51 protein-coding genes, 2 tRNA genes and 5 pseudogenes (2 of these 58 only partly in view) are annotated in these 56108 nt (G+C 68.6%); 24 read left to right on the top strand and 34 right to left on the bottom strand.

Features of this window, described 5'->3' with window-relative positions:
* Window positions 1-13, bottom strand: the 5' portion of a protein-coding gene (locus StrepF001_RS20390) for a DUF6879 family protein (RefSeq protein WP_129799683.1). The gene continues 506 nt to the left of window position 1, outside the view; 13 of the gene's 519 nt are visible here — the first part of the coding sequence; the start codon lies at window positions 11-13; the stop codon falls past the left edge of the window.
* Window positions 1-203 carry the 5' portion of a hypothetical protein gene (locus tag StrepF001_RS20385; protein ID WP_129799682.1) on the bottom strand. It extends 4 nt beyond the left edge of the window, so only the first 203 of its 207 coding nucleotides appear in the window; its start codon is at window positions 201-203; its stop codon lies beyond the left edge, outside the window. The genes StrepF001_RS20390 and StrepF001_RS20385 overlap by 17 nt, the downstream gene beginning before the upstream one ends.
* 345 nt (window positions 204-548) lie before the next feature.
* Between StrepF001_RS20385 and StrepF001_RS20380 the strand changes: the two genes are divergently transcribed.
* Complete coding sequence (locus StrepF001_RS20380; protein WP_129799681.1) at window positions 549-1232, top strand: hypothetical protein; 684 nt, start codon at window positions 549-551, stop codon at window positions 1230-1232.
* A gap of 118 nt (window positions 1233-1350) precedes the next feature.
* On the opposite strand, the gene StrepF001_RS20375 is transcribed toward StrepF001_RS20380, so the two are convergent.
* The 5 genes and pseudogenes from StrepF001_RS20375 to StrepF001_RS20355 form a co-directional block, all read right to left on the bottom strand.
* Entirely contained in the window at window positions 1351-1647 is a 297-nt protein-coding gene (locus StrepF001_RS20375) for a DUF6247 family protein (protein WP_165396315.1), read from the bottom strand.
* Window positions 1648-1716: 69 nt separating this feature from the next.
* Entirely contained in the window at window positions 1717-1932 is a 216-nt protein-coding gene (locus tag StrepF001_RS20370; RefSeq protein WP_129799680.1) for a DUF397 domain-containing protein, read from the bottom strand.
* Window positions 1929-2060 (bottom strand): annotated as a pseudogene (locus StrepF001_RS48090) (Scr1 family TA system antitoxin-like transcriptional regulator); the annotation flags it as partial. The pseudogene StrepF001_RS48090 and the gene StrepF001_RS20370, both read right to left, overlap by 4 nt.
* Window positions 2061-2267: a DUF397 domain-containing protein gene (locus StrepF001_RS20360; protein ID WP_129799679.1), complete on the bottom strand. Its 207-nt coding sequence runs from the start codon at window positions 2265-2267 to the stop codon at window positions 2061-2063.
* Entirely contained in the window at window positions 2268-3113 is an 846-nt protein-coding gene (locus tag StrepF001_RS20355; protein ID WP_129799678.1) for a helix-turn-helix transcriptional regulator, read from the bottom strand.
* Between the two features lie 218 nt (window positions 3114-3331).
* Between StrepF001_RS20355 and StrepF001_RS20350 the strand changes: the two genes are divergently transcribed.
* Window positions 3332-3952 carry an ATP-binding protein gene (locus StrepF001_RS20350; protein ID WP_129799677.1) on the top strand — a complete coding sequence of 207 codons (621 nt, stop codon included), beginning with the start codon at window positions 3332-3334 and terminating at the stop codon, window positions 3950-3952.
* Window positions 3953-3963: 11 nt separating this feature from the next.
* Here the strand turns inward: StrepF001_RS20350 and StrepF001_RS20345 are convergent, their stop codons facing one another.
* Window positions 3964-4683 carry an HNH endonuclease gene (locus StrepF001_RS20345; protein ID WP_129799676.1) on the bottom strand — a complete coding sequence of 240 codons (720 nt, stop codon included), beginning with the start codon at window positions 4681-4683 and terminating at the stop codon, window positions 3964-3966.
* A gap of 175 nt (window positions 4684-4858) precedes the next feature.
* On the opposite strand from StrepF001_RS20345, the gene dcm reads away from it, so the two are divergent.
* A complete protein-coding gene (gene dcm / locus StrepF001_RS20340) occupies window positions 4859-5989 on the top strand; it encodes a DNA (cytosine-5-)-methyltransferase (RefSeq protein ID WP_129799675.1) in 1131 nt (376 codons plus the stop codon).
* 54 nt (window positions 5990-6043) lie between these two features.
* Here the strand turns inward: dcm and StrepF001_RS20335 are convergent, their stop codons facing one another.
* The 3 genes from StrepF001_RS20335 to StrepF001_RS20325 form a co-directional block, all read right to left on the bottom strand.
* Window positions 6044-7873, bottom strand: a complete 1830-nt coding sequence (locus tag StrepF001_RS20335; RefSeq protein WP_129799674.1) for a DEAD/DEAH box helicase — start codon at window positions 7871-7873, stop codon at window positions 6044-6046.
* Window positions 7870-9285, bottom strand: coding sequence for a ParB/RepB/Spo0J family partition protein (locus StrepF001_RS20330; RefSeq protein ID WP_129799673.1), 1416 nt, complete (start codon window positions 9283-9285; stop codon window positions 7870-7872). Before StrepF001_RS20330 ends, StrepF001_RS20335 begins: the two co-directional genes overlap by 4 nt.
* A gap of 72 nt (window positions 9286-9357) precedes the next feature.
* Window positions 9358-10035 (bottom strand): hypothetical protein, encoded by a 678-nt coding sequence (locus tag StrepF001_RS20325; protein ID WP_165396314.1) that lies wholly within the window; start codon window positions 10033-10035, stop codon window positions 9358-9360.
* A 226-nt stretch (window positions 10036-10261) separates the two neighbouring features.
* On the opposite strand from StrepF001_RS20325, the gene StrepF001_RS20320 reads away from it, so the two are divergent.
* Window positions 10262-10951, top strand: coding sequence for a hypothetical protein (locus StrepF001_RS20320; RefSeq protein WP_129799672.1), 690 nt, complete (start codon window positions 10262-10264; stop codon window positions 10949-10951).
* On the opposite strand, the gene StrepF001_RS20315 is transcribed toward StrepF001_RS20320, so the two are convergent.
* The 6 genes and pseudogenes from StrepF001_RS20315 to StrepF001_RS20290 form a co-directional block, all read right to left on the bottom strand.
* Window positions 10929-11447: a very short patch repair endonuclease gene (locus StrepF001_RS20315; RefSeq protein ID WP_129799671.1), complete on the bottom strand. Its 519-nt coding sequence runs from the start codon at window positions 11445-11447 to the stop codon at window positions 10929-10931. The genes StrepF001_RS20320 and StrepF001_RS20315 overlap by 23 nt on opposite strands.
* 13 nt (window positions 11448-11460) lie before the next feature.
* Window positions 11461-12219 carry an NgoMIV family type II restriction endonuclease gene (locus StrepF001_RS48085; RefSeq protein WP_129799670.1) on the bottom strand — a complete coding sequence of 253 codons (759 nt, stop codon included), beginning with the start codon at window positions 12217-12219 and terminating at the stop codon, window positions 11461-11463.
* Window positions 12220-12221: 2 nt separating this feature from the next.
* Window positions 12222-13202 (bottom strand): NaeI family type II restriction endonuclease, encoded by a 981-nt coding sequence (locus tag StrepF001_RS20305; RefSeq protein ID WP_129799669.1) that lies wholly within the window; start codon window positions 13200-13202, stop codon window positions 12222-12224.
* Between the two features lie 48 nt (window positions 13203-13250).
* A complete protein-coding gene (locus tag StrepF001_RS20300) occupies window positions 13251-16163 on the bottom strand; it encodes a Z1 domain-containing protein (RefSeq protein WP_129800065.1) in 2913 nt (970 codons plus the stop codon).
* 114 nt (window positions 16164-16277) lie between these two features.
* Window positions 16278-17858, bottom strand: coding sequence for an ATP-binding protein (locus StrepF001_RS20295; protein ID WP_129799668.1), 1581 nt, complete (start codon window positions 17856-17858; stop codon window positions 16278-16280).
* Window positions 17859-18005: 147 nt separating this feature from the next.
* A pseudogene (locus tag StrepF001_RS20290) lies at window positions 18006-19012 on the bottom strand (hypothetical protein).
* Between the two features lie 302 nt (window positions 19013-19314).
* On the opposite strand from StrepF001_RS20290, the gene StrepF001_RS20285 reads away from it, so the two are divergent.
* On the top strand, window positions 19315-19761 hold the full coding sequence (locus StrepF001_RS20285; RefSeq protein ID WP_129799667.1) for an SRPBCC family protein: 447 nt from the start codon (window positions 19315-19317) through the stop codon (window positions 19759-19761).
* Between the two features lie 63 nt (window positions 19762-19824).
* On the opposite strand, the gene StrepF001_RS20280 is transcribed toward StrepF001_RS20285, so the two are convergent.
* Window positions 19825-21297 (bottom strand): glycoside hydrolase, encoded by a 1473-nt coding sequence (locus StrepF001_RS20280; RefSeq protein WP_129799666.1) that lies wholly within the window; start codon window positions 21295-21297, stop codon window positions 19825-19827.
* Window positions 21298-21501: 204 nt separating this feature from the next.
* On the opposite strand from StrepF001_RS20280, the gene StrepF001_RS20275 reads away from it, so the two are divergent.
* The 4 genes and pseudogenes from StrepF001_RS20275 (at window position 21502) to StrepF001_RS20260 (ending at window position 24527) form a co-directional block, all read left to right on the top strand.
* On the top strand, window positions 21502-22278 hold the full coding sequence (locus StrepF001_RS20275) for a class E sortase (protein ID WP_129799665.1): 777 nt from the start codon (window positions 21502-21504) through the stop codon (window positions 22276-22278).
* A gap of 96 nt (window positions 22279-22374) precedes the next feature.
* The gene (locus StrepF001_RS20270) at window positions 22375-22686 is read left to right on the top strand and encodes a DUF6412 domain-containing protein (protein WP_129799664.1); all 312 of its coding nucleotides are present in this window, start codon (window positions 22375-22377) and stop codon (window positions 22684-22686) included.
* Window positions 22687-22775: 89 nt separating this feature from the next.
* Window positions 22776-23487 (top strand): annotated as a pseudogene (yidC, locus tag StrepF001_RS20265) (membrane protein insertase YidC).
* 182 nt (window positions 23488-23669) lie between these two features.
* Complete coding sequence (locus tag StrepF001_RS20260; RefSeq protein ID WP_129799663.1) at window positions 23670-24527, top strand: fumarylacetoacetate hydrolase family protein; 858 nt, start codon at window positions 23670-23672, stop codon at window positions 24525-24527.
* 228 nt (window positions 24528-24755) lie between these two features.
* On the opposite strand, the gene StrepF001_RS20250 is transcribed toward StrepF001_RS20260, so the two are convergent.
* The 3 genes from StrepF001_RS20250 to StrepF001_RS20240 form a co-directional block, all read right to left on the bottom strand.
* Window positions 24756-25631, bottom strand: coding sequence for an LLM class F420-dependent oxidoreductase (locus StrepF001_RS20250; RefSeq protein ID WP_129799661.1), 876 nt, complete (start codon window positions 25629-25631; stop codon window positions 24756-24758).
* Between the two features lie 89 nt (window positions 25632-25720).
* Window positions 25721-26212 (bottom strand): heme-degrading domain-containing protein, encoded by a 492-nt coding sequence (locus StrepF001_RS20245; RefSeq protein WP_129800064.1) that lies wholly within the window; start codon window positions 26210-26212, stop codon window positions 25721-25723.
* 20 nt (window positions 26213-26232) lie between these two features.
* The gene (locus tag StrepF001_RS20240; RefSeq protein ID WP_129799660.1) at window positions 26233-27321 is read right to left on the bottom strand and encodes a Gfo/Idh/MocA family oxidoreductase; all 1089 of its coding nucleotides are present in this window, start codon (window positions 27319-27321) and stop codon (window positions 26233-26235) included.
* Window positions 27322-27368: 47 nt separating this feature from the next.
* Between StrepF001_RS20240 and StrepF001_RS20235 the strand changes: the two are divergent.
* The 6 genes and pseudogenes from StrepF001_RS20235 to StrepF001_RS20210 all read left to right on the top strand — a co-directional run bounded on the left by StrepF001_RS20235 (window position 27369) and on the right by StrepF001_RS20210 (window position 33106).
* Window positions 27369-28480 (top strand): annotated as a pseudogene (locus StrepF001_RS20235) (ROK family transcriptional regulator).
* 432 nt (window positions 28481-28912) lie between these two features.
* Entirely contained in the window at window positions 28913-29704 is a 792-nt protein-coding gene (locus tag StrepF001_RS20230; RefSeq protein WP_129799659.1) for a hypothetical protein, read from the top strand.
* 139 nt (window positions 29705-29843) lie between these two features.
* The gene (locus tag StrepF001_RS20225; protein WP_129799658.1) at window positions 29844-30623 is read left to right on the top strand and encodes an HAD-IIA family hydrolase; all 780 of its coding nucleotides are present in this window, start codon (window positions 29844-29846) and stop codon (window positions 30621-30623) included.
* A 105-nt stretch (window positions 30624-30728) separates the two neighbouring features.
* Complete coding sequence (locus StrepF001_RS20220) at window positions 30729-31265, top strand: hypothetical protein (protein ID WP_129799657.1); 537 nt, start codon at window positions 30729-30731, stop codon at window positions 31263-31265.
* A 6-nt stretch (window positions 31266-31271) separates the two neighbouring features.
* Window positions 31272-31937 carry a class F sortase gene (locus tag StrepF001_RS20215; RefSeq protein ID WP_129799656.1) on the top strand — a complete coding sequence of 222 codons (666 nt, stop codon included), beginning with the start codon at window positions 31272-31274 and terminating at the stop codon, window positions 31935-31937.
* A 140-nt stretch (window positions 31938-32077) separates the two neighbouring features.
* On the top strand, window positions 32078-33106 hold the full coding sequence (locus StrepF001_RS20210) for a glycoside hydrolase family 6 protein (protein ID WP_129799655.1): 1029 nt from the start codon (window positions 32078-32080) through the stop codon (window positions 33104-33106).
* A gap of 60 nt (window positions 33107-33166) precedes the next feature.
* Here the strand turns inward: StrepF001_RS20210 and StrepF001_RS20205 are convergent, their stop codons facing one another.
* From StrepF001_RS20205 to StrepF001_RS20190, 4 genes are all read right to left on the bottom strand, one after another.
* Window positions 33167-35104 carry a kelch motif-containing protein gene (locus StrepF001_RS20205; RefSeq protein WP_129799654.1) on the bottom strand — a complete coding sequence of 646 codons (1938 nt, stop codon included), beginning with the start codon at window positions 35102-35104 and terminating at the stop codon, window positions 33167-33169.
* Entirely contained in the window at window positions 35101-37080 is a 1980-nt protein-coding gene (locus StrepF001_RS20200) for a cellulose synthase catalytic subunit (RefSeq protein ID WP_129799653.1), read from the bottom strand. The genes StrepF001_RS20205 and StrepF001_RS20200 overlap by 4 nt, the downstream gene beginning before the upstream one ends.
* Window positions 37081-37394: 314 nt before the next feature.
* Window positions 37395-38108: a FadR/GntR family transcriptional regulator gene (locus tag StrepF001_RS20195; RefSeq protein ID WP_129799652.1), complete on the bottom strand. Its 714-nt coding sequence runs from the start codon at window positions 38106-38108 to the stop codon at window positions 37395-37397.
* A gap of 247 nt (window positions 38109-38355) precedes the next feature.
* Window positions 38356-38429 (bottom strand) — tRNA-Lys (locus StrepF001_RS20190).
* Between the two features lie 187 nt (window positions 38430-38616).
* On the opposite strand from StrepF001_RS20190, the pseudogene StrepF001_RS20185 reads away from it, so the two are divergent.
* From StrepF001_RS20185 to StrepF001_RS20170, 4 genes and pseudogenes are all read left to right on the top strand, one after another.
* Window positions 38617-39743: pseudogene (locus tag StrepF001_RS20185) on the top strand (peptidoglycan-binding protein).
* A 63-nt stretch (window positions 39744-39806) separates the two neighbouring features.
* A complete protein-coding gene (locus StrepF001_RS20180; RefSeq protein WP_129799650.1) occupies window positions 39807-40928 on the top strand; it encodes an SPFH domain-containing protein in 1122 nt (373 codons plus the stop codon).
* Window positions 40929-41059: 131 nt separating this feature from the next.
* Window positions 41060-41665 carry a lytic polysaccharide monooxygenase gene (locus tag StrepF001_RS20175; protein ID WP_129799649.1) on the top strand — a complete coding sequence of 202 codons (606 nt, stop codon included), beginning with the start codon at window positions 41060-41062 and terminating at the stop codon, window positions 41663-41665.
* Between the two features lie 107 nt (window positions 41666-41772).
* Window positions 41773-42219 carry a DUF3592 domain-containing protein gene (locus StrepF001_RS20170; RefSeq protein WP_129799648.1) on the top strand — a complete coding sequence of 149 codons (447 nt, stop codon included), beginning with the start codon at window positions 41773-41775 and terminating at the stop codon, window positions 42217-42219.
* 80 nt (window positions 42220-42299) lie between these two features.
* Here StrepF001_RS20170 and StrepF001_RS20165 read toward each other — a convergent pair.
* From StrepF001_RS20165 to ehuB, 6 genes are all read right to left on the bottom strand, one after another.
* Window positions 42300-42373, bottom strand: a tRNA-Lys gene (locus StrepF001_RS20165).
* Window positions 42374-42467: 94 nt separating this feature from the next.
* Entirely contained in the window at window positions 42468-43226 is a 759-nt protein-coding gene (locus StrepF001_RS20160) for an IclR family transcriptional regulator C-terminal domain-containing protein (protein WP_129799647.1), read from the bottom strand.
* Window positions 43227-43382: 156 nt separating this feature from the next.
* Window positions 43383-44195 (bottom strand): ectoine/hydroxyectoine ABC transporter ATP-binding protein EhuA, encoded by an 813-nt coding sequence (gene ehuA, locus StrepF001_RS20155; protein WP_240797626.1) that lies wholly within the window; start codon window positions 44193-44195, stop codon window positions 43383-43385.
* Between the two features lie 4 nt (window positions 44196-44199).
* A complete protein-coding gene (gene ehuD, locus StrepF001_RS20150) occupies window positions 44200-44844 on the bottom strand; it encodes an ectoine/hydroxyectoine ABC transporter permease subunit EhuD (RefSeq protein WP_129799645.1) in 645 nt (214 codons plus the stop codon).
* Window positions 44841-45587, bottom strand: coding sequence for an ectoine/hydroxyectoine ABC transporter permease subunit EhuC (gene ehuC, locus StrepF001_RS20145; protein WP_129799644.1), 747 nt, complete (start codon window positions 45585-45587; stop codon window positions 44841-44843). Before ehuC ends, ehuD begins: the two co-directional genes overlap by 4 nt.
* Window positions 45588-45603: 16 nt before the next feature.
* The gene (ehuB, locus tag StrepF001_RS20140; protein WP_129799643.1) at window positions 45604-46506 is read right to left on the bottom strand and encodes an ectoine/hydroxyectoine ABC transporter substrate-binding protein EhuB; all 903 of its coding nucleotides are present in this window, start codon (window positions 46504-46506) and stop codon (window positions 45604-45606) included.
* A gap of 181 nt (window positions 46507-46687) precedes the next feature.
* On the opposite strand from ehuB, the gene StrepF001_RS20135 reads away from it, so the two are divergent.
* Window positions 46688-47182 carry a DUF3830 family protein gene (locus StrepF001_RS20135; RefSeq protein WP_129799642.1) on the top strand — a complete coding sequence of 165 codons (495 nt, stop codon included), beginning with the start codon at window positions 46688-46690 and terminating at the stop codon, window positions 47180-47182.
* Here the strand turns inward: StrepF001_RS20135 and StrepF001_RS20130 are convergent.
* On the bottom strand, window positions 47163-48554 hold the full coding sequence (locus StrepF001_RS20130) for an amidase (protein ID WP_129800063.1): 1392 nt from the start codon (window positions 48552-48554) through the stop codon (window positions 47163-47165). The genes StrepF001_RS20135 and StrepF001_RS20130 overlap by 20 nt on opposite strands.
* A gap of 25 nt (window positions 48555-48579) precedes the next feature.
* On the bottom strand, window positions 48580-49548 hold the full coding sequence (locus StrepF001_RS20125) for a D-2-hydroxyacid dehydrogenase (protein ID WP_129799641.1): 969 nt from the start codon (window positions 49546-49548) through the stop codon (window positions 48580-48582).
* Window positions 49549-49701: 153 nt separating this feature from the next.
* Between StrepF001_RS20125 and StrepF001_RS20120 the strand changes: the two genes are divergently transcribed.
* From StrepF001_RS20120 to StrepF001_RS20110, 3 genes are all read left to right on the top strand, one after another.
* Complete coding sequence (locus tag StrepF001_RS20120) at window positions 49702-50550, top strand: aspartate/glutamate racemase family protein (protein WP_129799640.1); 849 nt, start codon at window positions 49702-49704, stop codon at window positions 50548-50550.
* A complete protein-coding gene (locus StrepF001_RS20115; RefSeq protein ID WP_129799639.1) occupies window positions 50547-51278 on the top strand; it encodes an aspartate/glutamate racemase family protein in 732 nt (243 codons plus the stop codon). Before StrepF001_RS20120 ends, StrepF001_RS20115 begins: the two co-directional genes overlap by 4 nt.
* Before the next feature lie 182 nt (window positions 51279-51460).
* On the top strand, window positions 51461-52549 hold the full coding sequence (locus StrepF001_RS20110; protein WP_240797593.1) for an LLM class flavin-dependent oxidoreductase: 1089 nt from the start codon (window positions 51461-51463) through the stop codon (window positions 52547-52549).
* On the opposite strand, the gene StrepF001_RS20105 is transcribed toward StrepF001_RS20110, so the two are convergent.
* Window positions 52528-54381 (bottom strand): EAL domain-containing protein, encoded by a 1854-nt coding sequence (locus StrepF001_RS20105; protein WP_129799637.1) that lies wholly within the window; start codon window positions 54379-54381, stop codon window positions 52528-52530. The genes StrepF001_RS20110 and StrepF001_RS20105 overlap by 22 nt on opposite strands.
* Window positions 54382-54734: 353 nt before the next feature.
* On the opposite strand from StrepF001_RS20105, the gene StrepF001_RS20100 reads away from it, so the two are divergent.
* On the top strand, window positions 54735-55997 hold the full coding sequence (locus tag StrepF001_RS20100; RefSeq protein ID WP_129799636.1) for a M6 family metalloprotease domain-containing protein: 1263 nt from the start codon (window positions 54735-54737) through the stop codon (window positions 55995-55997).
* Window positions 55998-56108: the final 111 nt, after the last annotated feature.

The raw sequence follows: 56108 nt of genomic DNA, 5'->3' as shown, positions 1-56108 counted from the left end.
CAGCCAAGAGCACGGACAGCCTCCCTCAGAACCGACTCCGGGATTTCCACGAGCGCTTCCCCCTTCGGCGGGTCGAAGACGCTCGATACGCCTCCCTGGATCACGAATGACCCTGAGGCCGTTCGGTAGACGTTGGGGCAGTCATCGCCCCCACACTCTCCGTTCCCGTTGCCAGTCAGCCGGGTCAGCTCCTCACGCGCCATCGTTCCCCCTTGGCGTCGGGCAGGGCCGTTCCCTGCCTCGGGGATGACGCTAGGTCGGATACGCAGTGGTCGTCTATGACGCCACGGAGTTATTCCTGTAGTGGGGTAGTTGATCTTCGGCACAGCGACTCCGCCGACCTGGACCGCCGAGCCGGCCACATCCTGCCGGACGGACTGCGCTTGTTGAGGGAGTGGGCAACTTGGCCTATCGGGTGGTCGGCGCTGCGAAGGGGTTTGACGCTCGCCCGAGTAGCGTCGTGATCAGGACCCTCTCTGCCAGCCTTTGGTGAGACGCCCCGCTTTGTCGGGTTGGCCTGAGAGGGCACGACAGGAGAACCACCCCTCATGACCAGCACCAAGCCCGCCGGATCCGATCCGGCTCCCCGGCCGAAGCGCCGTGCTTTCAGCGCCGAGTACAAGCTGCGGATCGTGGCCAAGTACGACGCCGCGCCCAAGAACGAGAAGGGCGCGGTCCTGTGCCGCGGGCGGCTGTACCACTCGCACGTGAAGGAGCGGCGGGCCGCGCGGGATGCCGGGGCCCTGGAGAAGCTGGTCGACCAGCGCACCAGCCCGGCCCGGCCGAAGAAGTCTGCTGCCGAGGCGGAGAACGAGAAACTGCGCCGCCAGGTGGGCCTCTGGAGAAGGAACTGGCGCGGAACAAGGCCGCGTTGGAGGTCATGGAGTCCGCCTGCTCGGAGCAGGCGGTCGAAACCCGTGGTGGCCCTGTGGGGTGGGGATGCCGACCCTGACACTGGTGTCCATGGGCGCGGGACACCGCTGCAACTGGTCTACTCGGCGGCCAAGAGAGGGACCGCGACTGCGGGAGTCGGCCCGGGCTCGCCAGCTGCCGCCGGGATGACGGGCTACTCGGCGGGGGGAGCCGTCGTCCGGGGTCACTGCGACGATCGCGACCGTCGGAGGCGGAGGCGACGGGGTGTACACATACGCCACCGCCAACCCCGGCAGACCGTCCCGGGGCTCGATCCGCGTCTTGCGGACCTCCGTGCCGTCTGTCTGGGTCGGCCCTAGCAGCACCCCGAGTCGCGGCGCCTGCTCCAGCTCCTGTCGCAGTGCTTCAAGGGCCTGCTCCACTCCGAGGCCTTCGCCCGATCGGCTGCCCTGACTGTCACGGCCGCGATTACGCCGGTCACCGGTCCTGGCTCTCCCGCTTCATCCGGGCTGTGAGGTCGATGCCTTCCTGCACTGCAATGTCGAAGTCAGGTTCCTGGTAGAGACGGATTCTGCCCCGGTAATCGACGATCACCGCGGCCACCGCGTTCAGGTTCGTCTCCGTCGACGTTTCCAGCGCATGCTGAAGATCTGCTTCGAAGGACTCCCGGTCGTCGGGGAAGCCGTGCCCGGACCGCAGAGCCGCTCGAATGTCGCCGATGGTCCTCAATGGCAACGGCGCAGGAACGGGCGTTTGCGCGTGCTGTGCGCTCACGATCTGCTCCTTGATCCTCTGTCCTACGGCCAGTGTCCTACAGATCTTGCAGCCGGAATGGACCTTCCCTCAGAGGGCCGGATGTCCCTGGGCCAAGGCCGCCACGAAGGAACGCCAAGCCCTGCTTCCCACGGTCACCTCGGGCCCTCCCGACAGCTTGGAATCGCGCAGGACAGCGCCGTGCTCCATCAGCCCGCACTCGACACACTCCCCGCCGGCACCGTTGCTGTAGGACGACGTGAACCACGTCGGACGGCTGGAACTACTGGGCTCTGCAATGCTCACCTTGTGTATTCCTTCAAGACCGTTTCGATCAGCTGTGCCGAACGCTGAGGGCTCAGGGCCGCCGCCCGGAGGCCGTCGAACGCTCGGGTGTACTCACGAACATGATGCTCGCCCTCCAAGTAGACAGCTCAGCGCTGCATCTGCCGCGCCTCTGCTACGAAGCGGGTCCACGCGGCTGCTGAGACCGCGATGGGCTGGCCGCTTCTGTGTTTGGAGTCTCGTATCAGCACTCCCGAGTGCACGAATGCAGTCTCGACGCACTCGGTGGCGTTGCCACCGCTGTACGACGACTTGAACCACGCCGGTTCGTAGATGGGCGGAGGGGCGACGGACATTCACAGCTCCTTGCGGGCGTGATGGATCAGAGCGGAGGAGGCCTCCATGTCCAACGCTTGTGCGCGGAGGTACTCGAACGCAAGTCTGTAGCGGTCCAGTTCCTCGTCCTTCTCCAGGAAGAGGGAGCCGGTGTGGAAGTCGACGTACACGACGTCGAGGGCCGGTTCGATGCCGCCGATGATGACGAAGCTGCCAAGGGCAGCGGCGTGAGCCCCCTTTGAGAAGGGCAACACCTGAAGCGTTATGTGAGGAGACTCGTTCGATTCGAGTAGCCGGTCGAGCTGCTCTCTCATCGTCTGCGGTGACCCGACCACACGGCGGATCACGGACTCGTCGAGGATCGCCCACAGGTGCAGCGGCTTCGGACGGGCGAGGATCTCCTGCCGCTTCATGCGGATGTCGACCAGCCGCTCGATCTCCGCTGGTTCGAGGGGTACTTCGTTGGCCTTTTGCAGCGCGGTGCTGTACGCCCGAGTCTGCAGAAGGCCAGGGACGTAGACGCAGGAGAAGTGACTCTCGCGTACGGCTTCGTCCTCAAGCGTGAGCAGCAGGTTCATGCCCTCGGGGATGGAGTCGGCGAAGGAGCTCCACCATCCCTGCTGTTTGGCGTCTTTCGCGAGCCCGACAACGGCCTTGCGCTCCGCCTCAGTTGCCCCGTACTCACGGCACAACGCGTCGATGACGATCCACTTGACCGGCCCTGACTGTGTTTCATACCGGCTGATCGTTGCCTTCGATACCCCGACTAGCCTCCCCGCCTCCTCAAGGGTCAGCGCCTTACGGGCGCGCAACTTGCGCATCATCACGCCCAGTTGACGGCGGCGTGTTGTGGTCCGTTCGGACATGCGGCTCCTTCGCCATGGGGCGGGCGACGGCCCGGAGATCCCCGCCAGGCTAGGCAGCGGTGAAGCGTGATGACCACCAGATTCACTCGATGGATTCTCGTGAGAAGTTACATGGAGAGATTTCTCTGTGCCATCCTCGGACCAGCGACAGCTACGCAGCGCATCCGTACGGATACGGAAGGCGCAGTGCGCGCGTGGCCTGGGAGGGAGGAGTGGCCATGCCCGGCTATGAAGTCAGCGGACCACGGCTCCGCTGTGTTCTGCCTTTCGAGGCGGCGCCGGCGGAGGTGCGCCTGTTACGCAGAGCCGCGGTCAAGCAACTGAGCCGCTGGGGCACACCTGTCTCGGTCGACGAGGCGGAGTTGCTCGTTACGGAGTTGGCCACCAACGTCGTGAAGCACGTCGGTGAGGGTGCATCCGCGACCTTGATCCTCGAATGGAGGGGGGAGCGGCTGCGGCTTGAAGTCCATGACCAGAGTCCCGTGAGCCCGTCGGTCAGGACGGTGGACTGCGACCAGGAGTGCGGCCGTGGCCTGCACCTGCTCACCGCGCTGGCCGTGGACTGGGGAACGGTGCTTACGGCGGTCGGCAAGGCGGTCTGGTGCGAGATCGCACTCAGCGCCCAGCGTGGATGTCGGCGTATTGAGCGAGCGGCGGAAGCCCTTGAGAACTACCAGGGGACTCGCCGCTGGCCTGGCCCTCGGGAGGCCGGCCTCGAAGAGTCCGCGATCGAGCTGATCGCGGACCTGCTGCACTGGACCGCTGCCCGCGGCCATGATCCGGACGACTTCCTAGACAGAGCTCAGATGCATTACGAAGCCGAAGCGGACGCGGCCTAGTGGGGCGCCGTTTAAACGGACTTCCGCATCTGCCTCCGGAGGGCGGCGGGGGTGCGCCAGGATTCTCCGCGGAAGGTCCTGTGGCACATGCGGTGGCAGTTCGCGCACAGGAGAGCAAGATCCGCGATCCGGGTCTCTGTCACCCCCGATATGTGGAGAGGCAGCCTGTGGTGCACCTCGATGTAGCCGTCTCCCAGCTCACCGTAGGCAGTGGTGAAGTCGAACGAGCACACCTCGCACTGCAGCGGGATGCCCTCTTCCAGTACCGCCTGGATCTTCCGGTCGCGCAGAGGTTTGTCCCGCTCGCGGTAGAGGGCCCAGCGTCTGAGGAGCTGCCCCTCGCGTCCCAAGGCTCCCTCGCCTTCTTGGGCGGGTACACGGACAAGCTCGCTGGATGCCACGCCCGCGTACAGAGCCTGGGCGGCGGAGAGCATCTCGTCGGTGCGCTTTGTGAAGTCGGCCACCACCTCACGGGTCAGCTGCCCGCCCTTCGTAGTGACCCCGTGATAGCCGAGACGGGCTGTCACGATGTCACCCGTCTTGCGGCTGACGCTGCCAGGAGAGCGGAACTTCGGATCTGCAGCCGCGCCATCGTGCAGAGGGAGCTTCCTGAGGATCTTGGACAGGTTCTGCACCCGCTTGTCGGCAGGCCGCAGCTCACGCCAGCCGTTCTCGACAACGAGCGCACAGGCCAGCAACAGCTCGTCACGCGTCCAGTTGATTCTCGCCACAACGGTATCGTACGAGCATTCGAAAAATGCTGTGCTGTTCGTGACCAAGGTAGGGCAGGGGATGCCGCACACTGGTGGATGCCGCCGTGTCGAGTCGCAATGTCAGTGGGTCATGTCACCCTCTGTGATGGCTGCCGTATGAGGCGTCAGTGGAATTCGTGCAAGAGGAGGGGTCATGACCGGGACTGACCGGGGCTACACGTCGATCGAGATCTGCGCCGGCGCGGGTGGACAGGCGATCGGACTGCACTTGGCCGGTTTCAGGCATCTTGCCCTCGTTGAGATCGACAAGTACGCGGCGGCGACACTGCGTAAGAACATCGAGGCGTTCCCGAAGTGGGACTGGGAACGCGACAACTGCGACGTTCTCTGCAAAGACGTGGTGGACTTTGATCCCGAGCGTGACCTGGTGAAGAGCGCCCGCCTCTATCGCAGAGGTGAGGTTGACCTGCTCGCCGGTGGTGTGCCGTGCCCACCGTTCTCCCACGCTGGCAAGCAGCTCGGTGAGGACGATGATCGTGATCTCTTCCCGCGCATCCTGGAGCTGGCCGAGCTTATCCGTCCACGAGCCGTGATGATCGAGAACGTCCGCGGCCTCATGGACGCCAAGTTCGACGACTACAGGTCACGAATCCAGGCCGCGCTTGAGGAGATGGAACCATCCGACGATGGGCTGCCCGGCTATGAGGTTGTGGCGTGGGAGGTTTACGAAGCGGAGAAGTTCGGCGTACCACAGCTTCGGCCCCGCTCCATCCTCGTTGCCTTCCGCAAGGACGTCCTCAAGGATCTGAAGTACGAAGCTCCCGCACCCAGTGCCGAGAGGGTCACGGTCTTCAAGGCACTTGAGGACACGATGCTCGAGCGCATCCAGCCGTTTGCGGATGGGCCGCGGGCCGCCCAGGCATGGCAGGTTTTCAACGACTGGAAGAAGGTGGCTGACAAGGATGTGGCTCCCACACTTGTGGGCGGCTCCAAGAAGCACGGAGGTGCTGACCTTGGTCCGAGCCGCGCCAAGAAAGCGTGGCGAGCGTTGGGCGTCTCGGGCATGGGCGTGGCCAACGCGCCCGTGAATGGACAGCCGACTGGCACCGAGGACAGGGATCTGTTCGGTGCCGACGGTCCGATGCTCACGGTCCGGCAAGCCGCGATCATTCAGGGGTTCCCGACGGACTGGGACTTCAGCGGAGGCAAGACGGCTCAGTACCGGCAGGTCGGTAACGCGTTTCCGCCCCCCGTCGCGCAGGCAATCGGTGAATCGATCATCGAGGTGCTCAAGGCTGACCGCAGGCGTGGTAACAGCCGGTGAGTGAGGGCGGCTGGGCAGCACCGCACAGGAGAGGTACTGCTGCTCAGCCACCCGTCACGGGAGTCGACTGTCCAGATGCGCGAGGAGGGCATGGATGTCATCGGCGTCCATGCCTAGTCCTGTGGTCTCCTCCTCTTGGAGATCGCCGAGTTGGCGCACCGCGGGGTCGTCGAGCACGCTGCCCAGGAAGTTCAGCTTCTCTTCAAGGCGCAGGGCGACGATTTCATCGATCGTGCCTCGGGCCGTCAGGACAGTCACGCGTGTCTCGGTGTCTGGAGGCAGTCCCAGCCGGTGAATGCGGTCAAGGCTCTGAAGGAAGCGCCCGGCCATGAAGTCGCGGTCCACGTACACCGCGTCGTGACAGACCTGGTGAAGGCTGATGCCTTCACCAAGAGTCGCGGGATTGGAGATCAGGGCCATACACAACGGGTCTTCGCGAAAGCGGCTGAGCTCAGCTTCCCTATCCGGGGACGGGGTGGCGCCGTAAACGGAAGCAGGGGCGTGCGGTGCCAGTAGCTGTTCCAGGGTCTTCTGGCTTCGGATGAACCCCGTCCATACGAGTGTCTTGCGGCCGACCTGCGCGTTCCTGGCGACGATCCGCGCGGTTTCCGCATACTTGGGCGGGAGCTCATGCTGAGGGAGCCGCTGGAGCAGCGTGTGCAGTGAGTCGCCGGCGGAGGCGTCAACTGCCGGCAGCTGAAAGACAAGCGGATCGTAGACGTTGTCGCCCGGGGCCAGCAGGGCGGGACTGATCGCAGCCATCAGCATGCGCATCGCGGCCTTCCCGAGAGAGGTCAGATCGCCCTGGCGTGCGGACGGGGATCCCTTGAGCGCGTTGTACAACTCGCGGTGCAGTGGGGGAAGTTCGACATAGCGCACAAGAGGCTCAAACGGAGGGAGACCCAGCTCCTTCTTCGTCGTGCGGGTGAACAGCGGACGCAGTACCTGGCTCGCATAGGCCAGATCGCCACCGCTGACAGCTTTGACAACGAGCTGCTTGCCGCGTCCTGGCCAGACGAACGAAAGCAGGTTTTCCAGATCTCGGGCACCGTTGGGGGCTGGCGTCCCGGTGAGGATGAGGCGTCGTTGGGCTAGCGGCCCTAGCGAAAGACAAGCAGATCCGTAGGTGCCGCGGGCTCCGAGCTTCATACGGTGCGCCTCGTCCAGCACGAGCATCGCTGGGACCGTGCGCAGCCATTCGGACAGACGGCTCACGGAGCCGGACAGCCGCTCGTAGTTGACCAGGACTACATCAGCTTCTGCTTCAAGGGATCCGTTGTCCATGACGGAAGTCAGCAGGGGTTCCTTGAAGCAGGTATCCCCTTCGAAAGTCCAGGCCTCATACGCTGATTTGGGGCAGATGACGAGCAGCCGCCGGACCTCGCCTCGCTCACGCAGAGCACTGAACACAGCCAGTGCCGTGCGGGTCTTTCCGGCTCCGGGAACGCTGAAGTTCGCACCGTGGCCCAGGGACAACAACTCACCGATATCCCTGAGTTGGAATGAGGTGAGGTCTGCCTTCCAGCCTGCGCCGAGCAATGCAGGGATGTCCTCTGGCGCAAGCCGTGCCCGCTGGGCTTCGCCAGGCGGGGAGCTGAGCCGGGCCTGGACGGTCTCAGCGTCGTCCAGAACGTCGGTGACCAGGTTGGCCAGCTCAGGTTCCCATTCGACGTCAGCGTGGGGCCAGTCCGCCAGTTCACCGATGGAGGACAGAAAACTGTCCAGGTCGGCATCGGACGCGAGCGGACCACGCTGGCCACCCGGAGTGAGCCGGGTGGCCAGCATGCCGAAGTCCGCTTCGAGGCCTGGCCGGGCACGGAGTACTGCGCGTGTCCGTGTGACGTCGAAGGTGATGCGGAGAGACGGAAGGTCAGAGTGCGTCATCGTTCGCTTCCCACGGCCTCACGCAGCCACGACAGGCCCTCACCCGGGAGCTGGATACTCTTTGAGGCCTCGGCTGACACCTTGGCCAGCGCCTGCCTGAGCGCGATCAGGGTGTCATCAAAGGCGCCTTCATCCAGGCTGTTGTTGCCCCGCGCCAGCACCAGGTCTGTGACGCACTGCTGGAGATCGTCAACCGCGGCGATGATGCGGTCGGGAGCTGCGAGCCGCTTCTTCTGCTCGCGGTTCGCCTTATGAGCGGCTCTGATCGACTCGTCGAACGCACCCTCCAGTACAGACACGGAGCGGTTGGCCTCAGTCATCTCCTCGGGGGTCGCAACGGTCCCGGACTTCTGTGTGGCCTTCGCCCTGAGAAGGATGTCAGTGAGGGCACGCGCCTTGGCCGTTTCGGAACTCGGTGCCGGCACGGAGCGGTTGAGACCGGGGATGGAGACCGCCTTTGGCTGCTCTGGTGCCATGGCACGGAGCGCTTCAGGCAGTCGATGCTCCAGGTACTTCTCCCGGAAGTCGGTTCGGATGGCGCGGATGTCGGTCTTGGCGACGTCGAGAACAATGGCAGCCAGCCGGTACTCAAGAAGAGCGTCAGCCTTTTCTTTACTCTTAGCTTTCTCCTTGACGTAGGTCCGGTACAGCTCGGCGAACCTTTCCTTAGCGTCCTCGAAGTCCATGAGGCGCAGCTTGACCCGGCCGTTCTCGCTGCGCTTGACCAAGTCACGCAGTTGTCCAAGAACCCATGTGTCTCGCTCCAGCGCCGGCGTTGAAGTGTGAAACAGCTTTGCGATAGCGGCGAGGGGCAGACCCAGTCTGATCTGCTCCTCAATGGCCATCAGCTTGTTGACGTAGGAGTACTCGCGTCGTCGGTCCGGCCTGAGCTGCAACGACAGTTCGACTGAGCGGATATCGTCCCAGGTGCAGCTGGCCGGTAGCACGCCCACGCGGATGGACTGGACACCCAGCTCTTTGAGAGCGGCCCGGCGGGTGTTGCCGTTGACGAGAACGCCTTCACGGGAGATGAGCCCCGGCTCGTTCTGGCGGTGTTCGCGAAGGCTCTCCTTCAGCTTGTCGAAGTCCGGGTCGCGCTGGTGCGGGTCAGAGGGCATTGCTGTCAGCAGGTGATGCAGATAGCTCTGGCCGGCGTCGGACCAGTGGTCCTTCTCCAGTTCCTGTTCCTGCAACGGGTCGTGGGCGCGCTGCGCACTGACCCTGTGCGTTGTGGGGTTGTAGTAGAGCCGGTCCACTGGCATGTCGATGACTTCGACGTGTATAGGGCGGCCCCGGAACTCCACGCGGAGTGTTTCAGGCACTGCGTCACCTGCGCGGGCGTCTTGAAGTCGCTGCTCGACCAGGGCGCGGTTCTCATCCGCGATCGGGGGGACGCCGAAATCCGTCGGCATTGGTACCTCTCGTAGCTGGAGTGAGCTGTGGGGGACTAATCGTGTCGAGCTCCGGCAAGGGCCCGCAGGCGCTTAGTTCAGGCCGTCACGAAAGGCTTCGCGTGCCTCAGCCGGCAGTGCGCGGTACTTCGCCCAGATGTTCTCGACGGAGCTGAACGTCCGGGCGCCCTGCTTGATCCAAGACTTCAGGATGTCGAGTTCGAGTGAGGGCAGCGAGGCGGCTTCGGAGAGCAAGGCCGACACGTCGTACGTGGAACCGATGCCGCCGACACGGCAGCGGTTGCACTCGACGACGTACTGAAGGGCCTTCGTGCCGTCCGGCAGCAGGACTTCGCGTTTGGTAACGTCGAGTTGAGCCGTGAGTTCGGAGTCGGCGTACGCATCTCCCGGAGTAGCGCCGCACGAACTGCACTTGTGGTTGTAGCTGGCGAGCAGCTCCCGGCGCTGGGTCACCGTGATTGAGTTCTTGGGCTTAGTGCCGCGGCCCGGTTCCCAGACGGGTGCGCCGCGCTGTACAAAGCGCTGCTCGTTGGTGCCGAGGTCGATGTCCTCGCGGTTGGTATCGATCTTCCACCCGAAATCGCGGAGATCGCGCATACGGCGGTCGATCTGGGCCACATCCGGAAAGGCCGCACGCAGGTCAGCCTTGGTGAAGATGTTCCCTTCACCGACCACCTGGACGAGCCAGAGTGCGGCGCGTTTCATCGTGCCCAGTTTGCTGTCCTGCCATGAAGGCAAGGCCGTGCTCATCCGCCACCTCGCAGAGCATGAGTGGGCCAGCCTGACTGTGTGTCAGGACGATTGATCCCGACAGTGGCCCGTTGGGCACAACGGAACTCCAAGTCCGTCTGAATTGGAAGTGATTGAGTGTCCAGATGCGTATCCGGACATGCGTGGGGCGCCAGTTGGCGATGAGTAGCGGCACACTGTTGTCGAATGCTGCTGTTTCTGTGCCGTGAGAACTCAAGGAGCTGGCGTGCCACGACCTGGCCACTTCAGGGAACTGGAGGAAGGAATTCCGGATGAGAGAAAGGCTCTGGCTAGGGCCTTGCGTGGTCTTGTGCCGGTGATCGGGCTGTCGCTGAGACAGACGCATGCGGCACTGGCCAGCCGTAACCGCGGCTGCGACACCTCAGCGAGCGCGCTCTCCGACCTGCTCAACGCACGCATACGCAAGCCCAAGCGAGATGTGGTCCGTGCGCTCTACGACCTAGCAGAGTCCACCGCGCGGAAGAATCGCGCCCGCATGCCGGTCACCTGGGAAGAGCTCGAGGATCTCCGGCTGAAGGTATGTGAACCGCCGGCGCTTCTCTGCGCGAACTGCCAGGCATCTGTGTTGCCGGTCCCCTCACAGCAGGGGGACCGGCAACACAGCCAAGGGCGGTGGCCCCCGGCGGTGAACCTGTTGGCCCTGAAGCGGACCAGAAGGGCCGAGGATGTTGCCGGCATTCTGAGGCATGTCGGCCTGGCGGGCGGCCCGGCAGAAGTGGCGAACGCGGTGGCCGCGTGCAGGGCGGGTGGACTGCGTCCTGAAGCAGACATGATCCTGGGGTATGCGCAGGCAGGGCGTGATGGGCGTCAACTCGCCGAGATTGCCTATGAGTTTATGAGGATTGGAGATAACGCCACGGCCCGGAGGGTGCTCAAGATGTCCCTCGCTCAGTAGGTGTGTCCGGCCTGCTGCCTGGCGCGGCTGGGCGCCTGGATGTCACCGCTCGGCAGATAGCATCACTGCACTCCTCCGCTGACTGGTGTTCCCAGAACCGCAAGACGAGCCAGCCAGCCGCCTGCAGACGTTCGTCTGTATCGCGGTCGCGGGCGATATTCCGGGCTACTTTGTCGGACCAATAGCCGGGGTTGGTCTTCGGGGGAACGTAATGTTCAGGGCAGCCGTGCCAGTAGCACCCGTCGATGAAGACGGCTACTTTTGCGGGGCGGAAGATCATGTCGGCGGTACGGCGAAGGTCCGAGAGCGGGCGGGCCGCCACTCGGTATCGCAGCCCTTGGGCATGCACCAGCCGGCGGATGAGGCGCTCCGGGGTGGTGTCACGGCTTCGGATTGCCTGCATGTTGCGGCGGCGTGCGGCGGAGGAGGCCCAGGAGCCCTCGGGGGGCGTCCATGCGGCCTGCGGCTGATCTGGTTGGGATGCGGGAGTAGTCATTTGCGGTGAGTGGTTACCAGCCGGACAGAGTTGGCAGCAGCATTCCGTACGGGAGGAGACGGCCCTGTTCGATGATCTCGCTGAGATCGTCCCTTTGCTTGCTGTTGCCGACGTCGGCCACTGCGGTCTTCAGGGCGTCGAAGGCGACATGGTAAATGGCATCGGCTTCTCCCGTCCCACGGGCGATTGAGGCAATCCGGCTAGGCATGGGCTCTGCAGTCACCACCACCAGATGAGGGAGTCGGCCGCGCCGATGCCTGATCATCTGGAGGAACTCGTGACGTACGTTCTGTACACGATCTGACCTGATTGTCCATTTACAGGATACCGCCGCATGCAGATGAGGACGGGCGGCGGTCTCTGCCGGGGGGCGCGTGATGCCTATCGTGACGTCTGGCTTGATGAGGTAATCGCGGCCCAGATCAACACGGAGGGTAGCGTTCTCGCGCACCGCTTTGGCCACTCTGTCCAAGTGCTCATACTGAGCGAAGTCAGCCACGGTCTTCTTGTGGTCAACATGCCAGACACATCCCGGAGCCTCGGCAGGCAGCGCGGTTTTCAGATGATCGCAGACCGCGTGTTCCAATGCGGGGCCAAGACTGTCCGGCGCGTCGGGAAGCACGACATCGGGTTCTACTCCGAGTGCCTCAAGAACGTGCTTCGCGATCAGCTTTGACGTGTCGCTGTCGGAGTCCGCGTTGTTGGGGACGAGCTTGCTGGTTTTCTCCAGCTTCTTCCATCCGAGCAGGTTGGTTGCGAACGGCGCGTTCATGGTCAGTCCTGTCTGGTGTGTGAAGGCAGGGCCGGGGCGGGTCCAATGGCGTCGTCCGGCCGGGCGAGGACCCATTCCCGCCCGTCCAGGGAGACGCGTGCGGCGTCCCCGTGATGAGATCCTGCGGGGACCACCTGGGCACTGACGAATTCGCCTTCCTCCGGAAGCGGGAGGCCGAGCCGGTCGGCGATCTCGCGATGACTGGCATAGTCACCCATGATGAGGATTCCTTCGGGCCTCAGGGCTGACCGGCAGCCGCCATTACCGCGGACCCGCTTCATGTAGTCCTTCTGCTGAGCCACCGTGCGCACCACGTTGCGGCCGATGCATCGCCTCTGTACACGTCGGAAGAGCTCGTTCAAGCGCTGTTGACCCGAGCCCGCGGCGAACACGGTGTCCCGGTCTGCGGCATCCATGTGGAGGAGCACGTTCTCGGGGAGTTTTTCATCGCGCCACAACCACTGGATCTTGTCCCGGTGGTCGGCCTTGATGGTGAGCTTGAGGTCACGGTTGTTTCCCGTGTTCAGCCACTCATTGCGTATCCGGATGAGGCCGATGCTCCACAGCGACTTGTAGTCGTCCGCCCAAGCCAGCAGACAGAGATGGCCTACCGCCTCTGGCGGAATCATCCAGCCGCCAAACTGCTGGGAGTACTTGCAGTCCACGTCAACGCCGGCGATCTGGTAGTCCATCGCGTCGCCGTCCACGAACTTGAACTCACGCTGCAAATTGATCTCTACCAGGGTTCCCGCGTGGGTCTTCTCGGTCTTGAAGAGCGTTTTCCAGTCATAGCGTCCAGTGGCCTCGCCGTTGAGTAGCTGATCGATCGTGTCGCGAAGAACCCTGGCAAACCTTCGGCCCGTAGGGTCGAGCGCCCTGATGTGCTCGTAGACCTTGTCGAGTTCAGGGTCCGGTCCGGCCGCTGCATGCCGCAGGGCGACCGAAGTAGCGGCTCTGATGTCGGCTTCTTCGAAAGGAAGCATGGTGTCCCCCGTCGGTGAGTCATCCGTCACGCGTGGAGCTGTGGTGCCTCAGAACGCTTCGACGATAACCGCATCCGGACGAGTGGAGTCCTTCGTCTGGAAGCGCACGAGCTGCCGTTTCGAGTCGATGGCTGCCTTCGGCGGAATCACGGTGAACGCCATGATGACCCGGTCAGCTGCGGCCACCCCGGTCGCGGCAGCAGCTTTCACCTCATCGTCCTCGGTGGCCTCGACGACGGGATACAGGAGCACTACGCCTCGAGTCGCCCCTAGAGCTGGGCCGTTGTCTCCAACGGAGGCCGAGTCTGGCTGGTCGATCAACTGTTGTGCGTACAAGCGGTGTTCCAGACCCGATATACGGCCAAAGGACAGCTTTCCGGACTGACGGCTTCGGCGGAACAGGGAGAAGGGGCCTTCGCCCAGCACGGCTGCCTCGATCCGGTTGCGTTGCGTGCGCTGCGGAGCGATGACCAGCCAGTCGTCGACCTTGGCCAGGCGCCCGTCCAACTGGGACAGATATGTCAGGTGCGGGGCGAGAACGTTGCCCTCTTCCCATTCCAGCGAGCTGAGGATGGAAAGAAGCTGAGTGTGCGGGATTACCGTGCTCGCTGCCTGGAAGCTGCGGGGCAGCGGCGACGTCTCATCCGGCCGCAGAACACAGGTCGTTGAGGTGCCGCTGACTGCCGCGAGGACGGGCTTCCAGCGTTCGGTGTTCCGCACGGTCATATCGGCGTCCTGCGGGTAGGCCGCCGGCTCGATCGGCTTGCCCGGCGACCGTACCTCCACCAGCTCAGCGTTGAACATCTTGTTCCGAGCCGACGGTTTCACCCACGGCAGATGCTGTGCGACCAGCGGCGGGATCTGGGCCGGCGTAACCTGAGGGCGGTCGTCCACCAAGGGGGCGTAGCGAGCCAGTTCGGCGCGGAAGAGTTCCTCGTCGCGGCAGATCGCTTCGAAGGCCTCGTACAGGTCGACCGTCTTGGCGTTGCGGCCGCGGCCGAGGGTCTCCTCGCGGCCGATGTACAGCCGCACCAGGTCCCGGTACCCGGGCCGGAAGCCGAACCAGCGGCCCATCTGCATCAGAGTGTCGGCCTGCTGTGTCGTGCGGCGGTAATACGTGATCGTCAGGCCCTCGACCGTGAAGCCCCGGGACAGCTTGGTACCCCCGACGAGGATCTTCCAGACGTTCGGGGTGCGGTCGAAGTCCAGGTCGGGCTGGGCGTAGTCGCGCTCGCTGTCGCCGTTGACGACTATGACGGGGGTGCCGCCCTTGTTGATGAGGCGACGGGCCTCATGGACGTACGGCTTGAGGTCCGCGTACGTCGTGGGAGTGGGCAGCGAGTCGGCCGCGTGGGTGTGGAAGTCCCTGTCAAAGAGGGACGCAAGGCGCGTGTGGCCCTCCGGGCCCGTGTACGCGGCGTTGTGCCACATGGTGTTGATGCGCAGGGCGAGCGCGGCGTGTTCGGCCATGCGGACCGATTCGTGCACGAGCATCGTGTGGTGCCGGAACGGGCCAGAGGGGACGCCGTGATCGGCGCGGTAGAGCTTCAGAGCACCCGTGAGGACGAAGGCGTCCAGCGCTTCCTGGAGTCGGTCGCCCGTGGAGTCGTAGATGCCTCGGACATGCGTCTTCTCGGCCTCGCCTTCGCCGTCGTCGATGGCGTCGAGGTCATGGAAGTCCTGAACGCCCATGTAGCCCGTCGGACGGGGGAGGGAGATCAGGAAGTCGCGCGGGAAGAGGTCTTCCTCGTCACCCGGGTCGATGAATACGTTGGCGAAAGGAGTCGCGGTGTAGCCGACGTACTGGGCGCGGGGCAGGAGCTTGAGGAGCTTGCTGATCTGGCCGTTGATCGCGGTGCGGGTGACCTTGCCGTCCTCCCACTTCTTCGGGTCGGTCGTGTTCACCGAGGCCTGGTCCGACTCGTCGTCGATGATCAGGGCCGGTATCTCGCCGAGGATCGGGCCTATCTTCTTGAGGTCCTTGACCAGCTTCTCCAGTACCGACTTGTTCTTCTTCACGACCATGACGCGGGCGCGGGCCGCATGCAGGTTCGCCGGCTCGTACAGGGGGCGGGTGCGGTCCGGCTTCTCGAACTCCAGGGCGCTGATGCCGCGCTCCAATGCCATGTAGTCACGGTCGCGAGAGGTCAGACGCTCGATGTCGAAGGCGCCGAGCGTGGAGGGGCGGGCACCGAACGAGACGAACTTCGCGGGCCAGTCCTCGTCGTCCTGGTAGTCGATGCCGACCAGGGCGTCCGGGTCGTTCGGGTCGGCGGCGCCCAGGATGTTCTCCTGACCGATCAGTTCCATGTCCAGGCGGCGCTGGGTCTGGCCGCGCAGTAGGTTCAGAGTGCCGCCGAGGACGATCACCAGGCGGTAGCCCGCGTCGATGGCCTTGGCTGTGACGCCGGTGAAATTGGCGGTCTTGCCGGACTGTACGTAGCCGACGACCAGCCCCCGTGCGCCGTAAGGGTCGTCACGGGTGGGGTCGGAAAGCCGTTCCACGACCGCATGGGCGGCTTCGTCCAAACTGGAGACCGCCGCGTCGCTCCAGCCTTTGCGGCGCAACAGCCGCTCGTACGAAGTCCAGTAGAAGGAGCGGTTCGCCGCCTGTTCCCGGGTGTACCAGGGCTGGAACTCACGGCTGATGGTGACAGGACCCGGTTCCGTGTGGACCGGGACGACTGCGTCGAGCGCTTTGCGCAGATCTGCGCCGAACACGAGCTTGTCGTAGACCTCGGCGCGGCGCTCCGGGGTGCGCGGCGCGGTGGCCGACCAAGTAGGGGACTGTTCGAAGTCCCATGAGGTCAGCTTGCGGCGCCAGAGGGCGAGCAGCTCGTCACCGGGACCGGCGGCCAGGATGCGGTCACGGAAGCGGGACATGTCCGTGTCCGCTGGTTCGTCGGTGTCAGCGAGCACGAAGGCAAGCTTTGCGAAGTGCTTGGGGCCGCGTCGGCTCATCGCGTCGAGGACCTCGCCGTGGAGGTCGGAGAGGTGGTCGGGAGCAGGCGTGTACTCGGCGTTCACTGTGGCTGGGAGGCTCTCTCTGAGAATGGACAGGTGCGGGGGCCGGGACTAACCCTCGGCGCGGCCGAGTTCGGCTCGCACCGCGGTGATGAGCACGCTGTTCCACAAGGCGATCCGGTCGGTCTGGTTGGCCCAGACCCGCTCCTTCTGGAAGATCTCGTTCAGCATGAGATAGAGCAGGCTCTTGAGGACCGGGGCGTCGTTCGAGCCGCCGCGCCGGGTGCCGTTGAAGGCGTGCCGGTAGTCCTTGTTGAGGACGACCCGGCGTTCCTTGTGGTCGATCGTAAAGAGCAGATCGGCGGGGTCGGCGCCGTTCGGCACGTCGAGGCGGGCCCAGGTGAAGGTGATGGGCTCCCCGCCCTCCAACTGCGGCAGTTCGTCCCGCAGCGTCCGCTTCAGCTTGGGGTCGATGCCCTTGCCGGGCGGGATGACGGCACTGCGCTTGACCTCCGTGCGACGCCGGGCGGCTTCGCGGTAGGTGGCCTCGGCTTCCTGGACGTAGGCGGTGAACGTGTGGCCGGTCTCGGGGTCCGTGGCCTTCTCCAGGCCCCGGGCGAAGGCTGGGGTGACCTGGACGCCGTCCTTCTTGACGGTCAGGGAGAACACGTCGTTGGGCTCGGGCGGCAGGTCCACGGATATCCGGGCGAGGGCGAGGTGGCCCTCGGGGCTGCGGGTGTCGTTCCAGCCGCCGGCCTGGACGAGCCGGTCGTTGCGGTAGAGGTAGAAGCCCTGGCGTTCGGCGAGCGGGCCGATTCCGCGGAAAGCGACGAGCGGGGACTTGGGCGGCCATATGTGTGCCTCGAGCGCGACGTCGCCGACGCCCTCGACGGGAGCGACGTACGTCCGGGGATAACCGGCGCGGCCCGGAATGCGATAGCCGAACGGGTCGATGGGCTCCACGCCCCGATGGTCCAGTTCCTCCCGGGTGTGGACATCCTCGACGACGATGTCGATGTGGAAGCCGTCACGGGCGAGGAATCGGTGGAGGTAGAGGCCGAGGTGGGTCTCCAACCGCTCGATCGCGTCGTTGAGATAGCGGTCGGTCTGGCCGTCCGTGATGGTCTCGAACGCGCGGACATGGTCCCAGCGCACGATCGTGCCGTTCCAGCCGATGATGCCGTCATAGCGGTCGACCAGGTTCTGGCAGTACCTCGCGTCGACGATGTCGCAGGTGAAGTCGGCCTGCGCGCGGGCGGTGAGCCAGCGGCGGCCGGCCGACGGGTTGCGCTTGGTCCGGCTGATCACCGTGAGCGCGTCGGCGTGCGAGAGCGAGGCGGCCTTCAATCCGGCGCCGAAGTGTCCGAGGGCGCTGGCGGCGTACCCTTCGCGCCCGCCTACGGTCATCGCCGTGTCCAGGCCCGCCTCGTCCATGCCTTGGCCGTCGTCGATGACGAGCAGGCCGACGAGGCGGTCCCGGCCGCCTCGCTCACCGGTGTCCCGGAGGAAGCTCACGACGATGTTGTGGGCCTCCGCGTCGATGGAGTTGTCGATCAGGTCGGCGATGGCCGCCTCGAAGCTGTAGCCCTGGTGCGCGAGCGATTCGAACGACCTGGCCGCCGGAGGGAGCCGCTTGCTCCCGCTGGTGGGTACGTCGAACTGCCACTCCGATGACGGCTGGTAGGGCGGCATGCAAGTTCCTCGCGGGCCAGGACATGCCCGTGAGGGCGTGCCAATTCAGCTGGTCGCATATGACGTTAGCGTGCGCGAGTTGTGGAGGAGTAGCGGGATCGGAACAAATAGGGCCCGCCGACCAGGAAGTGAGCAGCGCCGCCGACGTCAGGCCCCGACCCCGTGACACCCCCCGTAAACCCTCCCGACCCACACCAACACCCGCCCCTTCTGCGGCGGCCAGGCAACCGCCCGCCCCTCGCCAACGTCGTCGCATACTGCGGCAGCAGGTCCGCCTCCCCTGGCGACGCCCCCTCCGACGCCGCGAACGCCTCATACGACGGCACCGTCCCCGTCACAATCCCCAGGTTCGGCGTCCCCGAGGACGCCAGCTCCCGCAGCGACGCCTCTATCGTCGCCAGGTGCTCCTCATGTGAGGAATACTCCGCGGCCAGCGACGGATACGCAGCCACCAGCTCTGCCAGTTCCCCCGCCGGCCAGTGCAGCACCGCCACCGGGAAGGGACGGGACAACGCCGCTCGGTACGCGCCCAGCTCCGCGCGCAGGCGGGAGATCTCCGCCTCCAGTTCCGCGGGGTTGTTCGAGCCGAGGGACCAGACCCGTTTCGGGTCGTGCAGTTCGTCCAGGGAGATCGGCATGGAGTGGAGGGTGTCCGCCAGGAGGTCCCATTCGTCGTGGGCCATGCCCAGCATCCGGCGTACCCGGTGGCGGCCGAACAACAGCGGATGTGTCGAATACGGGGGTTCCGTCACATCCGTCAGGAGGAGGCGCGCCCCCTCCGTGAACGTCTCCTGTGCCGCCTCCAGCTCGTCGTGGGATTCCAGGGCCTCGGCGATGATCACCCAGGGGGCCGGGTCCCGGGGCGAGGCGGTGCGGATGCCGTCGATGATCGCTCGGGCCTCGGCCTCGTGGCCGTACTCCCACAGGTTCGAGGCCTTCAGGGCTCGGACCAGGGAAGGGTTCTCCAGGGCGCCGGCAGACAGCAGGCGGTCGTAGAGCGCGGACGCGGCGGGGCGGTCGCCGGCCAGTTCCAGGTGGGCCGCGGCCCTCAGGAGCAGGGCTTCGGCGTCCTCGGGGTACAGGCCGGCGGTTCGCTCCAGGCGGGCCGCTTCGGCGTGGTGGTCGACGGTCTCGGCGGGCGTGTCGGGGCGCATGGGGGACACCGTACTGCCGACGGGTGTCAGAGGAGAGGTATTGGCAGGTCACTGACATTCCGGCTCAGCTCGGCCTGCCCCGTATGGACCTGTCGGACTGTGCATGGGGTGCGGTCGGCATAAGGCTGGAGGCCAAGCCCATGGGCGGCCGGACCAGGAACCCGGTGCGGCCGCGCCCACCGTCGAGCCCAGGAGAGGCACGGCTGCCCGGCGCCTGCTGTGCCGGACGCCTCATCCCGGGAGACGCCCATGCCGCCGGCGCCTCCCGAAGTGTTCCTTCCTCCAGAAGGAGTGTGATCAGCGTGGCCCGGAACCGCCGTCTGATCTTGAGCTCGCCGTCCGAGGTCTGGGGCCTGCTGGCCGACGGCCACCGCTACGGGGAGTGGGTGACAGGAACCCAGCAGGTCCTCGCCGCGGACCCGCACTGGCCAGAAGTCGGCGCCCGCCTGAAGGTCCGAGTCGGCGCCGGCCCTCTCACCCTCGACGACACCTGCGTCGTCCGTATCTGCGAACCGCAACGCCGCCTGGAACTGGAAGCGAAGGCAGAGCCCTTCGGTGCGGCCCGCATCGCCATGAAACTGCTCGCCTGGGGCGGGAACACCCTCTTCACCCTCGACTGGCATCCCCTCCGGGGCCCCGGCACTCGGATGCACGGACTGCCCGTGGATTACATCGTCGCGATCCGCAACGGCATGATGCTGACCAAGCTGGCCCGGATCGCGGGACGCGAGCACAGCGAAAGCGCTTGAGGCCGACCGGAGATCGCCGACGCAAGGAACGCGCCCGCATACGCAGCGAAAAGGGCACTACGACTAGAGCGTCACCCCGTCCACCTGCAACGTCTGCACCGCCCCCGCCGCGAACGGCACGCTCACCGACTTTCCGGAGAGGTACGTGTCCGAGTACGCGCGGTAGCGGTCCGAGCCGGACGTCGCCGTGTTCCAGCGGGGGACCAGGCCGCCCGACCCGCCCGTCACCGTCGAGAAGCGGGACAGGTCGAAGGTGAGCGTCTGCGCCGACGTCGAAGTGTTCACCGCCACGATCACCAGGCGCCGCGCCGACGCCGAGTACGCCGCCGTCGCGTAGCTCACGCCTGTGTCCAGGATCGTCATGCCGGGGCGGATGTGTCGGCTGAACTGGGCCATGACGTAGTACTTGGGCTGGACCGTCGTCGGCTGCAGGGTGTTCGCGTCGTACGCGATCATCGCCCAGCCCGTCGTCGGGTCCATCACCTGCCAGTAGCACCAGGCCGTCGGGTGCAGCCAGCGGAAGTCGTAGCAGAGGTTCGACGCCATGGTGAGGCCGGTGCCGTCGCCGTCGCCCGTTTCGGAGTTCCAGAGCTTCTTGCCGGACGTCGTCACCACGTCCGTGTAGAGGAGGTCCCTCCGGCCGCCCGCGCCCTGGTAGCCGTGCACGTTCACCTGGGACACCAGGGCCCTGGTGGAGGAGCCGAAGGAGGCCCATGTCGAGCGGGCCGTGTCGTAGTTCGTCTCGTCGGAGGCCGAGATGCGGACGCCCGTCAGGCCACGCTTGTCCAACTCGCTGCGCATGTACGGGAGTACGGCGGCCTGGACCGCCGGGTCCAGGTGGCAGCCCTCCTGCGTGCCGGTGGCGGTCCACCAGCTGGAGGCCGGCTCGTTGAACGGGTCCACCGTCGCGAAGTTCACGCCCCAGTTCTGCCGGGCGTACAGCGCGGTCGCGGCCAGGTGGGAGGCGTGCTGGCGGTAGTTCCAGGTCTGGAGGTTGTTGCCGCCGTCCGCCGCGCCCGACGGGTTGTGGTTGTCACACATCCACCACATGGGGGAGTTGGCGAAGAGTTCGGTCGTCGCGCCTCGCTGTACGGCCTTCTGCAGCATCGCGCGCTGGGCCGCGTCCGCCGTCCAGTCCCAGGCCGAGGAGGCCGGGTCCTCGTTGTTCCAGTCCTGCCAGAAGCCCTCGATCTGCTTGAAGGCGGGGATGTTGGGGGACTCCGCCATCGTCTCGCCGTTCACGCTGTTCCAGCTGCACGCGCCCAGGTTGTAGCGGGCGATGTTGAGGCCGAGGCCGGGGAGTGCCGTGCCGTTGTACGTCACCGAGTTGGTGGTGAAGAAGAGGTCGGCGAAGTCGTTCCGGTTGCCGAAGACGTTGGCCCACCAGGCGAGGGACGTGCCCCAGCCCTCCCATGTGCCGTAACTCGTGGAGGGGTTCACGGCGATCGTCGCGTCCGCGTGCGCCGTACCCGTTGCCAGGGCGCTGCCGAGGAACGCGCCGCCCGTGGCCGCCAGCAGTGTTCTGCGTCGGATCATGGATTGTCCACCTCCGTCACCCGCCGGTGGTCGAACCGGCGTCCGGGCCCGTCCCGTTCAGGCCGACAGGAAGCATCAGGTGCGGCGCACGGGGTTGTCGAGGGTTACGACAGCCCTTTCTCAAACCTGTGGAGGAAGGGCGGGTCTGGTGACCTCACGCTGTGCCCCTTATCGTGCGGGCGGCCCGGGAAGGAGGCCTGAAGCATGCGCGTGTCCGTCGTGCAGCACAGCACCCGACGGTGGCGTGCGCGGCGGCGGCGCGCCCTGTGGGCCGGGGGCGAAGTCCTCGTCACCCTCGGTGTCGTACTCCTGCTTCTCGTCGTCCACCAGCTGTGGTGGACCAACCGGCAGGCCAGGGACGGCGCCGAGCGGAGGGTGGAGGCGCTGGAGCGGGAGTGGGGTGCGGGCGGGGCCGAGGATCGCCTCATCGACTCCGGTACGTCCCCGGAGGCGTCGGAGGAGCCGCGGGCTCCCGAGCCGCCGCCTGTTGCTCCGACCACCACCACGCGATCCGCTTCCCGCCCTGACCCCTCCCACGCCTACGCCATCCTCACCATCCCCCGCCTCGACCTCCGCGTCCCCGTCGCCGAGGGCATCAGCAAGCCGGACGTCCTCAACAAGGGATACGTCGGCCATTACCCCGGCACCCAGCAGCCCGGCCGCGCCGGCAACTTCGCCCTCGCCGGGCACCGGAACACCCACGGCGAGCCCTTCCGGTACGTCAACCGGCTCGACGACGGCGACGAGATCCTCGTAGAGACGCGGGACGCCGTGTACACGTACGCCGTCGACCAGACCGTGCCGCAGACCTCTGCACGCGACACCGGTGTTCTACGGCCCGTGCCCCGGAGCCTCGTCCACCCCGCCCGCGGCTACCGCCACCCTGGCTACTACCTCACCCTCACCACCTGCACTCCGGAGTACACGTCCACGTACCGCCTGGTGGTCTGGGGCAAGCTGATCTCCATGCGGCCCCGCTGAGGAGACGGACACCGATGGCCGACACGGCGAGGGCGAGACGGATCCTGTATAACCGACGGCAGGGACAGCAGTAGTACGAGGGGGAGGGGGACGCCGGTGATCCGCAACTGGGCCGGTCCACGCCCCATCGCTCTCCCCCTGTTCCTGATTCTCCAGTTCGCGCTGCTGGACGCCGGCAGCCTCTCGGCCACCGTCGCGCTCGCCGCCACCGCCGCGGCCGGTTCCGCGCTCACTGTCTGCTCGCTCATTGCCGCGCGCTGCGCGCCCGCCGTGCCGCCCACACGGGTGCGTACGGCGATTCGTGACCGTGCCCGGCGTACGGCGTTCCTGCCGCAGCGAGATCCCGACGCCAAGGGCCGCACCCGACCCCGAGCGCCCGGACACGCCCTCCCGACGGCCGTCGCGTAGGGCGCACCCCGCGTAAGCGCCCCGGCGCGGGTCGTCATGCCGCCATCCCACTGACCCGGCACGACGAGACCCCGACGGAGGGCTCACCCATGTCCGTTTTCGCCAACCTGGTGGAGCAGCTCGCCGATCTGCTTCAGCCGCTTTTCCACTCCTCCGCGGCCGCCGCCGCGATCGTTCTGTTCACCGCGTTCGTACGCCTGTTGGTGCATCCGCTGTCCCGGGCGGCGGCGCGCGGGCAGAAGGCGCGGACGGAGTTGCAGCCGAAGATCGCCGAGCTGCGGAAGAAGTACGGGAAGAATCCCGAGCGGCTGCAGCAGGCCGTGCTGGAACTGCATGCGAAGGAGAAGGTGTCGCCGCTGGCCGGGTGTCTGCCCGGGCTGCTTCAGTTGCCGGCCTTCTTTCTGCTCTACCACCTGTTCTCGAACCCGATGATCGGCGGCGAGGCGAACGAACTGCTCACGCATGAGCTGCTGGCCGCGCCGCTCGGTCATCGCTGGGTGGACGCCCTGGGTGACGGCGGGGTGTTCGGCGGCGGGGCTGGTGTACGGCGGGCTGTTCGCCGTCGTCACGGTCGTCGCCGTGTTCAACTACCGCCGTACGAAGCGGATGATGGCCGCCAACGCCCCTGTGCCGGTGGCTGACGGTGAGCAGGTGCCCGGGCTGGGGGCGGTCACCAAGGTCATGCCGTTCATGTCGTTCTTCACGCTCGTGACCGTGGCGGTGGTGCCGTTGGCCGCCGCGCTGTACGTGGTGACCAGCGCGACGTGGAGCGCGGTGGAACGGGCGGTGCTGTATCGGTGAGTGCCGGTGAGCATCGGTGAGTACCGCTGCGCTCGGCACCTTACGGTCCAGTACCTGAACCAGGTCTTGCGGACTGCACCTCGACCTTGGAGGATCAACCAGTCCTCCGATGGCTGCGTTTCCCGCCGCACCCGGGCCGCGGTCGATCGGAGGACCGCCCACGATCGAGGGAGATTGTGCTCATGAAGCTGCTGCGAGTCGGTACGGCCGGGGCCGAGCGGCCCGCGCTGCTCGACGCCGAGGGGGTGCTGCGGGACCTGTCGGGCCTCGTGCCGGACATCGACGGGGCGCTGCTCGCCGACGAGGCGTCGCTCGGCCGGATCCGGGCCGCCGCCGACGCCGGGGAGCTGCCCGCGCTGGACGCGTCGGGGCTGCGGATCGGGCCGCCGCTGGGGCGGATCGGCAAGATCGTGTGCATCGGGCTGAACTACCACGACCACGCCCGCGAGACCGGCGCCGAGCCGCCCGCCGAGCCGGTGATCTTCTTCAAGGCCGCGGACACGGTGGTCGGGCCCAACGACACGGTCCTCGTGCCGCGCGGGTCCAGCAAGACCGACTGGGAGGTGGAGCTGGCGGTCGTCATCGGACGTACGGCTCGCTATCTGGAGTCGGTGGAGGACGGGCTCGCGCATGTCGCCGGGTACGCGGTGGCCCATGACGTCTCCGAGCGGGAGTTCCAGATCGAGCGGGGCGGGACCTGGGACAAGGGCAAGAACTGCGAGACGTTCAATCCGCTGGGCCCGTGGCTGGTGACGGCGGACGAGGTGCCGGATCCGCAGAAGCTGGCGCTGCGGCTGTGGGTCAACGGGGAGCTGAAGCAGGACGGGACGACGGGCGAGCAGATCTTCTCCGTGGGGGAGGTCGTGCGCTACGTCAGCCAGTTCATGACGCTGCATCCCGGTGATGTCATCAACACGGGGACGCCGGCGGGGGTTGCGTTGGGGCAGCCGGAGCCGAAGCCGTATCTGCGGGCCGGGGATGTGGTGGAGCTGGAGATCGAGGGGCTGGGGCGGCAGCGGCAGGAGTTCAAGGACGCCTGACGGGCCTAGGGCCTGTCCGGCGGATCATGCCGGAATCGCGGGGCCTGGCACGCCCTCCCCCACTCTCGGCTTCGCTCGAGCGGGCGGTGCCCCCACCGGCGTTGTCGTCGGTCGCCGATGCTCCGCATCGACTCCCTCCTCCGCCTTGCAGCTGGACGCACCAGGCCCCGCTCACCTGCGCCGATCAGTCACCGCCCGTTGGAGCCGGCCTGATCCGCCGGACAGGCCCTAGCCCAGCAGGCCGGCCAGCCTGCGCCACTCCTCCCGCGGCAGGGCGTCACTGGGGCCGCCGGCGACCACCTGGAGCGCCACATGGTCCGCGCCCGCCTGCTGGAAGGTCTTGATGCGGTCCAGGATGCGGTCCTCGTCTCCCCAGGCGAACACCGCGTCGATGAGGCGGTCGCTGCCGCCGTCCGTGAAGTCGGCCTCGGTGAAGCCGTGGCGGAGGAAGTTGTTGGTGTAGTTCGGCAGGGCGAGGTACATGGCGAGGTAGCCGCGGGCCAGGGTGCGGGCGCGGGACGGGTCCGTCTCCAGGACGACCTTCAACTCCGGGGCCAGCAGCGGGCCTTCGCCCAGGATCTCGCGGGCCCGGGCCGTGTGTTCCGCCGTGACGAGGTACGGGATCGCGCCGGCCGCCCGGTCGCGGGCCAGCTCCAGTGTCTTCGGGCCCAGCGCTGCCAGGACGCGACGGCCCGCCGGCACTCCGGCGGTGTCCAGGGCGTCGAGGTAGGCGACCAGCGACGAGTACGGGCGGCGGTACTGCTCGGCGAGCTTGGCGTGGCTGACGCCGAGGCCCAGCACGAAGCGGCCGGGGTGGGCCGACTCGAGGTCGGCGTAGGCCGCCGCGCTGTCGACGGCCTCCTGCTGCCAGATGCTCTGGATGCTGGTCCCCACGACGATCCTCGACGTCGCCCCGATGAGCGGAGCGGCGTTGCGGGCGGTGCTGTTGCCGCCCAGCCACAGGGCGCCGTAACCGAGTTCCTCCAGTTCGGCGGCGGCCTCGGCGAGCTCGCCGCGCCGGTCCGGGTCCTCCGAGCGCAGGCCGATGCTCCAGATGCCGTACCGGCCCACCTTCTGCTTCACGGTGGCTGCGACGTCGTTCATCGGTTGCGGTCCCTCCGGCTGTGACGGCTGGTGCTGGTGACGGTAGTGCCAACCGGAGGACCGCTCGCGTTAATCCCGCCGGACGGGTGTCAGACCTGGTCGCCCAGGTAGTGCTCCAGCGCCTCCACCACGAACCGGTGGTCCTGCAGCTGCGGCAGGCCGGACACCGTCACCGTGCCGATCACGCCGGCGCCCTCCACGATGATCGGGAAGGAGCCCCCGTGGGCGGCGTACGCGTCCGGGTCCAGGCGGGAGGACTCCTCGAACGTCGTGCCCTTGGCGCGGCAGCGGGCGCCGACGAGGTAGGAGGCGGAGCCGTAGCGCTCCACGACCCGGCGCTTACGGTCGATCCAGGCGTCGTTGTCCGGGGTGGAGCCGGGCAGGGCCGCGTGGAAGAGCTGCTGGCCGGCCCGGCGGATGTCGATGGCGACCGGGGCCTGCCGTTCCCGGGCCAGCTCCACCAGCAGCGAGCCGAGCGCCCAGGCGTCGTCGTGGGTGAACCCGCGGAACACCAGACGGCGTTCCTGCGCCTCCAACTCCTCGACGGTGGGCGTCAGTTCCGGAGTGACCTTCGGGGTCATCGCGGGCTTGTGCGAGTTCGTCACAGGGTCACCGTCACTCTGTCTCGGGCCGAACGGCGGGCCGCTTCCAGTACGTCGAGGGCGGCGGCCGCCTCCAGGGCGGTCACCGGGTTGGCAGCGCCGTCGCGCAGGGCGGCGGCCACCGCGGCGTAGTACGCGGGGTAGTCGCCGGGCAGGGTGGGCTCGGGCCGGCCGCCGCCGGTCAGCGGGGATTCGCCGGAGCCGATACGGCCCCACAGCGACTCGGGCTCCTCGCCCCAGCCGGGGCCGGGGCGCTGCCCGTCCTTGAGGGCCGCCTCCTGCGGGTCCAGGCCGTACTTCACGTATCCGGCCTGCGAGCCCAGCACCCGGAAACGCGGGCCGAGTTGGGCGGTCGTCGCGGAGACGTAGAGGTGGGAACGGACGCCGCTGGTGTGCGTGATCGCAATGAACGTGTCGTCGTCCGTCTCCGCGCCGGGCCGGCGGATGTCCGACTCGGCGTACACCGAGGCCGCCGGGCCGAACAGGACCAGCGCCTGGTCGACGACATGGCTGCCGAGGTCGTAGAGGAGACCTCCGATCTCCGCCGGGTCACCGGACTCCCGCCAGCCGCCCTTCGGCTGCGGCCGCCACCGCTCGAAGCGGGACTCGAAGCGCCATACGTCACCCAGCGCGCCCTCGGCGAGCAGCTTGCGCAAAGTGAGGAAGTCGTTGTCCCAGCGGCGGTTCTGGAAGACGGAGAGCAGCAGGCCGCGTTCCTCGGCCAGCGCGGCCAGTTCGCGTGCCTCGGCCGCGGTGCCCGCGATCGGCTTGTCGACGACGACCGGGAGACCGGCCTTCAGGGCGGCGGTGGCGAGCGGGACGTGCGTCCGGTTCGGGGAGGCGATGACGATCAGGTCCAGCTCGTCGGCCCGGTCGAACAGCTCCTCCGCCGTGGCGGCGACCCGTACGTCCGGGAAATCGGCGCGGGCCTGCTCCTGCCGCTCGGGGTTCGAGGTGACCACCGTGTCGAGGGCGAGGCCCTCGGTCGTGGCGATCAGGGGGGCGTGGAAGACGGAGCCCGCGAGGCCGTAGCCGATGAGGCCGACCCGGAGGGGGGTACCCGTCGTTCCAGTGATGCGTCCGGTCATGGGTCCACTTTCGCAACGCTGTTGCCAAAGTGCAAGCGGTGAGGAGAATGGGTGGCGTGAACAGGACGACCACGGGGGGTTCGGTGCGGGCGGCGGGCGCGAATCTGCTGGCGTTGCGCAGTCACAACACGGCGCTCGTCCTCGGCCTGCTGCGGCGCGCCGGGCAGGACGGCATCAGCCGGCTCGAGCTGGCCGAGCGGACCGGGCTGACCCCACAGGCCGTCAGCAAGATCACCGCCCGGCTGCGGGCCGACGGGCTGGCGACGGAGGCCGGGCGGCTGGTGTCGACCGGGGGCAAGCCGCGTACGGTGCTGCGGCTCGTGCCGGGGGCCGGGCATGCGGTGGGGGTGCATCTCGACCGGACGAGCTGCGGGCGGTGCTCGTGGATCTGGCGGGGGCGGTGGTCGCGGAGCGGAGCGCTCCGCTGGACCTGGGGGCGGGGGCGGAGGCCGTGCTCGTGGGGTGGTCCGGGAGGTGAGCGCGCTGCTGGCGGAACGGCCGTTGGAGACGGTCCTCGGGGTCGGTGTCGCGCTGCCCGGGCCGCTCGATCACGTCCGTGGTGTGTTGCACCGGGTCACCGGGTTCCCGGAGTGGGACGGGTTTCCGCTGCGGGACGTGCTGGCGTTGCAGCTCGGGGTGCCGGTTGTCGTCGACAAGGACACCAATGCGGCGGCGCTGGGGCTTGCGGTCGGGGTGAAGGTGGGTCGTTCGCGTATCTGCACTTCGGGGCGGGGCTTGGTGGGGGGCTGGTGATCGGGGGTGCGGTGCATCGGGGGGCCCGTACCGGGGCGGGGGAGTTCGGGCATCAGGTGGTTCAGCTGGACGGGCCGCTGTGCAGTTGCGGGAACCGGGGGTGCGTCGAGGCGTTGTGTCTCGATGCTGTGGGGCGGGGGGATGTGGAGGAGGCGGCGCGGGTGTTGGGGGTGGGGGCGGGAAATCTTGTTTGCGCTGCTCGAATCGACTTCATTTTGTTGGGTGGCGGGTTGTCGCCGGGGAGCCGGAGCGGTTCGTGCGGGGGTTGCGGGGGTGTTGGAGGAGCGGGCTCGGCGTACAGGGGAGGAGCTGTGCCGGTTCGGCTGGCGGCCGGGGGCGTGCGGGGGGTTGCGGAGGGGGCGGCGCAGTTGCTGCTGGGCCGTTGTTCGGGCGGGTGGACGGGTAGGGGGCGTCGGGGGTTTTCGCTCGCCGGCGCTGGCGGGTGCCGCTGCGCTCCGCTGAAGGAGCGTTGGGGCGGTTTGGTTGCCCGCGTTGCGGGGTGCCTCCCCCGCTCTCGGCTTCGCTCGAGCGGGGGGACCCCATCGCCCACCCGTGCCGCCCTGGGGGTCCCCCCCAGGCCCTTAAGGCACTGGGGGAGGCACGACTGCCCGCAGCTGCGGCGGATTGATGCTGCCGCTGCCGGGTGGGTTGCCGCCTCGGCGGCACGACTGCCCGCAGCTACGCCGCGCTAACGGCACGACTGCCCGCAGCTGCGCGGGTACGGGCGCCCGCAGCTGCGCGGGTGCGCCTGCCCGCAGCTGCGTCCGCTGATCGGGCGGAGTCGGCGGGTCCTGCGGGGTGGCGTCGGCCCGGGGTGGATGTCGTCCGGCATGGTCATGTGTTCATGCGACTGTGTACGCCCGTGTCCCTCTGTACGGCGGCCTCAGCCGCCCTGCTGTTCGTTGCCGGTCCGGCGTATTCCGGGTCGGCTCCCGGTTGTGCCACCGGGTCCGGTGGCCGTGACTTTCCGATCACCACCCGTATCCACGGCGGCCCCGATTCCTATGACGCCGGCGGCGGCCACGGCACCTGGTCCATCGACCTCACCAACAGCACCGCCCGCACGTGCACAGGCATCCACCCGGTCGTCGTCCTCGTCGACAAGGGGCGGACGCTGACGCCGACGCAGCCGAAGCTGGAGTTCTACGAGGGGGCCCGCCCGCACCCGGTCCGGTTCGAGCGGACCGACGAGGACGAGCTGGTCGGCGCCTTCGACGGTTTCGCGGGGTTCACCATGCCGCCCGGCCGGACCCTGACCGTGCGGGTGCGGCTGGCGCTGACCTCCGACGCCGTACCGAACGAGATCACCGCGAACGCCGCGGTCGTGCAACGGCGTGACAACGACGGCGACTGGGTCGGTCAGTCCAACGACTACCGCTTCCGCGTCGAGGCCAAGCCCGACACCGAATCCAGCCCCGGAACCAAACCCGGACCCAGACCCAGTAGCGACTCCGGCACGCCCACCGCCCACGCAACCGCCGGATCCACTACCGCCCCCGACGGACACCTGTCGTTCGCCGACGAGCTCGCCCGTACCGGACTCGGCACCGCGCGGGGAGCGCTCGTCGCTGCCGCCGTACTGCTGGTCGCCGCAGGCTGCGCCCTGGTGGTGGTGCGCAGGCGCCGCTGAGCACCTGCGTCGTCCCGTGGCCCCGGTCGTGATCGGCGGGGTCAGGATCAGCCACTCCTGACTACCCTGGGGGCGTCGGTACGCCGTGGTTCCGGCGCCCCGCTCATCCTCGTACGCACGCCAGGAGTGATCGACGCACATGGCAGACCGCAAGCCCATCGAGTCATGGCTCACCGACATGGACGGAGTGCTGATCCACGAGGGCGTACCGATCCCCGGCGCCGACGCCTTCATCAAGAAGCTGCGCGAGTCCGGAAAGCCCTTCCTGGTCCTCACCAACAACTCCATCTACACCCCGCGCGACCTGCACGCCCGGCTGAACCGCATGGGCCTGGAGGTGCCGATCGAGAACATCTGGACCTCGGCCCTGGCCACCGCCCAGTTCCTGGACGACCAGCGGCCGAACGGCTCGGCGTACGTCATCGGCGAGGCCGGTCTGACCACCGCGCTGCACGACATCGGCTACATCCTGACCGACCACGAGCCGGACTACGTCGTCCTCGGCGAGACCCGCACGTACTCCTTCGAGGCCATGACCAAGGCGGTCCGGCTCATCAACGACGGCGCCCGTTTCATCTGCACCAACCCGGACGAGACCGGCCCCTCCGCCGAGGGCCCGCTCCCCGCGACCGGCGCCGTCGCCGCGCTGATCACCAAGGCGACCGGCCGCAAGCCGTACTTCGCGGGCAAGCCGAACCCCCTGATGATGCGCACCGGGCTCAACGCGATCGGCGCCCACTCCGAGACCAGCGCCATGATCGGCGACCGTATGGACACCGACGTGCTGGCGGGCATGGAGGCCGGGATGCAGACGTTCCTGGTGCTCACCGGCCTGACCCGGCCCGAGCAGGTCGAGGACTTCCCTTACCGGCCGTCGGAGGTCGTGGACTCCATTGCGGATCTTGTGGATCGGGTCTGAAACCGACCCGGAGGTAAAACCCACCCGTACGGCGTAGTCCGGACCCCGCCGAGGATGCGGGGCCGGTCTGCGCGGGGGAGTCTCCAGAGTGTCTGGAGGTTCACGATGGGTTCACTGCGACTCACTCTCTGTACCGGCGTCCTGGCCGCCGTCGCCGCGGCCGGCCCGACGGCAAGCGCGGCGGACGGCGGTGTCTCGGTCAGCCCCTCGACCCCGGGGCCCGGCAGCGACCTCGCGCTGCGGGCCACCGGCTGCACCGGCACCACCGGCACCGCGGCCTCGAAGGCCTTCGTCTCCGACGTCGAGCTCACCGGCGGGGACGGCACCCTGGCCGGCGAGACCCGCGTCCGTTCCATGGTGGGGCCCGGCCGCTACGAGGTTCAGGTCATCTGCGGCGGCGACAAGTCCAAGTCGATGAAGTCGCACGTCACCATCGGCAACGCCTCGGCCGCGCCGAGTGCGCCCGCCTCGCCGGTCGCCCCCGTCAAGGCGGGCGGCGGCGGGACCGCCCATCTCGCGTCCGTGGACGCCGCCGCGACCGGCCCGAACACCGCACACACGGTGACCGGCCTGGTCCTCGTGGGCGCCGCGGCGGTGGCCGTCGTCCTGCGCGGCACCCGCCGGAGCCGTAGGACGGGCTGAGCGACCATGTCCGACCGGGAACGCTTCTCCGGCACCGGGCGGATGCTCATGGGCGTGGCCTGGGCGGTGCTGCTGCTCGGGCTGTGGCTGTGGGGCCGCGAGGTGACCGACGTACGGCACGGCATATCCGCGCCCGTCACCGGCGACATGGCGGCCGTCGGACGGCCGCCCACGGCGGAGCTGCCGCCCGCCGCCAAGCCCCTGACCGCCGCCCTGCCGCAGCGCCTGGACATCCCCGGCCTGGGCGTGCAGGCGCCCGTCGTGGCCCGCGGCCTCGACGCGCAGGGGGCGATCGATCCACCGCCGTACGACCAGCCGGGCGTCGTCGGCTGGTACGCGGCCGGGGTGAAACCGGGCGCGGTCGGCACCGCGCTGATGGTGGGCCACGTCGACACCGAGACCCGCCCCGCCGTCTTCTACGGGATCAGCGCGCTGCAGCCCGGCGAGACCATCCGGGTCGTCCGCGCCGACGGCCGGGTCGCCGAGTTCACCGTCGACGACATCCAGGTCCTCTCCCGCGACCGTTTCGACGCCCAACAGGCCTACGGGGTACGCAAGTCGGGGCGGGCCGAACTCCGGCTGATCACCTGCGGCGGCCCCTACGACCGGGCCAGCCGCAGCTACACCGCCAACGTGGTCGTGTCGGCCTACCTCACGGGCACCGCTCCCTGAGCCTGCCTTCCTGGCGCCCCCTCACCCGGACCCGCCGGCCGCCTGTAACAGCTCACGGACAAGGCGCGGGCGACCTCGTGAGGGCAGCGCGACGTATGTCAGGATTGAGACTTGGAACAGTGCACCCAAGGGGGAGTTGGATGTACCGCAGCAGGGGGGTGACCGGAGTGCGGGCGACCGCGGTGGTGCTGGGGGCGGCGCTGCTGATCGCGGGATGCTCCTCCGGCGACGGAGACGGCGACGGTGGCGACACCGGCGGCGCGGGCGCCGGGATCACCCAACAGCCCAAGGACGCCGCGCCGTTCTGGGTCAACCCGGACGGCACCGCGGCCCAGCAGGTGACCGACTACGACAAGAGCGGCAAGGAGTCCGAGGCGGACACGATCCGCAAGATCGCCCAGCAGCCGACCGGCGAGTGGCTCAGCCCGGAGAACGCGGAGGAGCAGGCCCGCGGCTTCACCGAGGCCGCGGCCGAGGCCGACCGCACGGCGCTGCTCGTCCTCTACAACATCCCGCACCGCGACTGCGGGCAGTTCTCGGGCGGCGGCGCCGCCGACGGCAACGCATACCGGGCGTTCATCGACAGCGTCGCCAAGGGCATCGGCGACCGCGGTGCGACGGTGATCCTGGAACCGGACGCGGTGCTGCACATGGTGGACAACTGCACACCCGGTGAGTACCACGAGGAGCGCTACGACCTGCTCAAGGGCGCGATCACCAAGCTCAAGTCCCTGAAGAACACCAAGGTCTACCTGGACGCGGGCAACGCCGGCTGGGGCAAGCCCGACCAGATCTTCGAGCCTCTGAAGTGGGCGGGCATCGACCAGGCCGACGGTTTCTCGGTCAACGTCTCCAACTTCTACACGACCGAGGACTCCATCGCGTACGGCAAGGAGCTCTCCGCCAAGGTGGGCAACAAGCCGTTCGTGATCGACACCAGCCGCAACGGCAACGGCCCCTACACCGAGGGCGACCCGGGCGAACGCTGGTGCAACCCACCGGGCCGCGCCCTCGGCGAAACCCCGAGCACCAAGACCGCCGACCCCCTGGTCGACGCGTACCTGTGGGTCAAGCGCCCGGGAGAGTCGGACGGCGAGTGCAAGGGCGGTCCCAAGGCGGGCGAGTGGTGGCCCGAGTACGCGCTGAAGCTGGCGCAGGCGAGCGAGTAGCGTCCGGTACGCAGCTGGGGGCGCCCTCCGTCGCGGAGGGCGCCCCCAGTGACGTACGGGCTAAGGAACCCTCACCCACTGCGCCTCGGACGGCGTCCCCTCGTCATCCGCCACGAACAGCATGTACCACCCCGCCTGCACCAGGTTCCGGTTCTCCGGGACCGTCACGGTGACCTTGTTGCCGGACGTCTTGAAGTCCAGCGCGATCGACCGCTGGTCGACATCCGTCACGTGCGTCGAAGCGCTGGGCCGGATCAGCCGCACCTTCTTGATCGACGACGCATGCTGCGAGGTGAACGTGCCCGTCTCACCGCGTTCGATGGTCTGCGGCCCGCCGGACAGCGAGGGGCGCGCGTCGCGGAAGAGATACGGCGGGCTGTAGATCTCGATCCGCTGCTCGAACTTCCCCGGCTTGGTGTTCGCCTTGTCGCTGAAGAGGGAGTCCGAACCGAAGAACATCACCCGGCCGTCGGGCAGGAGCAGCGAGCCCGAGTGGTAGTTACGGCCCACCAAGGGGTCGGCGACCCGGTCGAGTTCGTTGGTCTCCGGGTCGTACAGCCGCGCCTCGAGGATGTTGGAGTCGCCGCGCCCGCGGTAGTCCTCCGAGCCGCCGGCGACCAGCACGCTGTCGTCCGGGAGGACCGAGGCCTGCGGATAGCGGGTGCCCTTGCCCAGGGACGGCCCGTCCACGAACCGCGGGTTGTCGGCCTTCAGATCGACGATCCGGGTCTTCTCGCTCGACAGCTTGGACTCGCCGACGCCACCGCCGCCGAGCACCATGTACTTCTCGTCCTGCGCCGGCGGCAACAGCACGGTGTTCGCGGTCTCCAGCATGTTCGCGTCGCTCATGCCGGGCACCTTGGTGAACTTGTTGGTGTCCACGTCCCAGATGCCGGGATCACGCCCCACGTCGTCCGGCCCGTATCCCGCGTTCGCCCCCGAGTAGAAGACCTTGCCGTTCTGCATCAGGAACAGCGCCGGGTACGTCGGGAACTGCCGGACCTTGTCGGTGTAGGTCCACTTCTTGGTCTCGGGGTCGTAGATCTCGTTCTTGCCCGGCACCAGCTGGCCGATGTCGTCGAGGCCGGAGACGCTGAGGATCTTCCCGTCGCTCAGGGTGGTGAGCGTGGGGTACCAGCGGGCCTCCTTCATCGGGTCGACCTTGATGTACTTCTCGGCGACCGGGTCGAACTCGTAGGCGTCCCGGATCCCCTGGAAGTCCTTCTTGTCCAGGGCGAGCTTCTGCGCGATGCCGTACGTGTTGCGCGCGTCGGCGCCGGACAGGCCCTGGACCTTGTAGTTGTCCTGGGTTCCGGTCTCGTACTTCGCGCCCTCCTGGGCGGCCTCGACGTAGATCCGGCCGACGCCCGGGTCGTTGCCCAGGAACTTGCCGGTCTCCTTGTCGAACTGCTTCTTGGCGCGCGGAACGAGGACCGGGTCCTTGGAGACGAAGGTCTTGCCGTTCTCCTTGCCGGTGAACTTGGTGCCCGCGGGCAGGGTGATCGGCTTGTCCGGGTTCTCGTTGTAGACGATCATCAGGCCGCCGGCCTTCTTCACGTCACCCTGGAGTTTCTCGTACCGCTTGGTGCCGCCCGCGATCAGCAGATTGCCGTTGGCGAGCTGGGTGTGGCCGGTGCAGAACAGGTCGTTGGGCGTGGGCACGTCCTTGATGGTGTTCTTGACCGGGTCCCAGATCCGGGTGTCGAACTTCTTCGCGTCGAAGTTGTCCTGGTTGTTGCCGGACCCGGCCACCAGCAGGATCTTGCCGGTGCGCAGCAGGGCCGCGTGGATGGTGTTGAGGCGGTACTCCTCCGGGAACTCGACGGTCTTCCAGTGGCCGTTGTCCGCTTTGTACTCGGGTCTGTTGATCTGGTACTGGTGGTACTTCTCGGTCCCGACCCGGTAGAGCCATGGCCCGTTCATCCCGGCCAGCGCGATGACCACCGCCGTGCCTATCGCGAGTCGACGGGCGCGGCGGCGGCCGGCACGGTCGTTCATTCCTTACGTCCCCCAAGTCCACCAAGGGCGATCTGCATGGTCTGGTCGTTGCCCTCGTTCGAGGCCGCCCAACTGGGCCGCTGCTGCGGGGCGTGCGGCGCGTACGGAGCGGGCACTCCGTGCGCCGGCGTCGGGGTGGGTACCGCGTCCTGCGGTTCCGGCGTGGCCGGGGCGGCGGGCTTCTTCTTCTCCTGCCGCAGCTGCCAGCGCCAGGCGAAGACCGGCGTGGCGGTGATCAGCATCGCGAACGACGCCCAGATGATCATCGCGGGGTGGGAGTTGCCGAAGTAGAAGCCGGCCGCGATCGAGGCACCGAAGATCAGGATGAAGTACCAGTGGTACCGGAAGGTCCCGAACCACCGGTCCGGGCTCGCCGAGTCGCCCTTGGGCGTGACCACGAACTTGCTCTTCTTGCGCAGCACCGAGTCGATCAGCGCCTTCGCGTAGAGCGGCGCCGACAGCGCGGACATCACCATGCCGGCCACACCGCCGGAGCCCTCCGGCTCGTGCGGCGAGACGTTGTGGCGGCGGTTCCAGACGTACAGACCGATCTGCAGGGCGGAGGCGTTGCCGTAGAGCATCAGCCAGATCGTCGGGTCGATGTTCACACCCGAGGCGCCCAGACCCAGGAACAGCGCACAACTCAGCGCCGCGAGGATCCAGTTGAGGGCCGACATCGGGTAGAAGATGATCATCATCGTGTAGTTGAAGAGCTTGCTCGGCGGCAGCGAGTACCAGCCCTTCCAGTACTGCTTGAGGATCGTCTCGTACGTCCCTCGCGACCAGCGCATCTGCTGGGTGAAGAAGTCCGTCCAGGCACTGGGGCCCTCACCGACCGCGAGCACGTCCGGGGTGTAGACCGAGCGCCACTTCTTCCCCGTGGCCGGGTTCTTGTGGCGGTGGATCTCGAAACCGGTCGCCATGTCCTCGGTGATCGAGTCGTACAGACCGCCGATCTGCTTCAGCGCCTTGATCCGCACCGCGTTGGAGGTGCCGACGAACATCGGAGCGCCGTAGCGGTTGCCGGCGCGCTGGATCAGCGCGTGGAAGAGGAACTGCTGGGACTCGGCGGCCTTGGTGACGAACGTGTCGTAGTTGCCGTAGACCTGCGGGCCGATCACGAAGCCGACGTCCGGGTCGCGGAAGAAGCCCAGCATCCGCTCCAGGTAGTTCGGCAGCGGTACGTGGTCGGTGTCGACGGACGCGAAGAAGTCGTAGTCGTCGCCATGTGCGTCGAGCCAGGCGTTGTAGTTGCCGTGCTTGGTCTTGGCGCGGTGCGGACCCTTGGCCTGGTTCCACTTCGCGACGCCCTTGCGGGAGAAGTGGTGCACGCCGAGCCGGGCGCAGACCTCCTTGACCTCCGGGTCGTCGCCCTCGTCGAGCAGCCAGACGTGCAGAAGGCCCCGGTGACGCAGCTTGACGGCCGCCTCCAGGGTCTTCGTCACCATCTCCAGCGGCTCCTTGCCGGGCACGAAGGAGGTGAGGAAGGCCACTCTCGTGCCGGTCTCCGGAACCACCGGGATCGGGTCGCGGGCGACCAGCGTGGCGTGCGCGTTGGACAGCACGTTCATACAGCGGAAGAACTCGATCAGACCGATCGAGACCAGCATCACCACGTCCAGCGCGGGCAGGAAGTCGTAGGCCGGGTAGTCGCGTTCGGTCCAGTGCTCGGGCTGCAGCAGCCAGGCCAGCAGCACCAGCGAGAGCAGCGGTGCCGCGGCGAGCATCAGGGCCACGCGTATCCGGTGCGGCTCCTGCGAGATCAGGGAGCGGTACTGCACCCGGTACGGCTTGTTCGGATCGGGCTGGGTGAGGGGGCCCGCCAACCGGCTGTAGTGCTCGTAGTCGTACCTCGGCAGCGTCTTCTTGATCCGGCGGAAGGTCCCCGTGTTGCCGGTCCGGTGCGAAGGCACCCTGAGCTGGGTGGTTTGTGACGGGTCGAAGTTCTGCCGGGCGCCCGTCGGCGTCGACGTCATGAGTCATCCCCCCACACGCGGTTCAGCGCGTGTCTGTCGGTTCCTTTCGCCTGCTCAGGGCCCCCTCGGCCGTCACAGACGTGTCAGTGGTGCGCCGCAGTCACCACGTCATCCACACTCTATAGACATGGAACTACGACGTTCCGGTTGCATGATGCCCCCCCTCGGCATCGCTTCACGAACGGGGCCCCTCTCCCCGCAGCACCGGCAACCGGTTTCGTGCCCCCCAAATGGCGCGTATCCGCAGCCTCTTGCAAACCAGGGTTCTACGCCGTTCAGCATGATCGCAAGATGCGATACACGGTATTTACCGGCTATACGCGCTCATTGGGACGCAAGTTGGCGTCCGTTGGTGCGCTTGAGACCAGTCGTGCACGAATGTTGCCGAAGTGATCCCTTATGGCTTCCTCCGCTCGGATCGAGTCACCGGACCGCACCGCGTCCAGGATCTCCCGGTGCTGCCGGCAGGTGACCCTCGGGTCCTGCGGCACCTCCACGAGATCCCTGCTCACCCGGTGGAAGGCGTCCCAGAACGCCTCGAGCACCTCGCTCAGCAGCACGTTGTCCAGCCCCTGGTAGAGGGTGGCGTGAAAGGCACGGTCGGTCTCGGCGAGACCGGCGCCCTGTGCGGCCTGCCCATCCATACGGTCCACGAGGGCGTCCAGTTCAACGAGGTCCGCCTGCGGGAGCCGGCCCGCGAGCCGGGAGACCAGTCCCGTCTCCACCGCCTCGCGCAGCTCGAGCAGCTGAAGCAGGGAGTCCTCCCCGCGGTAGTGCCCGGCGACCGTGCGGAACGCGAGGCCCTCGATCATCGGGGCGAACGACATCCGGCCGACGTAGGTGCCGAAGCCGTGCCGTATCTCCACGATCCCCATCGCCTGGAGCCCCTTCAGGGCCTCCCGCACCGAGTTCCGGCTCGCGCCGAGGAACTCCATCAGCTCGGGCTCGGTCGGCAGCGGGGACCCGGAGGTCAGCCGGCGGTCGACGATGAGCTTCTTGATCCTCTCATGGAGGTCACGCGCTGCCATGGCCAGAGGGTAACCGGCCAAATGAGGGGAGGCCCCGCTTCCGGTCACGCAAAAGGCCCCTCGCTGTGGCGAGAGGCCTTCCGGTCGGTGCGGGGACCCGGCGTTCGCTTCTGGGCCCGCGGTCACGGCAGCCGGCGGAGAGGGGGTGTGGGTGGCGGAGCCTCCACTGTGCGAGGCGCAGCCGCGCAGAAACGACGATGGCGAGGCGGTTCGCGCTTTCTGCGAACATGCCTCGCCATCGACATCGTGCGCCGCCAGGGACTCGAACCCCGGACCCGCTGATTAAGAGTCAGCTGCTCTAACCAACTGAGCTAGCGGCGCGTGCTGACGTCGTTAACTCTACATGACCTTCCGGGGTGCTCCGGACCACGGAAGCGGGGCCGGCCCCGGCCCTCCAGGGGCCCTGTACATCGTTCGGACCGTCAACATGCGCACCCGGAAGACAGTTGTGAAACTGATCAACGTGCACCGGCCTGGACATTTCCATCTGGAGTGTGAGGGGAATCGCATGGAGCCTCCGGTATTCGAGGAATTCGATCCCACGAGCGACTGCGACTGCCCCGGCTGCGCCCACTGGCGCCGCGTCCCCCATGTATCGCCGCATTCCACCGCCGGCCGCCCGGCCGCAACCCGCGCGCTGGCCGTCGCCGCCATGGCCTCGGCGGCACTCGGCGTGAGTCATACCGTCCCCGCCCTGGCCGTCCCCCACGCCCCCATCGACCCGGCGTTCCCGCAGGTGAAGCGCCTGCCACCCCCCAGGGCGACAGAGCCCCGCTGTACGGGCCGGGCGGGACACCGGCCAAGCCGGCGGGTGCCGTCCCGCTGCCCGAGATCACCCGCGCGGAGATCATCAACCGCGCCAAGAAATGGGTCGCGGAGAAAGTGCCGTACAGCATGACCGACTACTGGACCGACGGTTACCGGCAGGACTGCTCGGGCTTTGTCTCGATGGCCTGGAAGCTGCCGGGAAACGAGTGGACCGGCTCCCTCCACGAGTTCGGGGTGCGGATCACCAAGGAGGAACTCCAGCCCGGCGACATGCTGCTGTTCCACAACCCGGCCAACCCGCAGAACGGCTCGCACGTGGTCCTTTTCGGCGGCTGGACGGACTACACCCACACGTACTACATCGCCTACGAGTCGACCCGCCCGCACGCCCGCAGGCAGACCACGCCGTACGCCTACTGGACCAACTCCGACCGTTATGTCCCCTATCGCTATAAGGGCGTCAAGGCGGACGTGGCCGGTGTGGAGGAGACCGCGGCGCCGCAGGACACCACCGCCCCGCAGGAGACCGCCGTACCGCAGGGCACCGCCGTACCGCAGGGCACCAAGGAGGAGGGCAGGGCCGTCCACGCCGGAGCGGCCGGTCCGCTCGCGCCCGCCTCGCGGGTCCCGGCCTACCCCGGCCGGGGCATGTTCCGGCCGGGGGCGGACAACGCGCACGTCACGCTGCTCGGGAAACAGCTCGTGAGGAAAGGGTTCGGCAAGCACTACGCCGGCACCGGGCCGGGACCGCGTTGGGGCGAGGCGGACCGGCGGAACGTCGAGGCCTTCCAGCGCTCCCAGGGCTGGCGGGGCGGCGCGGCGGACGGCTACCCGGGGCCGGAGACCTGGCGGCGGCTCTTTTCCTGACCACCTGTACCACCTGCTGCACCACCTGTTCTGACGCATCTGGCGCGGAGGCTGGAGGCACATATGACCGCGACCACTCCCCAGCCGCCCGGGTCCGGCGGCGCCGACGGGGTCCCGGCCCGGCCCGCCCGGGTGATCCAGAACGAGACGACCACCGAGATCCCCGTCCATCTGCTGTTCCGCGACGACCCCGACCCGGTGTCCGTGCCGCTCAGGCCGACCGTGGTGAACCGACGCCAGGGCACCGGCGAGCAGCCGCGGCTGCGCCGCCCGGCGCCCGCGAAGGCCCGCCCGGTGGCACGGATCGACCTCGACCTGGTGGAACGGCCCGCGCGGGCGCTGCCCGGGGCGGTCGGGGTGCTCGCCGGTGCCGTCGGGCTGGCCGGGTGCGCGGTCACCTCCTGGTGGGCGGGCACGCTGCCGCCGTTCGCGGCGCAGGCGCTGGGGCTGCCGGCGTTCGCGGGGGTCGGGCTCGGGCCGGCGCAGTGGGCGGGGTACGCCGGGGCCGGGGCGCTCGGCCTGTTCGGCTTCGGGGGACTGTCCCGGGGGCGCACCGGGCGGGCCTGGGTGCTCGATCTGTTCGGCCGCTACCGGGGGACCGTCCGGCGTACCGGCCTGATGTGGGTCAATCCGCTGCTGCTGCGCCGCCGGGCCGACGTACGGCTGCGGCACTGGCGCAGCGAGCCGATGCCCGCGGCCGACCGGAGCGGGGCGGCGCTGCGGGTGGTGGTTCTGGTGGTGTGGCGGGTGCGGGACACCGCGCGGGCCGTGCTGGGCGTGGAGGACCACGAGACGTATCTGCGCGAGTGCGTGGAGGCGGAGCTCCTGCGGGTGCCGGTGGAGATGCCGGCCGGTGCGCGGGCCGGCGTGGAGGCGGCCACGGACGCACTGACCCGGCTGGTGGCGGCGGACGTGGCGCCGGTCGGGCTGGAGATCTTCTCGGTGCAGCCGGTGCGGATCGAGTACGCCCCTGAGGTCGCCGCCGCGATGCACCGCCGCCGGATCGCCGCGCTGGACGCGCAGCACCGGGCGAGCGTGCTGACGTCGGTGGTCGACTCGGTGGAGGACACGGTGACGCGGCTGACCATGCGCGGGCTGGTGGAGCTGGACGACTACGAACGCAAGGTGCTGGTCAAGGACTTGACGGTGGCGTTCTGCGCGGGGCGGGGAGAAACAGGTCCGTGATGGGTATGGACACGTATTTGATATGGACACGTCTTTGGATATGGACACATCCAACTAACGGCAATACGCTCAGACTTGGTCTAGACCTGCAAGCTCGCTGAACTTCCCCCACGTTCTCCAGGAGCGGCAGTATGCGCAAAAAGACCAAGTTGTCCGCCGCGATGGTAGGTCTGGCGACCACCGGCGCCCTCGTGCTCTCCTCCGGCGGCGCCAGCGGCCACGGCTACACCGACCTGCCCATCAGCCGGCAGAAGCTCTGCCAGAACGGCACGGTGACCAACTGCGGCCCCATCCAGTGGGAGCCGCAGAGCGTCGAGGGCCCGAAGGGCTTCCCGGCCGCCGGCCCGGCCGACGGGCAGATATGCAACGCAGGACTGAGCCAGTTCGCCCAGCTCAGCGCACCGAGGACACCGTCCGGCGCCGCCTGGCCCGCCACCCAGGTGAACGGCGGTCAGAGCTACACCTTCCGCTGGCAGTTCACCGCCATGCACGCCACGACCGACTTCAAGTACTACATCACCAAGCCGGGCTGGAACCAGAACCACAACCTGGCCCGCTCCGACCTCAACCTGACCCCGTTCCTCACGGTTCCCTACGGCGGTCAGCGCCCGCCGCAGACCCTCTCGCACAGCGGCACGCTGCCGTCCGGGCTCAGCGGTCGGCATGTGATCGTCGCGGTGTGGACGATCGCCGACACGGCCAACGCGTTCTACGCCTGCTCGGACGTCACCTTCTGATCCCCGAGCATCTCTGAGGCTCCCTTGAGCCAACGGCACGGCCGGCGTGGGTAGGTTCCTCCCACGCCGGCCGGACCGGGCCGGCGTACTGACCTCGGGGGAGTGTGATGGTCGCGCTGTTCTATGTCGTGCCCGGACTGATCATGGGCGTGGCCCTCTTCATGGCGTACCGCGTGGTGCGCCGCTCGCTGCAGCTCAGGAGCGCCTGGACCAGCGGCCTGACGGCCGAGGCGCGCTGTCTGCGGATGTTCACGACGACGCAGGGCGGCAGTCATGACACCTCCGTGCGTACGACGCTGCACCACGTGTACGAGTTCACGGCCCGCGACGGCCGCCTGATCAGGTTCGAGGAGGAGGACGGCCCGGCGACGGTCGTCGAGGGCGACATCGTGACCGTGTACTACGCGGAGGGCCGGGAGCTCGTCGCCACGGCCCGTCGGCCGAGCCCGGTCAGGAACGCGGCGGGCACGCTGGGAGTCCTGGCGTTCCTCGGGGTGATCGTCGTGTTCTGCGTCGGCTTCATGGCCTCGTTCAGCACGGTCCTCCATGTCTGAACGCGCGGCGCGGCCGGGCGGAAACGACGATGGCGGGTCCTGTTCGCGCTTTCTGCGAACAGGACCCGCCATCGTCATCGTGCGCCGCCAGGGACTCGAACCCCGGACCCGCTGATTAAGAGTCAGCTGCTCTAACCAACTGAGCTAGCGGCGCATGACTCCCGCCGTCCGCTCTCGCGGTCGGCGACATAGAAAATACTACCTGGTCCGAAGGGGTGCTCCGAACCAGTGGCCGGCGCCTGTATCGCCTATATCGCCAGCGACAGCAGGACCGGCGCCGCGTTGCGGTTCAGGGTGTCCGCGGCCTCGCGCAGCCGGTGGGCGCGCTCGACGGGCAGGGACAGGGCCAGGCAGCCCACAGCGGAGCCGGCCGTGATCGGGACGGCTGCGCAGACCGTGCCGACCGCGTATTCCTGCAGGTCAAGCACGGGCACCGTGGGCGGCTGGGCCTCCAGCCGGGACAGCAGCAGCTTGTCGCTGGTGATGGTGCGCGAGGTGAGACGGGCCATCTTGTGCCGGGAGAGGTGCTCGCGACGGCCGTTGTGGTCGAGCTGGCCGAGCAGGCTCTTGCCGACCGCCGTGGCATGGGCGGAGTAGCGGAAGTCGACCCACTCGTTGACCGCCGGGGTGGTGGGGCCGTCCGCGTACTGGGTGACCCTGACCTCTCCGTCGACGTACCGGCTGATGTAGACGGCGGCGCCGACGGAGTCGCGCAGTCGGTCGAGGGCCCGCTGGAGCTGTTCGCGCAGGGCTTCCTCGTGGTTCTGGGCGGAGCCGAGGCGGGCGAGGGCGACGCCTGTCACATACGCGCCGTCGGTGACCTGCTCGACGTAGCCCTCGCGGCGCAGCATCCGCAGGAGGCCGGTGAGCCGCTCCGCGCCGAGGCCGGTGTGGCGGGCTATCTCGGTGTCGGTGACACCGGAGGTGTGCCGTGCCACCGTCTCCAGGACGCGCAGGGCGTCCTGAGCCGAGTGGTACGGCGCGGTCGGCTCGTGCGTCAGCGCCACGGTGTATCCCCCCTGCGCTTACTGTCTGGCCGTAAGTCCGGACGGCGGATCCCCTCCACGATAGCCGCCAAGGGGCTGGTAGCGAGCGGTAGTTGACCAGATTGCGACCCTCTCAGCAGGGGCGTAGGTGGCTGGCATATGCCAATGGCAGTCTCCTCAGAGCACCGCTCCGAGGAACTCCCTGGTCCGCTCGTGGTCCGGATCGCCGAAGATCTTCTCCGGGGTGCCGGACTCGATGACCTTGCCCTTGTCGAACATCATGACCCGGTCCGAGATGTCCCGGGCGAAGTTCATCTCGTGGGTCACGCAGAGCAGGGTGATGTCCGTGGTGTGCGCGATGTCCCTGAGCACATCGAGAACGCCGTGCACCAGCTCCGGGTCCAGCGCCGAGGTCACCTCGTCCAGCAGCAGGATCTCCGGCCGCATGGCCAGCGCGCGGGCGATCGCCACCCGCTGCTGCTGACCGCCGGACAGCTGCGTCGGATGCGCGGTGGCCTTCTCCTCCAGGCCCACCAGCTGCAGCAGGTCCCGGGCGCGTTCCTCGGCCTCGGCGCGGTCGAGGCCGAGCACGTTGACCGGGGCCTCGGTGATGTTCTGCAGCACGTTCATGTTCGGGAACAGGTTGAACTGCTGGAAGACCATCCCGATCTTCTTGCGGATCTCCCGCTGGTGCTTCTCGTTGGCGGGCCTGAGGGAGCCGTTCGGTCCCGGCATATGGGTCAGGGACTGCCCGTCCACCATGATCACGCCATCGCTGACCTGCTCCAGCGTCATCAGCAGCCGCAGGATGGTGGTCTTGCCGGAGCCGCTGGGGCCGATCAGGGTGACGTGCTGTCCGCGGTCGACGGTGAAGCCCAGGTGGTCGAGGACCACATGGTCGCCGTACCGCTTGACCACCTGGTCGAACACCACCAGGTGGCCCGGTGCGGCGGTGTCGGCCACGGACGGCTCGGGACCGGTCTTCTGCAGGGGATCAGTGGCCAAGGCGCTTCTCCAGCTTTCTCATCAGCAGCGAGGTCGGGTAGCTCGCCGCCAGGAAGATCAGGCCCGCGAGCGTGAAGGTCTCGGCGTAGACGAAGTGGGTCGCGCCGTACTCCCGGGCCTCGGCGACCATCTCCGAGACCGTGATGACGGCCAGGAAGGGGGTCTCCTTGAACATGGAAATCGCGTAGTTGCCCAGCGCGGGCAGGACGTTGCGCACCGCCTGCGGCAGGATCACGGCCTGCCAGGTGCGGCGCGGCGACATCGACAGCGCCCGGCAGGCCTCCCACTGGCCCTTCGGTACGGCGTCGATGCCCGCCCGGTACACCTCCGACAGGTACGAGGCGTAGTGGATGCCGAGCACCGTGATACCGATGGTCAGCGGCTCGACCGTGTTGAACACCGCGTACGCGCCGGCCAGCTGCACCAGCAGCGGGGTGGACCGGACGAACTCGGTGACCGCCCGCACCGGCACCGTCACCAGCCGGCTGGGCGCCCGCCCGGCCATCGCGACGATCAGCCCGAGCACGGCGGCCACCAGGGTGCCGAGCACCGTGGCCAGCAGCGTGGTCTTGAAGCCCTCCCACAGCAGCGGCAGCGAGTCGCCGACGGAGGCCCAGTCCCAGTTGTAGTTCACAGGGAGCCTCCCGCGCTCGTCCCGGCCGCCTCGGCGGGCTGCGCACTACGGCTGCGCAGCAGCCCGCGCACGCCGGTGTGCTGCCCCAGCCGGGCCTTGGCGTGCCGCTCGAGGGCGTTCATCAGCAGCGTCAGCACGTAGGCGAGGACGAAGTACATCACCAGCAGCGTCAGATACGCCCAGGTCGTCTCGCCCGTGCGGTCCCGCATCTGCTGGACCACGGTCGTCAGGTCGGCGGCCGAGATCAGCCAGAGCAGCGGTGTGCACTTCAGCAGCTGGATCAGCAGGTTGGTGAACGACGGGATCATCTGCACCCACGCCTGCGGCAGGATCACCCGGCGCATCCGCTGCGCCGGTGTCATGTTCAGCGCGACGGCCGCCTCCCACTGCGCCTTCGGTACGGCGTTCAGCGCACCGCGCACGACCTCGGAGCCGTACGCCCCGTAGTTCATGCCGAACGCCACGACGCCGCAGAACAGCGGGGTCAGTTCGTATCCGAACAGGAGCGGAAACGCGTAGTACAGCCAGAACAGCTGGACGTACAGCGAGGTGCCGCGGAAGAACTCCACGACGACCCGTGACACCCCCCGCACGAGCACGGACCCGCTGCGCGCCATGAAGCCGAACACGAACGCCAGGGCGAGCGCCACGGCCGAGCCGAGGACCGTCGCCGCCAGTGTCGTGCCCAGCCCGGACCAGACGTCCGGCAGATGGTCGAAGAAGTATGTGAAGAAGTCACCCATGGGCAGCCGGGTCCCGTCAGCCCTTGCACAGGTCGGCGGTCTTCAGGCCCGCCGGCGGAATGGTGTCCTTGCCGAAGCCGTACTCGCCGATCAGCTGCACATAGCGGTCCGGATCCGAAGTGATCTTCTTCAGCTCCCGGTTGAAGGCGTCCCGCAGGTCCTCGCTGCCCTGGCGGAAGACGGCACCGCCCGGGCTGTACTGCTTGACGCCGTCGAGCTCCGGGATGAACGAGTCGGTGACCTCCAGGCCCGAGTTGTTCTTGGCGAGCCAGTTCAGGGAGATCCCGGTGAGCAGGAACGCGTCGATCCGTCCGCCCTTGACCGCGTCCGCGCCGTCCTGCGGCTTCTGCAGCGTCTTGATGTCGCCGTCGGCGATACCGGCGCCGGTGGCGTAGTTCTTCTCGACCGCACCCGACATCACACCGAGGGTCGCCCCGGCCTTCTTCACCGACGCCAGGTCGGTCAGGTTCTGGGGGTTGCCCTTCTTCACCATCAGCGCGGTGGGCGAGATGAACTCCGGCTCCGAGAACAGCGCCCGCTCACAGCGCTCCGGGATGATCGCCATGCCGGCGCTGATCACGTCGTACTTGCCGGCCTGCAGCCCGGGGATCAGACCGTCCCACTCGGAGAAGGTCGGCCGCAGTTCGTCCACGCCGAGGGCCTTGAAGATCTCCCGGTGCAGAGTGGGCGCCTCGCCCTTGAGCTTCCCGCCCTCCTCGTAGCCGTAGGGGGCCTCGTTGGCGTAGGCCACCCGTACGTAGCCCTGCTCCTTGAGCTTGTCCAGGGTCGAGCCCTCGCCGGAGCTGCCGGTGTCGGTCTTGCTGCACGCGGCGAGGAGTCCGGGGACGGTCAACAGGCCGCCGACGGCCGCGGTTCTGGTGAGGAAGCCCCTGCGGGACAGGTTCGGGAACTCGGTCATGGACGTGCAACCTCCAGAGTCGTGCCTGACATGCGGCCGCGGCCAGTGGAGGCGCCTGCCCGATCCGCGGTGGGTATGCAGGACCGCCGTGCGATGTGATGCAACGGTGACCGGAGCGTGACCGGCCCGTTTCCGAGGGTGGGTGGGTACGAGACCCGTGCGGCCGGGGAGGGAACAGGGCATGGCCGACCGTTATGTGGAACTCTCCCTCGCCGAGCGCGACGTCCGCTGCACCGCGAAGCTCCTCGACGACCGCGCCCCGGTCACTTGCGCCGCCGTCTGGGACGCCCTGCCGCTCGCCGGTGACGTCTACCACGCGAAGTACGCCCGCAACGAGATCTACGCGCTCTTCCCGCCCTTCGCCGCCGCCGAACCGCCGCTGGAGAACCCGACGGTGACCCCGATCCCGGGCGACCTGTGCTACTTCTCCTTCGCCGGTTCGGAGTTGGGGACCCGCGCGTACGGCTACGACCGCGAGGTGCGCGCGGGAACCACGCTGGTGGACCTCGCCCTGTTCTACGAGCGCAACAACCTCCTCCTCAACGGGGACGTGGGGTGGGTGCCGGGCATCGTGTGGGGCCAGGTCGTCGAGGGCCTCGAGACCATGGCGGAGGCGTGCAACGACCTGTGGCGCACGGGCGCGGCGGGGGAGACGCTCAGCTTCCGCCGCGCGTGACCCCCGCCTCGTACAGCGCATGGGCCGCGCGCAGCACGAGGTCGTCGCGGTGGCGGGCGGCCACCAGTTGCATTCCCACCGGCAGCCCGTCGCCGTCCGTGCCCACCGGGACGGTCGCGGCCGGCTGCTGCGTCATGTTGAACGGGTACGTGAACGGCGTCCACCCCGTCCAGCGCCGGTGGCCCGAGCCCTTCGGCACCTCGGCGCCCGCCTCGAACGCCGTGATCGGCACGGTCGGGGTGACGAGCAGGTCGTAGGACGTGTGGAAGCGGCCCATCCGGCGGCCCAGGTCCATACGGACGTCCACCGCGGCCAGGTAGTCCAGCGCCGAAAGGCTTTCACCGGCCGCGCAGATCTCCCGCAGGCCGGGGTCGAGCAAACCCCGCTGATGCGGCCCGAGATGCTGGATCACCCGGGCCGCCCCGGTGAACCACAGGGTGTGGAAGGCGTCCACCGGGTCGGTGAGGTCGGGGTCGGTCTCCGTGACGTACGCGCCGAGGTCGGCGAGCCGCTCCACCGCCCGCCGTACCGTCGTCGCGACGGCCGGACGCACCGCGACCTGGCCGCCCAGGCAGGGCGAGTAGGCGACCCGCAGCCCGTGCACGCCGCCGCGCAGCCCCGCGGTGAAGGAACCGGGCGGCGGGCCGAGCGCCGACCAGTCACGCTCGTCGGGTACACCGATGACGTCCAGGAGCAGCGCCGCGTCGGCGGCGTCCCGGGTCATCGGCCCCACATGCGCCAGCGTGCCGAAGGCGCTCGCCGGGTAGAGCGGGACCCGGCCGTACGTCGGCTTCAGCGCGAAGATCCCGCAGAACGCCGCCGGGATACGCACACTGCCCCCGCCGTCCGTGCCCAGCGCCAGCGGCCCCGCGCCGAGCGCCACGGCCGCCGCCGCGCCCCCGCTCGATCCGCCGGCGGTGCGGGAGAGGTCGTGCGGGTTGCGGGTCACCCCGGTCAGCGGGGAGTCCGTGACGCCCTTCCAGCCGTGCTCGGGTGTCGTGGTCTTGCCGAGGAACACCGCGCCGGCCTCGCGCAGCCGGGCGACGGAGGGCGCGTCCTCGTCCCAGCGGCCCTCCGGGTCGATGGTCCGCGAGCCGCGCAGGGTCGGGGTGCCGCGCAGCAGCAGCAGGTCCTTGACCGTGACCGGGACCCCGTCCACCGCTCCGGCCGGCTCCCCGCGCCGCCAGCGCTGCGCCGACTGAGCTGCCCGGGCGAGGGCGTCCTCGGCGGTGAGGTGGACGAAGGCGTTCACCTCCGGCTGGATCCGCTCGGCCCGCTCCAGCGCCGCGCGGGTCGCCTCCACGGGGCTGAACTCGCCCTTGCGGTAGCCGTCGACGAGTTGTACGGCGGTCAGTTCGGTGAGCTCGGTCAGCTGGGTCATCCACCCTCCCGGGGCGTCAGTGTCCGGGTACGTATCCGCGCTTCTTGTCGACCACGTTCGGCAGCGGCCTGCCCGCCTCCCATCGCTCGTACAACTCCACGAACTGGGCGCCCAGCTCGTCCCGCCAGCCGACCGTGTCGCCGCTCATGTGCGGGGACACGATCAGGCCCGGCGCCTGCCACAACGGGCTGTCCGCCGGAAGGGGTTCGTCCGTGAAGACATCCAGCGCGGCGCCCGCGATCCAGCGCTTGGCCAGCGCCTCGGCCAGCGCGTCCTCGACGACCAGGTGCCCGCGCCCGACGTTGACGAACCGGGCGGAGGGCTGCATCACCCCGAACCGGCGCGCGTCGAACATGCCCCGCGTCTGCTCCGTCAGCGGCGCGGCCGCGATCACCCAGTCGGCGCGGGAGAGCAGCCGGTCCAGGTCGTCGGGGCCATGGACACCGGTGCGCGGAGTGCGGCCGACCAGCGCGGTCGTGATGTCCAGCGCCTTGAGCGTACGGGCGATCGCGCGGCCGATCGGGCCGGAGCCGACGACACAGGCCCGGGTCCCGGCGACCTTCCGGGACTCGCGGTGCCGCCAGGCCCGCTCCCGCTGCAGCTCCCAGGTGCGGGGCAGATCCTTGGCCATCGCCAGGACGAGCGCGGCGACGTACTCGGCGATCGGCTGGTCGAAGATGCCGCGCGCGTTCGTGACCACGGTGTCCGAGGCGACGAGCTCGGGGCACAGCAGATGGTCCACACCCGCGCTCGCCGTGTGCACCCAGCGCGGCCGCGGCCCGCCGCCCGGCCAGGCCTTGCGGACCGCGTGCGAGGTGAAGTCCCACACCAGCAGCACATCGGCGTGCGGCAGCCGCTCGGCGAGCCCCGACTCGTCGGTGTGCTCGATCCTGGCGCGGCCCGTGAGACGCCCGAGGCGGGGGAGCGGATCGGCGTCCAGGACGAGCAGGGTGGGAGTGCCGGTGGACGGGGGAGCGGCGGTCATGCGGAAGCCGTTTCTCGGGGCGAAATGGAGGGGGTGGCGGCCGTCTGACATGCGAGGTTTGACCACGCTCGCACCCGAACCTACCTTCGTCAACACGGGCGTGTGTGCAGTCTGTTGCTCGCCCCTTTTCCCCGCGTGAGGGAGGTGCCTGCCATGGACGTCTCCTTTCTCGGCGGACCAGGCCCACAGCGCGGTGTCGGTGTCGTCGCCCCGTTCGACTTCGCGCTGGACCGGGAGCTGTGGCGCTGGGTGCCGGACGAGGTGTCACTGCACCTGACCCGGACGCCGTTCGTGCCGGTGGAGGTCAGTCTCGACCTGGCGCGCCTGGTGAGCGAGCACGAGACGCTGGGCGACGCGGTGCGCACGCTGAACACGAACACGCCCGAGGTCGTCGCCTACGCCTGCACCTCGGGCAGCTTCGTCGGCGGGATCGCCGGTGAGCGCGCGATGTGCGAGGCGATGAGCCGGGCGGGCGCGGTGCCCTCCGTCACCACCTCGGGCGCCCTGCTGGAGGCGCTCGGGGAGCTGGGCGTGCGCCGGGCGGCCCTGGTGACGCCGTACACCGTGTCGGTCACCCGGTCGCTGGAGAAGTACGTGGCCGAGGCGGGCGTCAAGGTCACCGGATGTGCGTTCATGGGGCTGACGCGGGGCATCTGGAAGGTCCCCTACCGCGCCGTGGCCGACATGGCGCGTCAGGCGGTGTGCCGGGGGGCCGGCGCGGAGGCCCTGTTCATCGCGTGCACCAATCTCCCGACGTACGACGTGATCCCTCAGCTGGAGGCCGAACTGCGGATGCCGGTCCTCTCGGCCAACCAGGTGACCGTGTGGGCGGCACTGCGCCGGCTGGGTACCTGGGCGGTGGGGCCGTATCAGGCGCTGATCGACCCGGCGGCACGCACCGGTCTCGTACTGCCGGGGGCAGGTGCCGGTTCCGTACAGCCCGAACCCGTACTGCCCGAACCCCTGCCCGAAGAAGAGCAACAGCAGGAAGGCTCGACATGACCGCACTCGGATTTCTCTACCCGGGCCACTCCGCCGAGGACGACTATCCACGCATCGAGCAGCTGCTGGGGAGCGACATCCGGGTCGACCTCGTCCACACCGACATCGGTGAGGACGCCCACCGGGTGGATGCGCTGCGCGAGATGGGCTCGGCCGAGCGGCTCGCGGCGGGCGTCGAGGAGCTGCGCCTCGCGGGCGCCGAGGCGGTGGTGTGGGCCTGCACCAGCGGCAGCTTCGTGTACGGCTGGGAGGGCGCCCACGAGCAGGTACGCACCCTGGCCCACCGCGCCGGCATGCCGGCCTCCTCGACCGCCTTCGCCTTCGTGCACGCCGTGCAGGAGCTCGGCGTGCGCCGGGTCGCGGTCGGGGCGACCTACCCGGACGACGTGGCGTCGCTGTTCGCGGACTTCCTGCGGGCGGGAGGTGCGGAGGTGGTCGCGGTCCGCCCTTCCGGCATCGTCACCGCCGCCGAGGTCGGCACCTGGGGGGAGACGGAGCTGCTCGCCCTGGCCCGCGCGACCGACCACCCCGACGCGGAGGCGGTACTGCTCCCCGACACGGCCCTGCACACCGCCGCCCACATCCCGGCCCTGGAAAAAGAGCTCGCCAAACCCGTCCTCACGGCCAACCAGGTCACCGTCTGGGAGGCCCTGCGCCTGACCGACCGCCGGGTGAACGCGCCGGAGCTCGGCTCCCTGTTCACCAAGGAGCCGATCGTCCAGGTTTGAACCCTCCCCCAGCCAGAGGCAGGGGGATTCCTGGCTCACGGCGCTCAGTCCCTCAGCGAAGGTCCGAGTCTTACCCGATCGTGTGGGCAGCTGCGGAAAGATACATGCACGGGAATAGACGGGAACAACCGTCCGTTGACGCCAGGAAGGCCCAGCCCGGCGCAACACACAGGAGGACCCCCGTGACGGCAGACGACATCCGCGGTACCAGCCAGGGCACCGCCCCCGTGCCCCTCTCCGTACTGGACCTGGTCACCGTGGGTGCCGGCCACACCGCCACCGACGCGCTGCGCACCAGCGTCGCGATCTCCCGCCTCGCGGAGTCCCGCGGCTTCCACCGGTACTGGGTCGCCGAGCACCACTCCATGCCGGGCGTCGCCTCGTCCTCCCCCGCCGTGATCCTCGCCCACCTCGCCGCCCACACCGACCGCATCCGGCTCGGCTCGGGCGGCGTGATGCTGCCCAACCACGCTCCGCTGGTGATCGCGGAGCAGTTCGGCACGCTGGAGGCCATGGCCCCTGGCCGGATCGACCTCGGCCTCGGCCGCGCTCCGGGCACGGACGGCGCCACCGCGGCCGCCCTGCGCCGCACCGACAACCCGCACGAGGTCGCCGACGCCTTCCCCGAGCAGCTCGCGGAGCTGACCCGCTTCCTCGACGACGACTTCCCCGACGGCCACCCCTACCGCCGGATCCACGCCGTCCCCGGCCCCGTCCAGGCCACCTCTCCGGGCGGCGTCCAGTCCCCGCACCGTCCGCCGGTCTGGCTGCTGGGCTCCTCCGGCTTCAGCGCCCGGCTGGCCGGCCTGCTCGGCCTGCCCTTCGCCTTCGCGCACCACTTCTCGGCGCAGAACACGATCCCCGCCCTCGACCTGTACCGGGAGACCTTCAAACCGTCCGAGGTGCTCGCCGAGCCGTACGCCCTCATCGGCGTCTCCGCCCTTGCGGCCGAGGACGAGCGGGAGGCCCGCCGGCAGGTCCGCGCGGCCGCGCTCAACATGATCCGGCTGCGCAGCGGCCGCCCCGGTCTCGTCCCCACTCCCGAGGAGGCCGAGGCGTACGAATTCAGCCCGCTGGAGCAGGAGTTCGCCGACTCCTGGAACGCCAACGTCATCCATGGCACCCCCGACGAGGTCCGTGCGGGCCTGGACGACCTCCAGAAGCGCACCGGAGCCGACGAGCTGATGATCACGGCCAACGCGCACACCGGCGAGGTACGGCTGCGCTCCTACGAACTCATCGCCGACACCTACGCGTTGCCGACCGCCTGACCCGTCTGATCCGCCTGGTCCGACGGACAGTCCAGCAGCTCGGAGATGCGATCCGGCGACACCGGCCGGGAGTACAGCCACCCCTGCCCGGTGTCGCACCCGATCCGGCGCAGCCGCCCGGCCTGCGCGGAGGTCTCCACGCACTCCGCGGTGACGGTCAGCCCCAGCCGATGGGCCAGCTGGATCATCGCCTCGACGATGACCTCGTCGGCCGGGTTGGGATGGGCCCCGGAGTCCTCGTACTGGAATCCCCGTACGAAGGACCCGTCCAGCTTCAGCACGGACACCGGCAGCCGGCTCAGATACGCCAGGTTCGAGTAGCCGGTGCCGAAGTCGTCGATGGCGATGCGCACGCCCATCTCGCTGAGCGCCTGCAGGGCCTGCAGCGGGCGGCCCGCCGAGCCCATCACCGCGGATTCCGTGAGCTCGAGCTGGAGCAGGTGCGGTTCCAGGCCGGTCTCGGCGAGGATCTCCGCCACGTCCTCGACCAGGTCGGAGTCCCAGACCTGGCGCACGGCCACGTTGACCGACACGAAGATGGGCGGCTCGTCGGGATGCTCCAGCTGCCAGCGGCGGGCCTGACGGCAGGCGGTGGCGAGCACCCAGCGGCCGAGCGGGACGATCGCGCCGTCCTCTTCCGCCAATCCGATGAACCGATTCGGCGTCAGCATCCCGAACTGCGGGTGGTTCCAGCGCACCAGCGCCTCCACCCCGCTCAGCCGCCCGTTCGCCATGCCGACCAGGGGCTGGTACTCGAGGGTGAACTCGCCGCGGTCGATGGCCGGCCGGAGCGTGGAGGCGAGCGCCTGACGGGTCATGCGGTGCGCGTTGCGCTCGGGGTCGAACAGCGTCCAGCGGGACTTGCCGTCCGCCTTCGCCCAGTACAGCGTCGTGTCGGCGGCCTGCATCAGACCGGTGGCGGTCGTCCCGGCCGCCTGTCGCTCCACGACCCCGATCGACGCCGACAGCGACAGCCGCTGGCCGGCCAGGTCGAACGGGGCCTGAAGGGCCGTCAGCGCGGACTCGGCGAGGTCGGCGAGCTGCTCGGTGCCCGTCGAGTCCTCGACCAGCAGGGCGAATTCGTCGCCGCCGAGCCTGGCCACGAGCGGCGCGCTCGCCCTGCCGTACCCGGCCTCGTCCGCGCAGCGCGACAGGCGTTCGGCCACGGCCGCCAGCAGCCGGTCGCCGACGCGGTGGCCGAGGGTGTCGTTGACCGCCTTGAAGCCGTCCAGGTCCAGGTAGCACAGGCCGATCCGGCCGGTGCCGCCGCGCTCGTACGCCTCCACGTCCAGCGCGGCCGACAGGCGCTCGAAGAACAGGGTGCGGTTGGGCAGCCGGGTCACCGGGTCGTGCATCTGCAAGTGCCGTAGCCGGGCCTGGAGTTCACGCCGGGCGCTGATGTCGGCGGCGGCCAGCAGCACACCGTCCGTGCCCTGGGGGAGCGGGGAGACGGTGACCTGTACCCAGACGCTGTGCCCCTCGGGCTGTTTCAGGCGCCGGGTGCAGCGCAGCCGGGCCTCACGGCCGCGCAGCAGCTCGCGGTACGCGTGCCAGGTGCGGGCGTCGGACGCCAGGTCCACCAGATCGGCGGCGACCCGTCCCGCCAGTTCCCCGGGGTCGGTGCCCAGCAGGTCGGCCAGCGCGTCATTGGCGGTGACGACCAGGCCCTCGCGGTCGACGACCGCCATCGCCAGTGGGGCGGAGACGAAGGCCGACCGCAACGGGTCGGAGACCTCGCCATTCGTACGACGAGACGCTTGTTGACTACTGTCTGTGACGGCCGGCCGGATGAGGTCTGCCGCGGGCGTCGGCCCTTCGGACGTTCCGCTCACCGCTCGCTCCCGCAGTGCACTCGATCTGCTCGATCTCTGCTCGATCTCTGTCCGGGCAGGAAAGGTCAGGAAAGTGTGCCGATCATAGAGGTTCGCCCCGGACCCTTGCAGCCACTGTCCAGTGTCCCGGAACCGACGCGGAACCACTCGTCGTCCTGACAGATCGTTTCTGCCCGCCAGGGCACCGGTTCCATCGGCGACGGACCGGTTGTGACGGTCCGTGAGCACTTCCGAAGGTGCTGCCGCCGTTCCCTCGAACGGCCGTCACTCGTCCGATGCAGACAAACAGGGCATACAACGTGTAATACGCACAATCTGGGTGCGGTGTCCCATAACCGCACCCGGAGGTCCCCGTGCCGCGTCTGCTCCCGCGTCCCCGACTGCGCAGCACCGCGGCCGTGTTCACCACCCTCTCGGCGCTCGCCGCGACCTCCCTCATCACCGGCCCCTCGGTCGCCGGGCCCCTCTGGGCAGCACCTTGCGCGCTCACCCGCACCGAGGCCCACCACTCGGAGGGCCTGGACACCTGGAACGCCGACTATCCCCGGCCGACCCGCACGCTGGACGCGGTGATGGTCTTCCTCTCCTTCCCGGACTCGGACCCGACGGTCACCCCCGCAGAGCTGACCGCCGACCACTTCCCGGCCACCAGCCGCTACTTCACCCGCGCCTCCTACGGCAGGTTCCGGCTCCGCCCGCACCCGCTGCGGCACTGGATCCGGATGCCCCGGCCGTCCACGGCGTACGGAATACAGCGCGACTGGTCCGCTCCGCACCGGGCCGCCTACCTGCGCGACGCGCTCGCCGCCGCCGACGGCCGGGTCGACTTCTCGCGCTACGACATCGTCTACCTCGTCGCCGATCCGGACGCGCCCGGCGTGGACTCGGACGCCACGAAGGTGGTCAACCTGGACGGCCCCCTGCGGGTGGACGGCACCGACATCCGCCGGGTCGTCACGGTGTTCGAGAACCATCCGCCGGACCGGCTCGTCCTCGCCCACGAGACCGGCCATGTCTTCGACCTGCCGGACCTCTACCACCGCCCGGCGGACGGCAAGGGCGACTGGGACACCCACGTCGGCGACTGGGACCTGATGGGCAGCCAGTTCGGACTCGCTCCCGATCTCTTCGGCTGGCACAAGTGGAAGCTGGGCTGGCTGGAGCGGCGCCAGGTGACGTGCGTGCAGGGCGCCGGGCCGGTGCGGCTGACGCTGGAGCCGCTGGGCGCCGGGCCGGGAATGCCCATGACGGCCGCAGCGGGCGCCCCGGCCTTCGGGCTGGGCCGGGGAACCAAGCTGGCGGTCGTGCGCACCGGGGCCGACAGCGTCCTCGCCTTCGAGGCGCGCGGCTCGTCCGGCAACGATCACGGCGCCTGCCGGCAGGGCGTCCTCGTCTACCGCGTGCACAGCGGCGCCGAGTCCGGCGGCGGCCCGGTCCAGGTGATCGACGCCCATCCGCACACGGAGGCCTGCTGGGAGAACTCGGTCTATCCGCCCCTCGCGGACGCCCCGGTCGACCTCGGCGAGACCTTCACGGTGCCCGGCGAGGCCGTCCGCGTCGAGGTGGAGGGACGTACGGCGACGGGGGCGTGGACGGTGAAGATCACAGTGGTGTGAGTTTTCGGCCGACGGCATGCAAAAAGCCCCTCGCCTGCGCGAAGGGCTTTTCACTGTCGTGCGCCGCCAGGGACTCGAACCCCGGACCCGCTGATTAAGAGTCAGCTGCTC

Origin of the sequence: Streptomyces sp. F001, assembly GCF_004187715.1 — a bacterium.
Taxonomy (GTDB): domain Bacteria; phylum Actinomycetota; class Actinomycetes; order Streptomycetales; family Streptomycetaceae; genus Streptomyces; species Streptomyces flavusporus.
The sequence above is the reverse complement of the archived record's forward strand: the minus strand, read 5'-3'. Positions and strand labels throughout refer to the sequence as shown.

What these genes read in the sequence shown, in the direction of transcription:
- StrepF001_RS20250 (WP_129799661.1), bottom strand. Translation starts at nt 25,631, where the DNA reads ATGAACGACGTCGCAGCCACCGTGAAGCAGAAGGTGGGCCGGTACGGC.
- ehuB (WP_129799643.1), bottom strand. Translation starts at nt 46,506, where the DNA reads ATGACCGAGTTCCCGAACCTGTCCCGCAGGGGCTTCCTCACCAGAACC.
- StrepF001_RS20315 (WP_129799671.1), bottom strand. Translation starts at nt 11,447, where the DNA reads ATGACTACTCCCGCATCCCAACCAGATCAGCCGCAGGCCGCATGGACG.
- StrepF001_RS20325 (WP_165396314.1), bottom strand. Translation starts at nt 10,035, where the DNA reads ATGAGCACGGCCTTGCCTTCATGGCAGGACAGCAAACTGGGCACGATG.
- StrepF001_RS20295 (WP_129799668.1), bottom strand. Translation starts at nt 17,858, where the DNA reads ATGCCGCCCTACCAGCCGTCATCGGAGTGGCAGTTCGACGTACCCACC.
- StrepF001_RS20280 (WP_129799666.1), bottom strand. Translation starts at nt 21,297, where the DNA reads ATGATCCGACGCAGAACACTGCTGGCGGCCACGGGCGGCGCGTTCCTC.
- StrepF001_RS20115 (WP_129799639.1), top strand. Translation starts at nt 50,547, where the DNA reads ATGACCGCACTCGGATTTCTCTACCCGGGCCACTCCGCCGAGGACGAC.
- StrepF001_RS20170 (WP_129799648.1), top strand. Translation starts at nt 41,773, where the DNA reads ATGGTCGCGCTGTTCTATGTCGTGCCCGGACTGATCATGGGCGTGGCC.
- StrepF001_RS20120 (WP_129799640.1), top strand. Translation starts at nt 49,702, where the DNA reads ATGGACGTCTCCTTTCTCGGCGGACCAGGCCCACAGCGCGGTGTCGGT.
- StrepF001_RS20195 (WP_129799652.1), bottom strand. Translation starts at nt 38,108, where the DNA reads ATGGCAGCGCGTGACCTCCATGAGAGGATCAAGAAGCTCATCGTCGAC.
- StrepF001_RS20210 (WP_129799655.1), top strand. Translation starts at nt 32,078, where the DNA reads ATGTACCGCAGCAGGGGGGTGACCGGAGTGCGGGCGACCGCGGTGGTG.
- StrepF001_RS20240 (WP_129799660.1), bottom strand. Translation starts at nt 27,321, where the DNA reads ATGACCGGACGCATCACTGGAACGACGGGTACCCCCCTCCGGGTCGGC.
- StrepF001_RS20175 (WP_129799649.1), top strand. Translation starts at nt 41,060, where the DNA reads ATGCGCAAAAAGACCAAGTTGTCCGCCGCGATGGTAGGTCTGGCGACC.
- StrepF001_RS20300 (WP_129800065.1), bottom strand. Translation starts at nt 16,163, where the DNA reads ATGAGCCGACGCGGCCCCAAGCACTTCGCAAAGCTTGCCTTCGTGCTC.
- ehuC (WP_129799644.1), bottom strand. Translation starts at nt 45,587, where the DNA reads ATGGGTGACTTCTTCACATACTTCTTCGACCATCTGCCGGACGTCTGG.
- StrepF001_RS20330 (WP_129799673.1), bottom strand. Translation starts at nt 9,285, where the DNA reads ATGCCGACGGATTTCGGCGTCCCCCCGATCGCGGATGAGAACCGCGCC.
- StrepF001_RS20350 (WP_129799677.1), top strand. Translation starts at nt 3,332, where the DNA reads ATGCCCGGCTATGAAGTCAGCGGACCACGGCTCCGCTGTGTTCTGCCT.
- StrepF001_RS20225 (WP_129799658.1), top strand. Translation starts at nt 29,844, where the DNA reads ATGGCAGACCGCAAGCCCATCGAGTCATGGCTCACCGACATGGACGGA.
- StrepF001_RS20335 (WP_129799674.1), bottom strand. Translation starts at nt 7,873, where the DNA reads ATGACGCACTCTGACCTTCCGTCTCTCCGCATCACCTTCGACGTCACA.
- StrepF001_RS20135 (WP_129799642.1), top strand. Translation starts at nt 46,688, where the DNA reads ATGGCCGACCGTTATGTGGAACTCTCCCTCGCCGAGCGCGACGTCCGC.
- StrepF001_RS20215 (WP_129799656.1), top strand. Translation starts at nt 31,272, where the DNA reads ATGTCCGACCGGGAACGCTTCTCCGGCACCGGGCGGATGCTCATGGGC.
- StrepF001_RS48085 (WP_129799670.1), bottom strand. Translation starts at nt 12,219, where the DNA reads ATGAACGCGCCGTTCGCAACCAACCTGCTCGGATGGAAGAAGCTGGAG.
- StrepF001_RS20180 (WP_129799650.1), top strand. Translation starts at nt 39,807, where the DNA reads ATGACCGCGACCACTCCCCAGCCGCCCGGGTCCGGCGGCGCCGACGGG.
- StrepF001_RS20360 (WP_129799679.1), bottom strand. Translation starts at nt 2,267, where the DNA reads ATGTCCGTCGCCCCTCCGCCCATCTACGAACCGGCGTGGTTCAAGTCG.
- StrepF001_RS20245 (WP_129800064.1), bottom strand. Translation starts at nt 26,212, where the DNA reads ATGACCCCGAAGGTCACTCCGGAACTGACGCCCACCGTCGAGGAGTTG.
- dcm (WP_129799675.1), top strand. Translation starts at nt 4,859, where the DNA reads ATGACCGGGACTGACCGGGGCTACACGTCGATCGAGATCTGCGCCGGC.
- StrepF001_RS20355 (WP_129799678.1), bottom strand. Translation starts at nt 3,113, where the DNA reads ATGTCCGAACGGACCACAACACGCCGCCGTCAACTGGGCGTGATGATG.
- StrepF001_RS20305 (WP_129799669.1), bottom strand. Translation starts at nt 13,202, where the DNA reads ATGCTTCCTTTCGAAGAAGCCGACATCAGAGCCGCTACTTCGGTCGCC.
- StrepF001_RS20220 (WP_129799657.1), top strand. Translation starts at nt 30,729, where the DNA reads ATGGGTTCACTGCGACTCACTCTCTGTACCGGCGTCCTGGCCGCCGTC.
- StrepF001_RS20380 (WP_129799681.1), top strand. Translation starts at nt 549, where the DNA reads ATGACCAGCACCAAGCCCGCCGGATCCGATCCGGCTCCCCGGCCGAAG.
- StrepF001_RS20200 (WP_129799653.1), bottom strand. Translation starts at nt 37,080, where the DNA reads ATGACGTCGACGCCGACGGGCGCCCGGCAGAACTTCGACCCGTCACAA.
- StrepF001_RS20125 (WP_129799641.1), bottom strand. Translation starts at nt 49,548, where the DNA reads ATGACCGCCGCTCCCCCGTCCACCGGCACTCCCACCCTGCTCGTCCTG.
- StrepF001_RS20260 (WP_129799663.1), top strand. Translation starts at nt 23,670, where the DNA reads ATGAAGCTGCTGCGAGTCGGTACGGCCGGGGCCGAGCGGCCCGCGCTG.
- StrepF001_RS20275 (WP_129799665.1), top strand. Translation starts at nt 21,502, where the DNA reads ATGCGCGTGTCCGTCGTGCAGCACAGCACCCGACGGTGGCGTGCGCGG.
- StrepF001_RS20205 (WP_129799654.1), bottom strand. Translation starts at nt 35,104, where the DNA reads ATGAACGACCGTGCCGGCCGCCGCCGCGCCCGTCGACTCGCGATAGGC.